Annotated in this window: 58 protein-coding genes, 2 tRNA genes and 1 pseudogene; 48 read left to right on the top strand and 13 right to left on the bottom strand. The window is 40.8% G+C overall.

Going from position 1 to position 57,164, the window contains the following annotated elements; genetic code table 11:
* Positions 1–284: 284 nt before the first annotated feature.
* Positions 285–361, bottom strand: a tRNA-Met gene (locus ID165_RS09420).
* Between the two features lie 256 nt (positions 362–617).
* Here ID165_RS09420 and ID165_RS09415 point away from each other — a divergent pair.
* The 8 genes from ID165_RS09415 to bshB1 all read left to right on the top strand — a co-directional run bounded on the left by ID165_RS09415 (position 618) and on the right by bshB1 (position 9,448).
* Positions 618–1,013: an START-like domain-containing protein gene (locus tag ID165_RS09415; protein WP_192350089.1), complete on the top strand. Its 396-nt coding sequence runs from the start codon at positions 618–620 to the stop codon at positions 1,011–1,013.
* 71 nt (positions 1,014–1,084) lie between these two features.
* A complete protein-coding gene (locus ID165_RS09410; protein WP_192350088.1) occupies positions 1,085–2,875 on the top strand; it encodes an LptF/LptG family permease in 1,791 nt (596 codons plus the stop codon).
* A 60-nt stretch (positions 2,876–2,935) separates the two neighbouring features.
* Positions 2,936–3,211, top strand: a complete 276-nt coding sequence (rpsO, locus tag ID165_RS09405; RefSeq protein WP_057936311.1) for a 30S ribosomal protein S15 — start codon at positions 2,936–2,938, stop codon at positions 3,209–3,211.
* Positions 3,212–3,309: 98 nt separating this feature from the next.
* Positions 3,310–5,451, top strand: a complete 2,142-nt coding sequence (gene pnp / locus ID165_RS09400; protein WP_192350087.1) for a polyribonucleotide nucleotidyltransferase — start codon at positions 3,310–3,312, stop codon at positions 5,449–5,451.
* A 67-nt stretch (positions 5,452–5,518) separates the two neighbouring features.
* Complete coding sequence (locus ID165_RS09395; RefSeq protein WP_057936313.1) at positions 5,519–6,382, top strand: RNA polymerase sigma factor RpoD/SigA; 864 nt, start codon at positions 5,519–5,521, stop codon at positions 6,380–6,382.
* 179 nt (positions 6,383–6,561) lie between these two features.
* Complete coding sequence (gene trxB, locus ID165_RS09390) at positions 6,562–7,506, top strand: thioredoxin-disulfide reductase (protein WP_192350086.1); 945 nt, start codon at positions 6,562–6,564, stop codon at positions 7,504–7,506.
* Between the two features lie 9 nt (positions 7,507–7,515).
* A complete protein-coding gene (locus tag ID165_RS09385; RefSeq protein ID WP_192350085.1) occupies positions 7,516–8,577 on the top strand; it encodes a M23 family metallopeptidase in 1,062 nt (353 codons plus the stop codon).
* A 154-nt stretch (positions 8,578–8,731) separates the two neighbouring features.
* Positions 8,732–9,448, top strand: coding sequence for a bacillithiol biosynthesis deacetylase BshB1 (gene bshB1, locus ID165_RS09380; protein WP_192350084.1), 717 nt, complete (start codon positions 8,732–8,734; stop codon positions 9,446–9,448).
* 4 nt (positions 9,449–9,452) lie between these two features.
* Here the strand turns inward: bshB1 and pdxH are convergent, their stop codons facing one another.
* The gene (gene pdxH, locus ID165_RS09375) at positions 9,453–10,085 is read right to left on the bottom strand and encodes a pyridoxamine 5'-phosphate oxidase (protein ID WP_192351418.1); all 633 of its coding nucleotides are present in this window, start codon (positions 10,083–10,085) and stop codon (positions 9,453–9,455) included.
* Between the two features lie 102 nt (positions 10,086–10,187).
* Here pdxH and ID165_RS09370 point away from each other — a divergent pair, with 102 nt between their 5' ends.
* From ID165_RS09370 to ID165_RS09285, 18 genes are all read left to right on the top strand, one after another.
* A complete protein-coding gene (locus ID165_RS09370) occupies positions 10,188–10,757 on the top strand; it encodes a YqgE/AlgH family protein (protein WP_192350083.1) in 570 nt (189 codons plus the stop codon).
* 48 nt (positions 10,758–10,805) lie between these two features.
* Positions 10,806–12,947, top strand: coding sequence for a DUF349 domain-containing protein (locus ID165_RS09365; protein WP_192350082.1), 2,142 nt, complete (start codon positions 10,806–10,808; stop codon positions 12,945–12,947).
* Between the two features lie 99 nt (positions 12,948–13,046).
* Positions 13,047–13,119, top strand: a tRNA-Thr gene (locus tag ID165_RS09360).
* Positions 13,120–13,238: 119 nt separating this feature from the next.
* Positions 13,239–13,505: a transposase gene (locus ID165_RS09355; RefSeq protein ID WP_192350081.1), complete on the top strand. Its 267-nt coding sequence runs from the start codon at positions 13,239–13,241 to the stop codon at positions 13,503–13,505.
* A 356-nt stretch (positions 13,506–13,861) separates the two neighbouring features.
* A complete protein-coding gene (locus ID165_RS09350; protein WP_192350080.1) occupies positions 13,862–14,605 on the top strand; it encodes an SDR family oxidoreductase in 744 nt (247 codons plus the stop codon).
* Complete coding sequence (locus ID165_RS26700; protein WP_225587053.1) at positions 14,605–15,369, top strand: Atu4866 domain-containing protein; 765 nt, start codon at positions 14,605–14,607, stop codon at positions 15,367–15,369. The genes ID165_RS09350 and ID165_RS26700 overlap by 1 nt, the downstream gene beginning before the upstream one ends.
* A gap of 74 nt (positions 15,370–15,443) precedes the next feature.
* A complete protein-coding gene (locus ID165_RS09340) occupies positions 15,444–16,364 on the top strand; it encodes an AraC family transcriptional regulator (protein WP_192350079.1) in 921 nt (306 codons plus the stop codon).
* Between the two features lie 121 nt (positions 16,365–16,485).
* Positions 16,486–17,241 carry an SDR family oxidoreductase gene (locus ID165_RS09335; protein ID WP_192350078.1) on the top strand — a complete coding sequence of 252 codons (756 nt, stop codon included), beginning with the start codon at positions 16,486–16,488 and terminating at the stop codon, positions 17,239–17,241.
* Positions 17,242–17,443: 202 nt separating this feature from the next.
* Positions 17,444–17,662 carry a hypothetical protein gene (locus ID165_RS09330; protein WP_192350077.1) on the top strand — a complete coding sequence of 73 codons (219 nt, stop codon included), beginning with the start codon at positions 17,444–17,446 and terminating at the stop codon, positions 17,660–17,662.
* Between the two features lie 16 nt (positions 17,663–17,678).
* On the top strand, positions 17,679–18,593 hold the full coding sequence (locus ID165_RS09325; RefSeq protein WP_192350076.1) for an AraC family transcriptional regulator: 915 nt from the start codon (positions 17,679–17,681) through the stop codon (positions 18,591–18,593).
* Between the two features lie 290 nt (positions 18,594–18,883).
* Positions 18,884–19,690 (top strand): SDR family oxidoreductase, encoded by an 807-nt coding sequence (locus ID165_RS09320; protein WP_192350075.1) that lies wholly within the window; start codon positions 18,884–18,886, stop codon positions 19,688–19,690.
* A gap of 22 nt (positions 19,691–19,712) precedes the next feature.
* Positions 19,713–20,072 (top strand): hypothetical protein, encoded by a 360-nt coding sequence (locus ID165_RS09315; protein ID WP_192350074.1) that lies wholly within the window; start codon positions 19,713–19,715, stop codon positions 20,070–20,072.
* A gap of 33 nt (positions 20,073–20,105) precedes the next feature.
* Positions 20,106–21,017 carry an AraC family transcriptional regulator gene (locus tag ID165_RS09310; protein WP_192350073.1) on the top strand — a complete coding sequence of 304 codons (912 nt, stop codon included), beginning with the start codon at positions 20,106–20,108 and terminating at the stop codon, positions 21,015–21,017.
* Positions 21,018–21,684: 667 nt separating this feature from the next.
* A complete protein-coding gene (locus ID165_RS09305; RefSeq protein WP_192350072.1) occupies positions 21,685–22,440 on the top strand; it encodes an MBL fold metallo-hydrolase in 756 nt (251 codons plus the stop codon).
* Positions 22,441–22,521: 81 nt separating this feature from the next.
* Complete coding sequence (locus ID165_RS09300; protein WP_192350071.1) at positions 22,522–23,319, top strand: SDR family oxidoreductase; 798 nt, start codon at positions 22,522–22,524, stop codon at positions 23,317–23,319.
* Between the two features lie 24 nt (positions 23,320–23,343).
* Positions 23,344–24,255, top strand: a complete 912-nt coding sequence (locus ID165_RS09295) for an AraC family transcriptional regulator (protein ID WP_225587052.1) — start codon at positions 23,344–23,346, stop codon at positions 24,253–24,255.
* A 113-nt stretch (positions 24,256–24,368) separates the two neighbouring features.
* Positions 24,369–25,130: an SDR family NAD(P)-dependent oxidoreductase gene (locus tag ID165_RS09290; protein WP_192350070.1), complete on the top strand. Its 762-nt coding sequence runs from the start codon at positions 24,369–24,371 to the stop codon at positions 25,128–25,130.
* Positions 25,131–25,198: 68 nt separating this feature from the next.
* Positions 25,199–26,119, top strand: coding sequence for an AraC family transcriptional regulator (locus tag ID165_RS09285; RefSeq protein WP_192350069.1), 921 nt, complete (start codon positions 25,199–25,201; stop codon positions 26,117–26,119).
* A 125-nt stretch (positions 26,120–26,244) separates the two neighbouring features.
* Here the strand turns inward: ID165_RS09285 and ID165_RS09280 are convergent, their stop codons facing one another.
* From ID165_RS09280 to ID165_RS09270, 3 genes are read right to left on the bottom strand one after another with little or no spacing between them, the layout of a single operon-like run.
* Positions 26,245–27,045 (bottom strand): AraC family transcriptional regulator, encoded by an 801-nt coding sequence (locus ID165_RS09280; RefSeq protein WP_192350068.1) that lies wholly within the window; start codon positions 27,043–27,045, stop codon positions 26,245–26,247.
* A gap of 15 nt (positions 27,046–27,060) precedes the next feature.
* Complete coding sequence (locus ID165_RS09275; protein WP_192350067.1) at positions 27,061–27,417, bottom strand: DoxX family protein; 357 nt, start codon at positions 27,415–27,417, stop codon at positions 27,061–27,063.
* A gap of 1 nt (position 27,418) precedes the next feature.
* Complete coding sequence (locus ID165_RS09270) at positions 27,419–28,468, bottom strand: aldehyde reductase (RefSeq protein WP_192350066.1); 1,050 nt, start codon at positions 28,466–28,468, stop codon at positions 27,419–27,421.
* A gap of 317 nt (positions 28,469–28,785) precedes the next feature.
* Here ID165_RS09270 and ID165_RS09265 point away from each other — a divergent pair, with 317 nt between their 5' ends.
* From ID165_RS09265 to ID165_RS09255, 3 genes are all read left to right on the top strand, one after another.
* Complete coding sequence (locus tag ID165_RS09265) at positions 28,786–29,700, top strand: SDR family oxidoreductase (RefSeq protein ID WP_192350065.1); 915 nt, start codon at positions 28,786–28,788, stop codon at positions 29,698–29,700.
* A 289-nt stretch (positions 29,701–29,989) separates the two neighbouring features.
* Positions 29,990–30,343, top strand: coding sequence for a hypothetical protein (locus ID165_RS09260; protein WP_192350064.1), 354 nt, complete (start codon positions 29,990–29,992; stop codon positions 30,341–30,343).
* Between the two features lie 14 nt (positions 30,344–30,357).
* The gene (locus ID165_RS09255; protein ID WP_192350063.1) at positions 30,358–31,266 is read left to right on the top strand and encodes an AraC family transcriptional regulator; all 909 of its coding nucleotides are present in this window, start codon (positions 30,358–30,360) and stop codon (positions 31,264–31,266) included.
* Positions 31,267–31,851: 585 nt separating this feature from the next.
* On the opposite strand, the gene ID165_RS09250 is transcribed toward ID165_RS09255, so the two are convergent.
* Positions 31,852–32,415 carry a Crp/Fnr family transcriptional regulator gene (locus ID165_RS09250; RefSeq protein WP_192350062.1) on the bottom strand — a complete coding sequence of 188 codons (564 nt, stop codon included), beginning with the start codon at positions 32,413–32,415 and terminating at the stop codon, positions 31,852–31,854.
* Positions 32,416–32,756: 341 nt separating this feature from the next.
* Between ID165_RS09250 and ID165_RS27085 the strand changes: the two are divergent.
* From ID165_RS27085 to ID165_RS09220, 6 genes and pseudogenes are all read left to right on the top strand, one after another.
* Positions 32,757–32,966: pseudogene (locus tag ID165_RS27085) on the top strand (hypothetical protein); the annotation flags it as partial.
* 116 nt (positions 32,967–33,082) lie between these two features.
* On the top strand, positions 33,083–33,232 hold the full coding sequence (locus ID165_RS09240; protein WP_192350061.1) for a hypothetical protein: 150 nt from the start codon (positions 33,083–33,085) through the stop codon (positions 33,230–33,232).
* A 403-nt stretch (positions 33,233–33,635) separates the two neighbouring features.
* Positions 33,636–34,430 (top strand): type 1 glutamine amidotransferase domain-containing protein, encoded by a 795-nt coding sequence (locus ID165_RS09235; protein WP_225587050.1) that lies wholly within the window; start codon positions 33,636–33,638, stop codon positions 34,428–34,430.
* 115 nt (positions 34,431–34,545) lie between these two features.
* Positions 34,546–34,851, top strand: a complete 306-nt coding sequence (locus tag ID165_RS09230) for a putative quinol monooxygenase (protein ID WP_192350060.1) — start codon at positions 34,546–34,548, stop codon at positions 34,849–34,851.
* A gap of 11 nt (positions 34,852–34,862) precedes the next feature.
* Positions 34,863–35,606, top strand: coding sequence for an SDR family oxidoreductase (locus tag ID165_RS09225; protein WP_192350059.1), 744 nt, complete (start codon positions 34,863–34,865; stop codon positions 35,604–35,606).
* 211 nt (positions 35,607–35,817) lie between these two features.
* Positions 35,818–36,459 carry an NAD(P)H-binding protein gene (locus tag ID165_RS09220; protein WP_192350058.1) on the top strand — a complete coding sequence of 214 codons (642 nt, stop codon included), beginning with the start codon at positions 35,818–35,820 and terminating at the stop codon, positions 36,457–36,459.
* A gap of 464 nt (positions 36,460–36,923) precedes the next feature.
* Here ID165_RS09220 and ID165_RS09215 read toward each other — a convergent pair whose 3' ends face one another.
* Both ID165_RS09215 and ID165_RS09210 read right to left on the bottom strand, forming a co-directional pair.
* Positions 36,924–37,649 (bottom strand): LytTR family DNA-binding domain-containing protein, encoded by a 726-nt coding sequence (locus tag ID165_RS09215; RefSeq protein ID WP_192350057.1) that lies wholly within the window; start codon positions 37,647–37,649, stop codon positions 36,924–36,926.
* Positions 37,646–38,671 carry a sensor histidine kinase gene (locus tag ID165_RS09210; RefSeq protein WP_225587049.1) on the bottom strand — a complete coding sequence of 342 codons (1,026 nt, stop codon included), beginning with the start codon at positions 38,669–38,671 and terminating at the stop codon, positions 37,646–37,648. The genes ID165_RS09215 and ID165_RS09210 overlap by 4 nt, the downstream gene beginning before the upstream one ends.
* 727 nt (positions 38,672–39,398) lie before the next feature.
* Here ID165_RS09210 and ID165_RS09205 point away from each other — a divergent pair.
* The 7 genes from ID165_RS09205 to ID165_RS09175 all read left to right on the top strand — a co-directional run bounded on the left by ID165_RS09205 (position 39,399) and on the right by ID165_RS09175 (position 46,797).
* Positions 39,399–41,849, top strand: a complete 2,451-nt coding sequence (locus tag ID165_RS09205; protein ID WP_192350055.1) for a TonB-dependent receptor — start codon at positions 39,399–39,401, stop codon at positions 41,847–41,849.
* A 105-nt stretch (positions 41,850–41,954) separates the two neighbouring features.
* Complete coding sequence (locus ID165_RS09200; protein WP_192350054.1) at positions 41,955–42,431, top strand: (2Fe-2S)-binding protein; 477 nt, start codon at positions 41,955–41,957, stop codon at positions 42,429–42,431.
* Positions 42,415–44,589, top strand: coding sequence for a molybdopterin cofactor-binding domain-containing protein (locus ID165_RS09195; protein ID WP_192350053.1), 2,175 nt, complete (start codon positions 42,415–42,417; stop codon positions 44,587–44,589). Before ID165_RS09200 ends, ID165_RS09195 begins: the two co-directional genes overlap by 17 nt.
* Before the next feature lie 184 nt (positions 44,590–44,773).
* Positions 44,774–44,911, top strand: coding sequence for an SDR family NAD(P)-dependent oxidoreductase (locus ID165_RS09190; RefSeq protein ID WP_225587048.1), 138 nt, complete (start codon positions 44,774–44,776; stop codon positions 44,909–44,911).
* Between the two features lie 97 nt (positions 44,912–45,008).
* On the top strand, positions 45,009–45,494 hold the full coding sequence (locus tag ID165_RS09185; protein ID WP_192350052.1) for a DUF2147 domain-containing protein: 486 nt from the start codon (positions 45,009–45,011) through the stop codon (positions 45,492–45,494).
* A gap of 87 nt (positions 45,495–45,581) precedes the next feature.
* Positions 45,582–45,926: a hypothetical protein gene (locus ID165_RS09180; protein ID WP_192350051.1), complete on the top strand. Its 345-nt coding sequence runs from the start codon at positions 45,582–45,584 to the stop codon at positions 45,924–45,926.
* A gap of 10 nt (positions 45,927–45,936) precedes the next feature.
* A complete protein-coding gene (locus ID165_RS09175; RefSeq protein ID WP_192350050.1) occupies positions 45,937–46,797 on the top strand; it encodes a DUF2306 domain-containing protein in 861 nt (286 codons plus the stop codon).
* Positions 46,798–47,342: 545 nt separating this feature from the next.
* On the opposite strand, the gene ID165_RS09170 is transcribed toward ID165_RS09175, so the two are convergent.
* Positions 47,343–47,885: a ferritin gene (locus tag ID165_RS09170; RefSeq protein ID WP_192350049.1), complete on the bottom strand. Its 543-nt coding sequence runs from the start codon at positions 47,883–47,885 to the stop codon at positions 47,343–47,345.
* A 99-nt stretch (positions 47,886–47,984) separates the two neighbouring features.
* Positions 47,985–49,331 (bottom strand): M28 family metallopeptidase, encoded by a 1,347-nt coding sequence (locus tag ID165_RS09165; RefSeq protein WP_192350048.1) that lies wholly within the window; start codon positions 49,329–49,331, stop codon positions 47,985–47,987.
* Between the two features lie 68 nt (positions 49,332–49,399).
* Between ID165_RS09165 and ID165_RS09160 the strand changes: the two genes are divergently transcribed.
* From ID165_RS09160 to ID165_RS09145, 4 genes are all read left to right on the top strand, one after another.
* Positions 49,400–49,915: a DinB family protein gene (locus ID165_RS09160; RefSeq protein WP_192350047.1), complete on the top strand. Its 516-nt coding sequence runs from the start codon at positions 49,400–49,402 to the stop codon at positions 49,913–49,915.
* A gap of 2 nt (positions 49,916–49,917) precedes the next feature.
* Positions 49,918–50,712 carry a PhzF family phenazine biosynthesis protein gene (locus ID165_RS09155; protein WP_192350046.1) on the top strand — a complete coding sequence of 265 codons (795 nt, stop codon included), beginning with the start codon at positions 49,918–49,920 and terminating at the stop codon, positions 50,710–50,712.
* Positions 50,712–51,413 carry a potassium channel family protein gene (locus tag ID165_RS09150; protein WP_192350045.1) on the top strand — a complete coding sequence of 234 codons (702 nt, stop codon included), beginning with the start codon at positions 50,712–50,714 and terminating at the stop codon, positions 51,411–51,413. Before ID165_RS09155 ends, ID165_RS09150 begins: the two co-directional genes overlap by 1 nt.
* Positions 51,414–51,499: 86 nt before the next feature.
* Positions 51,500–52,996, top strand: a complete 1,497-nt coding sequence (locus tag ID165_RS09145; RefSeq protein ID WP_192350044.1) for a S10 family peptidase — start codon at positions 51,500–51,502, stop codon at positions 52,994–52,996.
* Between the two features lie 204 nt (positions 52,997–53,200).
* On the opposite strand, the gene ID165_RS09140 is transcribed toward ID165_RS09145, so the two are convergent.
* The gene (locus ID165_RS09140; RefSeq protein ID WP_192350043.1) at positions 53,201–54,079 is read right to left on the bottom strand and encodes a glutamate--tRNA ligase family protein; all 879 of its coding nucleotides are present in this window, start codon (positions 54,077–54,079) and stop codon (positions 53,201–53,203) included.
* A gap of 142 nt (positions 54,080–54,221) precedes the next feature.
* On the opposite strand from ID165_RS09140, the gene ID165_RS09135 reads away from it, so the two are divergent.
* On the top strand, positions 54,222–54,953 hold the full coding sequence (locus tag ID165_RS09135) for a carboxypeptidase-like regulatory domain-containing protein (RefSeq protein ID WP_192350042.1): 732 nt from the start codon (positions 54,222–54,224) through the stop codon (positions 54,951–54,953).
* On the opposite strand, the gene ID165_RS09130 is transcribed toward ID165_RS09135, so the two are convergent.
* Positions 54,950–55,456, bottom strand: a complete 507-nt coding sequence (locus tag ID165_RS09130; protein ID WP_192350041.1) for a PaaI family thioesterase — start codon at positions 55,454–55,456, stop codon at positions 54,950–54,952. The genes ID165_RS09135 and ID165_RS09130 overlap by 4 nt on opposite strands.
* Positions 55,457–55,546: 90 nt before the next feature.
* On the opposite strand from ID165_RS09130, the gene ID165_RS09125 reads away from it, so the two are divergent.
* Positions 55,547–56,338 (top strand): M48 family metallopeptidase, encoded by a 792-nt coding sequence (locus tag ID165_RS09125; protein ID WP_192350040.1) that lies wholly within the window; start codon positions 55,547–55,549, stop codon positions 56,336–56,338.
* 317 nt (positions 56,339–56,655) lie between these two features.
* Here the strand turns inward: ID165_RS09125 and ID165_RS09120 are convergent, their stop codons facing one another.
* Positions 56,656–56,832 (bottom strand): hypothetical protein, encoded by a 177-nt coding sequence (locus tag ID165_RS09120; RefSeq protein ID WP_192350039.1) that lies wholly within the window; start codon positions 56,830–56,832, stop codon positions 56,656–56,658.
* Positions 56,833–57,164 lie beyond the last annotated feature (332 nt).

Here is a 57,164-nt window from a genome sequence, read left to right as displayed (position 1 = left end):
TACCTAAATGACAGTCCATGGTCTATGCTTTAAAGTGAATCCTTTAGTTGATTTGAAATGCCCATGGGAAAGGTTTCTCACACAGAGAAATGATTATTCAGGGCATTCCATCTGACCGCTTAAAAACAAATTATAAACAGATGAAATTGTGAAAGAGGAATCTTGTGATTAAATCCGAAGTCATTCCCGTATAGGTCCTGCCTGATGATTTGGAAAGAAGCACATACACGACGAATTCATCCATAGCCTTAAAATAAAAAAAGACTTCCGTTTCCGAAAGCCTTTGGTAGCGAGGACGGGAGTTGAACCCGTGACCTCAGGGTTATGAATCCTGCGCTCTAACCAACTGAGCTACCTCGCCAAGTATATTTTAATGTTGGTTCAATTACTCCAAGGAGTCTCTGATTTTTCAGAAACATTTTTTGGGTATTGATTTTTGAAATTAATGCCTATATTAAAGCATATTCATCCATCAATTCATTAGTTGAGAATCGTTTATTATCAACCCTGAAACCCTCCCTTTCAAATGGGAATGCAAATATGAGGTCTTGTACTGTGAAAAACAAGTTGACGTTCTTTAAAAAAATGATTTTTTACATCCTGTAAAAGCGATTATCATGGTTAAAAATAAGTTTGTGGCTGATTATCAAATCAATGCCTCCAAAAAAATAGTATTCCATTATTTGAGTACTGCAAGCGGATTAGAAGAGTGGTTTGCCGATGAAGTGAAAATAACTGAGGATAAGAATTACATTTTCAATTTTGACAACGAAGATCACTATGCCCGGCTGGCTTCTCAACGAAGTAATTCCCATGTAAAGTTTGAATTTTACGATACCAAGAACCCGCAGGAACCTGACCACGCCTACATAGAGTTTAAATTGGAAGAAAATGAACTTACACAAACCCTGTTTCTGAAAGTGATAGATTACTCTGACGGCTATGATGATGAGGAGTTGGTTGCGATATGGGAAGGATTGATTGGAAGATTGAAAGATATTATTGGTGGGTAATCTCAATGGATTTCGCCAAATTTGAACTTCGACTCCAGTGCTTCGTATTTGCTTTGGGAGCGGTTTAAATAATGAAGAAACTAGATAAACTTATACTTGGGTCTTTTTTAGGCCCATTTTTATTGACTTTTATTGTCGTGGATTTTATCCTGCTGACTGTCAATATGCTGAAATATTTCGATGAGATTTTCGGGAAAGGTCTGAGTTTCTGGATCTACTTGGAGCTGATCGGGTATTTTGTTATCAGTATTTCTCCCATGGCTCTTCCGTTGGCAGTGCTGCTTTCCAGTTTGATGACTTTCGGGAATCTTGGAGAGCACTTCGAACTCACTGCCATAAAAAGCAGCGGCATTTCCTTGCTTCGAGCATTGAGACCGATAGGGGTTTTTGTGATTGTGCTATCTTTTGCCGCATATCTGTCCAATAATTATCTCGTACCGAAAGTAAACCTTAAAACATTCAGTTTGCTCTATGATATACGTATGAAGTCTCCCGCATTGGATATCAAAGCAGGCGTCTTCTACGACGGTATTCCGGGATATAGCATCAAAGTCAATGAAAAAGTAGGAGAGTTTGGACTCAAGGATATTTTGATCTATAGCCATAACTCAGGCCAAACAGGCAACTTGGATGTCACCCTCGCAGACTCGGGGAGAATGGAACCGTTTTTCAGCGAAAATTACATGAAGCTTACCCTCTACCATGGGATAAATTATAATGAACCGAAGATGGTTAGGGGAATCAATGACAAGCCGGGAGAATTCAATAGAGCATCCTTTGATAAAAATGAGGTTGTTTTTGATTTGAATAATACCTTCAAGCTCAATAGAACAGCAGAAGATGCCTGGTCCACCAATAGATCTATCAAAAACATAGCTCAGATTAAGCTGGGCCTTGACTCAATAGGTACTTTGGTCAATGAGCAGCGGTATCAAAATTATCAGACAGCAGAAAGTGTTTATCCCTTTTTCACACGAAATAGAAAATTCAAGCCTGCAGCCGATATTTTGGAACGCAAAGCTTTGGATGACTCAGTTAGGGTATTTAAAATGAGAAAGGAAAAAGCCTTGGCAGATTCCCTCGAACAGCTAAAGAAATTGGCTCGAAAAGATACTGTTGACACCACTTCAGTATTGACCGATAAGCTGGAATCAAGAATTCTCAATCCCGGAAGCGACTCTGCTATTTCCGGTAAAAAAGCAGTCATTGCTTCAAACAAAGTTTCGGCTAGAGATTCGCTTTTTGCCTCATCTGCCAATGAGGAAAAGGTCGGTGTGGCCGAGCTGGGCACCAATGCGGGGACGGTTGCCAATGCAGTTGTGAAAAAGCAGCGTACAGCAGCTCTTACAGATGAAGAGCGCAAGAAAATCGATTCACTGGTCACTAATCGGGGCTATGGTAAAAATGCGACTACTATGGCATTGAATAATGCCCGAAATCTGAAAAATACATTTGGTGTCAAGAAGTCCCAGATTGATAATTATCAGCGGGATTATAGAAGATTTCAGATAGCTTGGTATCAAAAATACACTCAAGCCATTGCTTGTTTTGTGATGTTTTTGATTGGCGCACCACTTGGAGCAATCATCAAAAAAGGAGGGTTGGGAATGCCTGTCTTGATTTCTATTATTTTCTTCATCGTTTACTATATGATTACGATGACAGGTGAGAAGTGGGCAAAAGAGGGGGTGGTTGATCCCTTATTCGGCACTTTCTTCTCCATTATCTGTTTGCTGCCCTTTGGTTTGTTTTTCATCAAGCAGGCTAGAAAGGATGCTAGATTGTTTGAGCCTGATTTTTATATAAGTGCGTGGCAAGGCATTCAGAAGTACATTAAAGTTCTTCGCCCAAAAGCGAATTAAGCTTTCATTTTCTCAAAATAAATCCTACCTTTGTGGTTGTTTTACAAAATTTAGCTAAACATGTATTTATCCTCAGAGATTAAAGAAGAGTTATTTAAGAATCATGGACGGTTAAAATCTGCTACTGACACAGGATCTCCTGAGTCACAGATTGCCCTCTTTACACACAGAATCAAGCATTTGACCGAGCATTTGAAATCAAATAAGAAGGATCACTCCTCAAGACTTGGTTTGCTGAAGCTGGTAGGTAAGAGAAGAAGCCTATTGGATTACCTTCACAAGAAAGAAATCGAGCGATACAGATCAATCATCGCCGAGCTAGGAATCAGAAAATAACCAAACTAGTAAGGTTCTCATTCGAGAGAACCTTACTTTTTTATTTTTAAGGTTATACGAGCACTTTTATCACTAACGACGCAAACAAACAATCATTTATGTTACCGAACTTAATCACCAAGACCATCACCCTGGAAGATGGCAGAGAAATTATAATAGAAACCGGTGCATTGGCTAAGCAGGCTGATGGCTCAGTAGTAGTGAAGATGGGAAAGGCTATGCTTTTGGCTACAGCAATGTCCAAGAAGGAAGCTGGGGAAGGGGTGGATTTTTTACCTATGTCTGTTGACTACCAAGAGAAATTTGCTTCCTCAGGGAAAATTCCCGGAGGATTTTTGAAGAGGGAAGGAAGACTTTCCGATTATGAGATATTGATTAGCCGAATTGTGGATAGAGCTATTCGGCCTATTTTTCCGGACGATTATCATGCAGATACCCAGATCGCCATTACATTAATAAGTGGAGACGAGGATGTGCTTCCTGATGCATTGGCCGGTCTTGCTGCTTCAGCAGCTTTGGCTGTTTCTGATATCCCGTTCAATGGCCCTATCTCTGAGGTTCGTGTAGCGAAAATCGATGGCAAATTGAAAATCAATCCGACTCCAAGTGAGTTGGAAAAAGCTTCTTTGGAATTTATAGTTGCGGGTTCGCTGGAATTTATCTTAATGGTAGAAGGCGAAGCAAATGAGATTCAAGAAGAGGAGATGCTGGAAGCAATGCAATATGCTCATGAGGAAATCAAGAGACATTGCCAAGCCCAAATCGAGTTGACCAAACTTGTAGGCAAAGAAGTAAAAAGAGAATACAATCACGAGAAGTCTGATCCGGCACTTTTCGATAAGATGAGAGCTGATGTTTACGACAAACTATATGCCTCTGTAAGCAAACAAATAGCTAATAAATCTGAGCGTTCGGCTTTGATCAAAGAAATCAAAGAAGAGTTTGTAGCCAGCTTGGGTGAAGAGCATGAGTTCGAAGCAAGTCTAATCGGTCCATATTTCAGCAAAATCCATAAGGAAGCTGCCAGAAACTTGACTTTGAATGAGAAGAAGAGATTAGATGGTAGAAAACTTGACGAAGTTAGACCTATATGGTCCGTAGTTGATTACCTGCCATCTGCCCACGGTTCTGCAGTATTTACCAGAGGAGAAACTCAATCTCTTACCACTTGTACCTTGGGTACTAAGATGGACGAAATGATGGTAGATGGGGCGACCATTTCTGGATTTAATAAGTTTTATCTTCATTATAATTTCCCGGGATTTTCAACAGGGGAGGTAAAAATAAACAGAGGACCTGGAAGAAGGGAAGTAGGTCATGGCAACCTTGCTATGAGAGCTTTGAAAAAAGTACTTCCCCCGGCTGATCAGAATCCATATACTATCCGTATCGTTTCTGATATTTTGGAATCAAACGGTTCATCTTCCATGGCTACGGTTTGTGCCGGTTCATTGGCATTGATGGACGCCGGTATTCCAATCAAATCGGCTGTTACGGGCATAGCAATGGGTATGATCTCTGATGCCACTACAGGTAAGTATTCTATTCTTTCTGATATTTTGGGAGACGAAGATCATCTGGGTGATATGGATTTCAAAGTGACCGGTACTGCTAAAGGTATCACTGCCTGTCAGATGGATTTGAAAGTAGAGGGATTGGATTACTCTGTTTTGAAGGAGGCTTTGCTTCAGGCTAAGGATGGAAGACTTCATATTTTGGATGAAATCACCAAAACACTTGCAGCACCTAAGGCAGAATTGAAGCCCCATACCCCAAGATCATTCATCATGATGATTCCAAAGGAATTGATTGGTGCAGTGATCGGACCTGGCGGTAAAGTGATCCAAGAGATCCAGAAGGATACAGGAGCTACCATTGTGATCGAAGAAATAGACAATCAGGGTAAGATCAATATTTTTTCTGCCAATCAGGATAAACTTAATGCAGCACTATCCCGTATCAAATCGATTGTGGCTCAGCCCGAAATAGGAGAGGTTTACACAGGTAAAGTAAAAAACATTCAACCTTTTGGCGCCTTTGTGGAATTTATGCCGGGTAAGGATGGTTTACTTCATATCTCGGAGATCAAGCACGAGCGTGTGGAAACCATGGATGGGGTACTTGAGCCGGGAGAAGAAATACAGGTTAAATTAATCGACGTCGATAAGAAGACCGGTAAATTCAAGCTTTCTAGAAAGGCTTTATTGCCAAAACCTGAAAAACAAGCACCTAGTGCATAAGGTTAATCGATACAATTGATTAATTTGATTCTCTTAAACTATTAAATTTCACAAATCATATTCCTGAATGAGGCAGCTAAAGATTAGCAAACAGATTACCAACAGAGAAAGTCAATCCCTGGATAAATATCTTCAAGAGATTGGAAAAGTTGACCTGTTGACAGCAGATGAAGAGGTAGTTCTGGCCAAGCGAATTAGAGAAGGTGACCAATTGGCACTCGAAAAACTGACCAAGGCCAACCTTCGATTTGTAGTATCAGTTGCCAAGCAGTATCAGAACCAAGGACTTTCTTTGGGGGATTTGATCAATGAGGGCAACCTTGGTTTGATCAAGGCTGCACAGCGATTTGATGAAACCCGTGGATTTAAATTCATCTCCTATGCCGTATGGTGGATTAGACAATCTATCCTACAGGCACTTGCGGAGCAGTCAAGAATTGTGCGTCTTCCATTGAACAGAGTAGGTTCATTGAATAAGATCAGCAAGACATTCAGCGAGCTTGAGCAGAAGTTTGAACGTGAGCCATCCCCTGAAGAACTAGCAGAGGTGCTTGAGGTAACTGCCAATGAAGTAGTGGATACTATGAAGATCTCCGGCCGTCACGTATCTATGGATGCACCATTTGTGCAAGGTGAGGAAAACAGCCTTTTGGATGTATTGGAAAATGACGGGGACGAAAAGCCTGACGATGGCTTGATGAATGATTCCCTTCGTAAAGAAGTTCAACGTGCACTTTCTACTTTGACCCAGAGAGAAGCTGATGTAATCACGCTTTATTTTGGTCTTAATGGAGAACATGCGATGACTTTGGAAGAAATCGGAGAAAAATTCAATCTTACCAGAGAGCGGGTACGACAAATAAAAGAGAAGGCAATCCGTCGACTGAGACATACTTCCCGTAGTAAGACGCTAAAACCTTACCTCGGATAAGTAAGCATACAATATAAAAGGGGGTTTTTAGCCCCCTTTTTTTATGAGATTACATTTATGCGTCTGCCGGTAAGCAGAATTATTCCCAAAAGCCGCAAGCTTAGGGAATTTTAACAATATGCAACTTTGTTACCAGAGTAGAATTCCTGAAATTTGCCCAATTTAATATATTATTATTAATGAAACCAGAAATTGAAAAAGTAAAAGTCTTGATCATCGGATCAGGACCGGCAGGTTATACCGCTGCTATATACGCTTCCAGAGCAGGGCTTTCTCCTGTATTATATACTGGCGGACAGCCGGGTGGTCAGCTGACCATCACAAATGATGTGGAAAATTATCCTGGGTACCCGAATGGTGTGGCAGGTCCTGAGATGATGGAGGACTTTAGAAAACAGGCAGAACGCTTTGGTGCTCAAGTGAGGTATGGATTAGCCACAAGTGTAGACTTCTCTACTAAGCCGCATACGGTGATTATCGATGAGCAAGTCACTATTAATGCAGATACAGTTTTGATTTCGACGGGAGCCTCTGCCAAATGGCTGGGACTAGAAAGTGAAAGCAGGCTGAACGGAAAAGGTGTTTCTGCCTGTGCGGTATGTGATGGGTTCTTTTTCAGAGGACAGGAAGTTGCAGTAGTAGGTGCAGGGGATACGGCATGCGAGGAAGCTTCGTATCTATCCAATATATGTAGCAAAGTTTATATGATTGTTCGTAAAGATGAGATGCGTGCTTCTCAGATTATGCAAAAACGTGTCATGAACAATCCTAAAATAGAAATTCTCTGGAACACAGAGACTGATGAGATCTTGGGTAAGGACGAAGTAAATGGTGTAAGAATCTTTAATAATAAAACAGGAGAAAAATCAGAAATTGCTATTTCTGGCTTCTTTGTTGCTATTGGTCATCAACCAAACACCGCCATATTCAAGGATTTTATTCACATGGATGAGGCCGGTTATATCAAAACTATCCCAGGAAGTACTAAAACCAACGTTGAGGGTGTTTTTGCTTGTGGAGATGCGCAGGACAACATCTACCGACAAGCAGTCACTGCGGCGGGTACTGGCTGTATGGCTGCACTGGATGCTGAACGGTATTTGGCTGAGTTCGAGAATGATTAAACCCAATAAATGAGGTATTCGATCCTATTTTTAGTCTTTTGTATAAATTTGAGCATTGGCACTTTAAGTGTCAATGCTCAAATTTTTCCTAAGATTATCAAGAAAAACAACACGACCCAACCCTCTGAAGTAGGCCATGAGAGGAGAAATATCGAGCTAAGGACATTCGATCAAGACTCTTATCTTCGGACATTATCTTCGGTTACTGATTCCATTATTTTTGAAAATAATGTGAATTTAGGTCGAGTTCGTTCTATCATAAGCGAGGATCAGAATATTATCATTTGGGCTCCAACGAATCAGCTTGTCAAAATATCTGAGCAGATTCAAATAGACAGTATTTGGGTCACAGCATTTGAGTATTATTCATCTTGGGATTCAAATAAAATTGACATTTACAACTTTGACCCAAAGACCTTTACTGACACGGTAAATATCCGTCTTTACGATGAATTTTTTGGTTACAATTGGAAAATGCCTTTAGCGAAAACTCCCATAACATCTTCATATGGATACAGATGGAGGCGCTGGCACTATGGAACCGACTTAGATCTGGATACGGGAGATTCCGTGTACAGCGGATTTGATGGAATAGTGCGTATTAAATCTTATGACAGGTACGGATATGGCTATTACATTGTAATTAGGCATAAAAATGGCCTGGAAACACTTTATGGTCATCTATCCAGACAGCTTGTAGAAGTAGGACAGGAAGTAAAAGCGGGGGATTTGATAGCTAAAGGAGGAAACACAGGTAGAAGTACAGGATCACATCTTCACTACGAGCTTCGCTACCGAGGCTTGGCATTTGATGCGGAGAAAGTATATGATTTTCCGGAATATAAAATCCGGAGCCAAAATTATTTAATCACTCCTGGCCTTTTTGGTAATACTGCTCAGGCAAAAGCAAATGTTCCTGCAAGAACAAATGCCTATCATAAAGTGAAAAAAGGAGATAATCTGGGATCTATTGCACGTAAATATGGAGTTTCGGTCAGTTCACTTACCCGATTAAATGGAATTTCAACGCGTACAATATTGCGCATAGGACAGAATTTACGAATACGATGAACTTAAAAACTGGAATAGTAATGGAATCGAGCCTGCCGGAGTAAGGTAGTAGTACCTTAAGTGTGTCACGCAATGTGATGATTATACAACCTTCTGGATTCTATAACCCGCCCCGACTAATCGGGATGGTTAATAAAAATCAAATTATAAACTCATGAAACTGGATATATTGGTATTTGCCGCACACCCCGATGATGCAGAGCTTGGATGTTCCGGAACTATCGCCGCTCATGTGGCACTAGGACACAAAGTAGGGGTAGTGGATTTTACACAAGGAGAAATGGGAACCCGTGGAACGCCGGAATTACGCCTGCGGGAAGCGGAAACTTCCGGCAAAATTCTGAATCTTTCTGTTAGAGAGAACTTGGGGTTCAAGGATGTGTATTTTCAAAATGATGAAGACCATCAGTTGAAACTGATCGAACTGATCAGAAAATACAGGCCTGAGATTGTTTTGGCCAATGCAGTATCAGATAGGCATCCTGATCATGGCAAGGGATCCGGCTTGGCTACCACGGCTTGTTTTATGAGTGGACTCCGTAAGATTGAAACTCAAATTGACGGTGTACAGCAAGAAGCCTGGAGACCTAAATATGTCTATCACTATATTCAAAACAATTACATTGAGCCTGATTTTGTCATGGATATCACTCCTTACTGGCAAACGAAAATCGACAGCATTTTGGCATTTCAGTCCCAGTTTTACGATCCGTCAAGCGAAGAACCTGTAAGTTTTATCTCAGATCCCGAATTTCTTCCTTTTATTGAAGCTCGTGCCAGGGAATTTGGCCATAAAATACTTACGAAATATGGAGAGGGGTTTACCGTGGAGCGAATGATAGGGACTGATAATCTTTTCGGGTTAAAGTAGTCAATCAAGGAGCAAGTCTGGTGATAATCCATTTGCCATCCTGAAATTCGTATTTGATTCTATCATGGAGCCTGCTTGGCCTGCCTTGCCAGAACTCAATGGTTGAGGGCAGCAATCGGTATCCCCCCCAATGAGGAGGGCGACTTATAGCTTTTCCTTCAAATTGCTTTTCTACATCGACTTTATTGGTGTTTATTTCTTCCCTAGAACCTATAGTTTCACTTTGTGGGGATACCCACGCTCCAATTTGAGAACCTAGGGGACGGGAGAAAAAATAAGCATCAGATTCTTCCACTGTCACTTTTTCTACCTTTCCACGTACCCGTACTTGGCGCTCCAGTTCTGGCCAAAAGAAAGTCAATGAAGCGGAATTATGCTTTGCCAATTCTTTGCCTTTTTGACTTTGATAATTGGTGAAAAACACAAATCCCGTATCTACACCTTTCAACAGTAAGATTCTTGCATTGGGTGTGCCATCAAGCCCTAAAGTAGCAACTGTCATGGCGTTGACCTCCAGGACTTCAGCATTTATAGCTTCCTTAAACCACGACTCAAATTGCACTATTGGATTAATGTTTACATCGCTGATATCCAGCGATTTGATAGAATAGTCTTTACGTATTGCTGAGATGTCCATGGCAGGTTGTTGGTCAATAAAATCTTGCATATAAAATTACCATTGGCATTGCATTTAAAAAATTATGATCTATATTTTTCGAGAATTTAGATTTTAAGGAGAATGAGTAAAGATGAACAACGTAATCCTAAAGCCGGTGATCTTCTGATTTCCGAGCCATTTCTTCAGGACGAAAATTTCGTTCGTTCTGTGGTTTTGCTTTGTGAGCATTCAGAAGAAGGAAGCTTTGGTCTAATAATAAACAAACCCTCAATTCTTAAATTGGGTGAGCTAGTTGAAGCATTAGACTTTTTGGACAAGGATGTATTTGTCGGTGGGCCAGTGGAGCAAAACACCTTGCACTTTATATACATTGGAGAAATGGCATTGGAGGGCAGTATTTCATTGGGAAAGAATATATGGTGGGGTGGACATTATGATTCCTTGGTGGAGAAGTTAAAGCTTGGATTGATTAACCCTGATTCAGTACGATTCTTTTTAGGTTATAGCGGTTGGGGTTCAGAGCAATTGGAGGATGAGCTGTCTGATGAAATTTGGATTGTTTGTAGTGAAAATATCGATGAGCAAACCTTCAATTTGACACCCGAAGAGCTCTGGAAAAACTTACTTAAGAATATGGGTGGAGAGTTTAAGGTGATAGCAAATTATCCGCTAGATCCAAGATTAAATTAGGCAAAATCCCTACTTTTGCCCATATTGCCCCCTAATAGTACTGTTTTTATGACTGAGAAAAGTAATGATTTGTCCGAAAAGGATAAGGTGACTCAATCCTCCAAATCAGAAGAGGTAAAGAGTATCGATAAGGAAAGCAACCCTGAGGCTAACGAAGAAAGTGTAGCTAGTGGAACCGTTGGATCTACTACTGAAGTGAATCCCTCAGAGGAAGAACCTGCAAAAGTGATTGCTGAAGATGCGGAAGATACCGATAAACCTGTAGAAACTGACCAAAAGCCATTAGAAGAAGGCACTGTCGAGCAAGTGGAAACTCCGGAGAACGATTCAGCGAAAACCAGTGAGGTTAAGGAGGAAATAAATTCCTCAACTGAAAGTATAGCCAAAGAAGCAGCGCCTGAAGAAGGAAAGACTCTTCCCGCCGAATCTATAGAAGTTGCCGAGGTATCCGAAGAAGAGAATGAAGATGAGCATCATGGGGAAGATGTGGATATCACTTCACTTTCTAAAATTGAGCTGGTTGCCTTGTTGAAAAGTAAAATCAAACAAGAAAATATCTATAAAATCGATAAGCTTGTCCACGAGATCAAAGCTGCTTTCGATGAATTTACCCATAAAGAGAAAGACGAAGCACTGGAGAGGTTCAAAGCTGAGGGTGGGGTAGAGGATGATTTTGACTTTCGTCCAAGTGATGAAGAGAAAGAGTTTAATACCTATTATTACGAATATCGCCATCAGCTTGGGTCACTTAAAAAAGAGGCTGAAAAACAAAAGGAAACTAATTTGGCTGCCAAAACTGAGTTGCTGAATAAACTTCGTGATCTAGTAGATGGAGAAGAGACTACTCTTAGCATGTCTACGATCAAAGCCTTACAGGAAGAATGGAAAAGTATCGGTTCTGTGCCTCCATCCCAAAACAGAAGTCTTTGGGCTAGCTACAATGCTTTAATGGATCGCTTCTATGACAATAGAAGTATTTATTTTGAACTCAAGGAACTTGATCGCAAGAAGAATCTAGAAAGCAAATTAGAACTTGTAGAGAAAGCCGAAGCACTGAAGGATGTGAAAGATCTGAAAGATGCCATCAAGTCATTGAATGATCTTCACGAGGAATTCAAACATATTGGTCCTGTTCCCCGTGAAGAGCAGGAAGCTTTGTGGCAGAAGTTCAAAGGTGCATCCGATGCTGTATACGATAGGAGAAAGGATTTTTACGAAGGTCAAAAAGAAGTATTCCAAGCAAATCAGGATCAAAAAGAGGCCTTAATTGAAACCCTAAAGCCATTTGCTGAATTCAAAGCAGATAGAGTTCGTGATTGGAATATCAAGACCAAAGAAATCTTGGATATTCAGAAGAAATGGGAGAAAATTGGCCCTGTACCAAGAGAATCCGGAAAGGAAATTAATAAGTTCTTTTGGGCCGCTTTCAAGCAATTTTTCCAGAATAAGAATTCTTTCTTTAAGGAACTAGATGAAATTAGAGCTTCAAATCAGGCTAAGGCAGAGGAACTGATCACGAAGGCCGAGGAATTGAAGGATAATACGGATTGGCAGAATACAGCCAATGCTTTAGTAAAGCTTCAGCAAGACTGGAAAAAACTTGGCCCTACACCTGAGAAAAGTAGAGATAGTCTTTACAAGCGCTTTAAATTAGCTTGTGATACATTCTTCGACAATAGAAGAAACTCTAATAAGCAATCTGAAGCGGAATTTGAAGAAAATCTGGTAAGCAAGCAGGCAATATGCAAGCAGCTTACTGACGCTGCTGAAAAAGGAGAGGTTTCCGAGGAAACCTTGACCGAACTGGTAGGGCAATTCAATGATCTCGGCTTTGTACCAAGAAAGGCCATGAAAGAGATCCAAGCTCAATTTAAAGCGGCTGTGGATTTATACTTAGAAAAGTTGAGTCCGGAAGGTGCTGGAAGAGAAGATTTCCTCTTCAGATTAAACCTGAACAGACTACAGTCAGACCCTAATGCCGTGAAGACTCTTAACAAGAAAGAACACGGTATCCGTAAGCAAATTTCTGAATTGGAGAACAACATCACCTTATGGAAAAATAATTTGGAGTTCTTTGCAGCCTCTAGAACTGCGGATAAGTTGAAAGATCAGTTTGACGTGAAAATTCAAAAAGCGGAAGAAGAGATCGAAAAATTGAAAAGTAAGCTGTCAATATTACGGGAATTTTAAATTTTTCTCACTCAGAATAAGGAAGATAGAATTTTTCTTTTCTGAGGGTTTGGAGCAAGTAAAGTGAACGGCTATATTTGCATCACAATAACGGAATAAGCCTCCTTAGCTCAGCTGGTAGAGCAACTGACTTGTAATCAGTAGGTCATTGGTTCGATCCCGATAGGAGGCTCTTTATTATCAAGCACTTAGCGAATAGTCACGCTAAGTGCTTTTTTTATTTGCACATGATTTTCACACAAATTGGGGATCAGTCCTAAAAGTTGGGGGATTTGCCTGAATCGATTTTCTTTGCTGAAAAAAGAATTGGAAGAAAAGGACTACCTCAGCTTGATTTTGCCGCAAGGCCTGCTTGAATTTTTCAGGGTTACTTCAGCAGTACTTAAAGACAATGCCTACCACATTTATCTGGAGGAGCTCAACATTCATCCCGAGCATCTTCAGGGATCAAAACTGACCTCAAAGGGCTTTTATGATGAGGTGAGCATCCAGGACTTTCCGCTACGTGGCACAGCCTGTTTCCTGAAAATAAAAAGGAGGAAGTGGGATCAGTCCTAAAAGTGAGCTTATAGAGAATGCATTTCAGAGGTCAAAAGGAACCTGCTCCGAAAACAGAAATGGCCTGAAACGAACTTCACTTGGGAGAAATTTTGACGATTAAAATAATTATTCCCCTGTGTGTTTTAATCGTGTAGATTTCATCTGCAGGAACTGCGCGTGAGGCAGTTTTCTCAGTGAATCCTACTTTATTGAAAAATCCAGACTTTTTGACCTCAGCATTTCCTTCGGAATACGTGAATGCACTAGCGTACTTTAAGCGTAATCCACGATTTGAACACAGCATTTATTGATTTGATTACTTTTTGGACTCTTTTGAAGAGCACCTTTGTATAGCTAATTTAAATCAATACAAAATGGAAAACATTAAAGGAAAAGTAATCGCGATCACAGGGGCAAGTAGCGGAATCGGAGAAGCTATTGCACGCCATCTCTCAAGTCTCGGGGCCAAAGTTGCCTTGGGGGCAAGACGTGTTGACAAATTGGAAGCGATCGCCAATGACATTTTAAAGAATGGAGGTGAGGCTGTTTACAAAGAGTTGGATGTTACCAAATCTGAAGATGTAAAAGACTTTGTCAAATTTGTTATAACTGAGTTTGATACAGTAGATGTATTTATAAACAATGCGGGATTGATGCCCCTTTCGATGATCAATGCCTATGAAGTTGAAGAGTGGCACAAGATGATTGATGTAAATATAAAGGGGGTTTTACACGGTATCGCTGCTGCACTTCCTGTCTTCGAAGAGAAGGATAGTGGTCAGTTTGTAAACATCACCTCTGTTGGTGATCGCTGGGTAGGGCCAACCTCTACAGTTTACAGCGCGACAAAATTTGCGGTAAGAGCCATTTCCGATGGTTTACGTCAAGAAGTAAGTAAAAACATCCGTGTTACTATAGTCGCACCGGGTGCTACGGAATCCGAATTGGCGGAAACTATTTCTGACCCTGCATTGAAGAAAATGGCAGTAGAACAGTTCCGAACCAATTTACTGCCAGCGTCGGCAATTGCCAAAGCTGTAGCGTATGCGGTTTCTCAGCCAACAGATGTGGACGTAAACGAATTGGTAGTAAGGCCCACTGCCCAAAAATCATTCTGATGGAGATTAGCAGGGGGATGTCTTTCATGATCATGGGGTTGGTGTCTTTATTGGGTATTTCTTGTGCAATAAAGACGCTTCACTCCAACGATTTGGAATCGACTGGCGCTTCAAAAAAATTGGTTGCCCAATATTTTGACCAATGGAAAAATGAGGGAAGCAGCTTTTTCAATCTTCTAGACGAAGATGCGATATGGACCGTAGCCGGGAGATCGCCTGTCTCGGGGGTATATCACGGAAAAACTGATTTTATGGAAAATGCGGTAAAGCCTATTTTAAAACAGTTGGCTACTCCTTTAAGACCGGAGTTGATAAGCCTTACCAATGATAATGAATATGTCTGGCTGCACTTCAAGGCAAAGGCTACTGCAATTAACGGGCTGTCTTACGAAAATACCTACCTGTGGAAAATGGCGTTCAAAGAGGGCAAAATAATTGATGGAGTCGCTTTCTTGGATACCTATGAATTATCTGATTTAATGAATTCAACAAAAACAGCAATAACAATGGAAAGACCGATGGAAGAAACGAAGAAATATATAGGGATGTGGGTTACGAAAGATAACCATATCCGCCAAGAATTATTGCCCAACAATCGCTATGACGAGGCACGGGGAAACCGTAAGAGCGCCTATCAGGGAAAATATAAGGTTTCCGGAAATCATATTGACTATGTAGATGATACTGGGTTTTCGGCGGTGGGTAAATTTGTGGATGAAAAAACCCTGCATCATGGCGGGTACATTTTCTGCAAGGAGGAATGATACATGGTTTATCCGTTGTACAGTTAATCAGAATCACCCTAAATTCAATTGTTTAATTTTTGTAAATTTGAAGGATGAAGAACGCAACATCCCTGACTGAATTTTACGCCCAAATCAAGACGGACAATCCGCATATTGCTACGGATCAATTGGGCCATTTCAATGTATTTGAAATCGAAAAAGTACGCAAGCGGATGGCTGATTCTCCTGAAATGCCCTATGACAAACGAACTTATTTTAAGATTAGCTTACTTAAAGGAAGTTACAAAGTGGAATATGCGGATAAAACGCTGTCAATAAGTAACTATGGGCTGTTGTTTGCCACACCTAAAATCCCCTACAATTTTAACCCCACTAGTGAAGAGCAATCCGGGTTTTTCTGTGTTTTTACCTATGATTTTTTACCTAACGAAAATCTGCGGGAAAAGATGGATGCGCTTCCGGTATTCGCCCAGGGCGCTACACCTGTGTTTGAAATACCTGAAGAAGAATACAATGCCCTGAGCCTGATTTATAAGAAAATGAAGGTAGAGCTGGATTCTGACTATGAGTTCCGGTACGATTTGTTGCGAAATTATGTGCTGGAGCTCATTCATAATGGACAGAAATTAATGCCGAAGCATGCTAAAGTGGGTGCGATGAGTGCGGGTAAACGAATCACCAGCCTCTTTATAGAACTTTTGGAACGGCAATTCCCCATCGATAATCCCCAACAAAAACTGCAACTGCGTAGGGCAGAAGACTATGCTGATAGATTGGCTATACACAGCAACCACCTCAATAAAACCCTCAAGGAAGAGACTTCTTTTACCACCAAACAGTTTATTAATCTACGCATTGCCCAGGAAGCAAAAACATTGCTCATGGAAACAGATTGGCCGGTAGCCACGATTGCGGATTGCCTTGCTTTTGAAGAAACATCACACTTCTCAAACTTCTTTAAAAAGCAGACCGGGGAAAGTCCGCTGAAGTTTCGTTCTGCACTGATGATTTGATTTTTGCAAGTATCTCTTTGGTTATTGTAATCAAAAGGGTGTGATGGTCAGGTAGCTTTGTATCAAACAAAGTTTAACCGAAAGTGCTCACAGTAGTGGGGCTTTTTAAAATTTAATTACGATGAGCAAAATAGCATTAGTTACCGGAGGAAGCCGGGGTTTGGGAAGAGATATGGCTCTCAACCTGGCAAAAAAAGGGTTGGACGTCATCCTAACCTACCACAGCAAAAAAGAGGAAGCAGATAAGGTTGTCGCAGAAATTGAAGGAATGGGGCAGAAGTCTCTTGCGCTTCAATTGGATACCGGAAAAACAGGAACATTCGATTCCTTCATCAGTGGGCTGACAGGTGAATTGTCGTCAAAATTCAAGACGGATAAATTCGATTTTCTAGTCCACAATGCAGGTATTGGCGTAACCGCTGTATTTGCGGATACCACCGAAGAACAATTTGATTCTTTGGTAGACATTCAGTTTAAAGGACCTTTCTTTCTAACACAAAAAGCCTTGCCACATATAAATGACGGGGGTGGTATTGTAAATATTTCGACGGGACTGACCCGAATTATATTGCCGTACTATCCTGCCTATTCTTCGGCAAAAGCTGCGATGGAAAATCTGACCAAGTACCTCGCCAAAGATTTGGGTGGACGTGGTATCCGGGTAAACATCGTAGCGCCGGGTGCAATTGAAACTGATTTTGCGGGAGGAATGGTTCGCGATAATTCCGATATGAACAATCACATTGCTTCCCAAACGGCTTTGGGTCGTGTTGGATTGCCTACTGATATCGGAAGTGTAGTGGCATTTTTATGCACTGACGAAGCCAAATGGATTACTGCCCAGCGTATTGAAGTGTCTGGAGGACAGATGTTGTAATATGATGGTCAATAAAACTCCTTCTGTCAAAGACCGGAGGAGTTTTTGATCCTTAAAACAATCATTCATATACTAATCATTGGTCTATGTGCGACGTTAAGTTTACATGCATATGCACAAGACCAACATCCGCGAAATACTATGAGAGTTAACAACATACTTGGAACCGGGGAACTTATTTCCGCTAACCTTCAACTAAAAGATGATACGGTGCCTTTATTTGGTAACAACCCAAGTTGTCGATGAGAAAGGAGATTTTGCATCCCAACACGCAATCGGCTCATCTTTTCCCAACTGGAACGGTCTGGACAGAACTAGTGATGAACTTAGACTTCGAAGGGTAGGGGATCGATTAATTGAAAATTTACCCTTGGAAAATGATGCTCTGGTTATTATTGAATGGCAGCTTATTCAGGATTAATCAATTAATAGAAATTATGGATAAGACATTTCGCTTAAACTCGCTATCAGAATTTCACTCCCTTTGCAATCTTCCCGAGCCAGAGCATCCGCTCATTAGTCTCATTGATTACGGCAAGGTGGTTTATCCTTTTGAAGATAACCAAATCAGTTGGATTCAGGATTTCTATTCCATAGGGTTAAAGCGAAATGTCACTGCTAAATTTAATTACGGCCGGCAGGTCTACGATTTCAACAAGGGCTTGCTTAGTTTTATTTCTCCTCTTCAGTTTTTGAAAATAGAAATCAATCAAGAAGCAATAGCAGAGCCCAGTGGATGGTTATTGCTGGTTCATCCCGATTTTTTGTGGAACACGTCTTTGTCCAAAAAAATCAAATCTTTTGAATTCTTTGGTTATGCGGCAAATGAGGCTCTCTTCCTTTCCGAAAAGGAAGAGAAAACCATTGAACAAATTTTATTGACCATAGAGAGTGAATACCAATCCGCTATAGATAAATTCAGTCAGGAGCTTATTGTCAACCAGCTTGAAAGGCTCTTGATCTACGCAGAGCGGTATTACGAACGTCAGTTTATCACCCGTAAAAAATCCAATTATGAGTTATTGGAAAGATTTGAAACTATACTAGGGCGTTATTTTAATAATAAAGAAGGGATTGAATATGGAATACCTACGGTTGGTTCTATTGCCGAAGAGATGAGCATTTCAGCAAATTATTTGGGAAGTTTGTTACGTATCCATACGCATCAAAATGCACAGCAGCATATTCAAAGTAAAATGATTGATTACGCCAAGGAGAGGTTAAGCGTTACCCGTATGTCAGTTAGCGAGATTGCTTATGAATTGGGTTTTGAATATCCCCAGTCATTCAGCAAACTTTTCAAGCAAAAAACCAATCAGTCTCCGTTGGAATTTAGGAAAGCGTTTAATTAGAAAAACATTTCTTGTTGTTTTAAATTTCATTAAACTGATCCAATTCCCGAACGCCTGTCTTAGGCTAACCTAAGGGATTAGGATTGAGGTTGAACAAGGCTTTTTCATTTGAATGACTTGGGATTTTATCCGCTGGACCTATACTAAATGCACATAATTCGATCTTGGAAGCAATGTAGGTACCTACTTTATAGCCAAACCGCGATTTGGATACATCTTACAGCATATCGGAAACATTGGGCAGCAGGATTATTTTGAATTTTGTTTTGTCAAATTTAAAGTATGGTCAGATGGAAAGAACAATATTTATTACAGGTGCCTCTTCCGGTTTAGGCAAAGCAACCGCTAAATTATTCCAATCAAAAGGTTGGCAAGTAATCGCCACTATGCGAAACCCTGAGCTGGAAAAAGAATTGTCTCAGTTGAAAAATGTCACCTTATTACCGCTAGATGTTACCCGTGTGGAACAGATTACCGGCACTGTAGCAAAAGCAATTACATCACACAATATAGATGTGGTATTCAATAATGCGGGCTATGGCCTGATGGGAGCGATGGAAGCTCTGACCGAAGAGCAGATTGAACGACAAATCAATACCAATCTGATGGGAGTACTTTGGGTGACCAAAGCCTTTATTCCCTATTTCAAAGAAAGGAAGCAAGGATTATTCATAAGCACGACTTCCATGGGCGGGCTATTGGCATTTCCCCTACATTCAATTTATCATGCTACCAAATTTGCAATAGAAGGCTGGTCGGAAAGCATGTCTTTTGAACTGGGCTTACATAATATCGGTATAAAAACCATTGCCCCTGGAGCAATCGCTACTGATTTTACCGGAAGATCGCTGGCCACGGCAAAGCATTCATCATATCAGGCATTAGAAGAAAAGCTATTCTTCAATGTAGATGCGATGATGGCTCAGGCCTCCAGTGCCGAACAAATCGCAGCGGTCGTGTATGAAGCTGCAACAGACGGAAAAGATCAGGTTCGGTATGTGGCTGGCCCAGACGCAAATGCCATCTATGATCGGCGGCTATCAATAGGTTCAGAGGCTTTTAGAAAAGAAATTAAAAGTCAGTTTATAAACGAATAAGTAGTAAGTTTAATTTAAAACTATGTATTCCATATCCAAAATAGCAGGTTTTATTTCACTTATTTTAGGATTTATATTCACGTTTAAACCTGATATACTTGCAAAAATCCAATTATCGGTTGACCCAAATACGATGATAGAAATCAGGGTGAAATGGGGCTTGCTGATTGGTTTGGGTATCTTCTTATTAGGTCATAACAATTGGACGCTTTGGCTGACAATAACCGGAATGTTGACCGCCTTGACACTTGGCGTAATCTTAGCCAGGTTAATGGGACTGGTTATGGACGGGTTTTTTGTCAAACAAATAGATTGGTTGCTTATTGAACTACTTGCCCTGCTTGTCTTTGGTTTTTTGTATTGGCAAATCAGCTTAAAATAAGGGAGGTAAAAGCCGTTATAAATAATAAAAGCGATGAAAATTATAAATTCCTTATCCGAGTTTCATCGGTTATTATCAATTTCTCCGCCATTGCATCCACTCATTAGTGTGGTGCAGGTTTCTGAACTGCACGTAATAAATTCCGAGGTATGGAAAAAATTTGCCACCAATTTTTATACCATCTCTCTAAAGAAAAATATTCAGACCAAAATAAAGTACGGACAACAGTACTATGATTTTGACAGGGGTACAATGATTTTTGTTGCGCCAAAACAAGTTCAATCGGTTGAGGTAGAAGCCACGAATTCCTTTAATGAATCCTTAGGAAGTGGTTATGTTTTGATGTTCCATCCGGATTTTTTAGGGAAGCATCCGTTGGCAAGCACGATCAAGAAATACAACTTTTTTTCGTACGAGGTAAAGGAGGCATTGCATCTTTCTGAAAAAGAAGAGAAAAATCTAATTGGCATATTTGAAAAAATTGAGGAAGAATATCAATTTATAGACCATCATACACAAATGGTACTATTGGCTCAATTGGACTTACTGCTAAATTATTGTAATCGCTTTTACGCAAGACAGTTCATCACAAGGAACGCTGTAAGCAACGATTTGTTGACTAAAGCAGAACGGCTGATAAGCGAATACTTTGATAAGGAAAATTGTTTGCATGAGGGTATTCTTACGGTAGAATATTTGGCAAGTCAACTTAATTTATCTCCGGGTTATTTAAGTGATATGTTGCGTTCGCTTACCGGCCAAAGTGCCCAGCAGCACATTCACGACAAATTGATTGACAAGGCAAAGGAATACCTGTCCACTACAAACTTATCGGTTTCCGAGATTGCCTATCAATTGGGGTTTGAGCGCTCGCAATCCTTCAACAAATTATTCAAGCGGAAGACCCTTCAATCTCCTTTGGAATTCAGAAGAGCTTATAATTAATGAACCTGTTTACAAATTTTTAAGTGATAACCGACTAATTGAATTTCCTTTGCAGGTCCTGATTTAACTACAAGTAAGTTAGTTTTGGATACAAGCTCCGAGAACATTACCGGAATCTTGGTAGCATCACTTTCTAAATGATTAAAAAGATGCACACAGAAAAAATAGTACGTACCGTTATTATAACAGGAAAAGCCCGCACGTAGAGTTGTGGTAGCAAGTGGCGTTCATGATCCGGTACAGTTGGAAGCCTTTCCTTTCGGCTGTGGTCCACCTCCTGCATAGAATGCTCCGGCAGAATTGGCAAAAATTTGGAGAAGTTTATGTCGTCAAACTACAAATTCAATGTTCTGATTGAAAACTTTGCGAAACTAACAGGTAGAAGCCTTGCAGGCTTTAAACGTGATTTTCAAAAAATATTTGGTCGACAATGGTTGCAGGACAAACGACTTACCGAGGCGCACTATCAACTAGAAAAAAGCAACAAAAAACCGTAGTCAATCTATTTAGAACTTGGTTTTGAAAGTTTAACCCATTTTTCTTATGCTTTTAAAAAGCAATTTGGTTATGTCCCAGAGGAACTAAAAGCAAAAAATACGTAGTCTTTAAAAGTGAATGCAGATCTTTTGCCATCTAACAGTTTCTAATGCTACTTATAAACTATCCCATGGAATTAAAAAAATATAACAGCGAATTAAAATTTGTAAAACCGGATTGGACGGGCAATAAATTGACCGCTGAGGGCTTATACACAAATATATATGGAGATGACATCAAAAGTTTTGGTGAAGCCTTGCGTTGGATGCGTAGTGATAATCCACTTGCCAAACTCAAAAAAAACCAACAAACAACACTTATCTATCAGCTTATAGAAAATATTTCTGAGAAAACCAGCAATGCTATAATCCCACTAGGCCATGCTTCATTTATCGTTGATATAAATGGCATTAGGCTGTTAATTGATCCAGTGGTAGCCCCGAATAGATTTTTAAAACGCTACACCAAAGTCCCATTTAACTTGTCGGAATTAAACAATGTAGATTACCTTTTGCTTTCGCACAATCACCGTGACCACATAGATAAAAACAGCGTAAAGCAACTTACGAAACTTAATCCTGATGCTATAATACTGACAGGTTTGGAAATTGGAAAAATCCTGAAGGGTTGGGGTGTAAAGAATCAAATTCAGGAAGCTGGTTGGTACCAACAATACAACACATCCGAAGCGCTGGCAATTGACTATTTGTCTTCCCGGCCTTGGTCTAGAAGATGGCTCAACGATACCAATATCCAATTTTGGGGCTCATTTACGATTCAGGACAAATCTACCGACAAAACCATCTACTTTGCCCATGACAGCGGCTATGGACAGCATTTTAGGGATATAGGATCCGATTATGAAATTACCCAACCCGCTAATTGAATACAAACAACCGACTTTTGGACACTTTCCGGTAGATAGACTGCCGCAACTTTGCGCTATCAATTTAAATAGAGCAAAAAAATGAAAGTAAGCTTAATAACCGGTGCATCGGGTGGAATAGGGGAAGCCATTGCGCACAAATTTGCGGAAAGAAAACACAACCTTTTGCTGGTGGCCCGTAATGCTGAAAAGCTAGACACTCTCTGCAAACAGATGACCGAAAAGTATGGCATCAATGCCCAATTTATTGCTGCGGATTTGGCGAAATCAGGAACTGCTGAACAGGTTTTTACAGAAACGAAGCGTCGCGGGCTGGAAGTAGAAATGCTCATCAACAATGCGGGAATCGGTTCCGGCGGCGAATTTTCAGAATTGGCTCTGGAGTCGGAAATGGAGATGTTGCAACTTAATATTTCATCCTTGGTGGCATTGACACATATGTTCCTGGGGGAGATGAAAAAACGTAACAACGGAACAATCATCAACGTGGCTTCTATGGCATCATTTATACCGATACCCTATATGGCCACCTATTCAGCCAGCAAGGTTTTTGTCCGCCACTTTACCCAGGCACTCACCCAAGAATGTGAACCATACAAGGTGCACGTGATGTTGCTTTGTCCCGGATTGACCAAAACCAATTTTAACCATGCAGCCGGAATGGATGGTGAAGTGGGACGAAGACTGAATGCGGAATATAACAGTTCCACGCCTCTGCAAACCCCCGAACAAGTAGCTGAAGAGCTATTGACCGCATTGGATAAAAGAAAGCATTATATTGTATCAGGAAAAATGAACCGGATGGCAAGCCGCTTATCTGCGTTATTTCCAAACGCTTTCTTAGCCAAAAGCTTTGCCCGGTCATACAGGAAAAAATAGCAGATACTTAATAACTGTAGAAAAGTGAATTCAACGACCTCAACCATTCACCTCAAATCCATGGCTGATATGCACAAGGTGGTGGGTATTTCCAAGCCGAAGCATCCACTGTTCAGCATTCTTCGTTTTGAGCATTTTCCGCAACCGGAACTAACCCAACGTACCAAGTTGATCAGTGATTTTTACCAAATTGCCTTAAAGAAAGAATGTCCCTGTAAAATGCAATATGGACAAACTCCTTTTGATTTTGATGAAGGTATTATTTCCTGTTTTGCCCCCAAGCAAGTGAGCATTGTGGATAAAGATTTTGCATTTGCAAAAGCGGGTTGGATCATAAGTATACACCCTGATTTTTTGAGAACCTATCCCTTAAGCAGTAAAATGAAAAGCTTTGGCTTTTTTGATTACGATGTCAATGAAGCTTTGATCCTTTCGGAAGATGAGCAACAATCCATAGAAATTATTATTGAACAAATTGAAAAGGAATATTTGTTGCCCATAGACAGGTTTAGTCAGGACGTAATTATTTCTGCACTAGATTTGTTGTTTACCCATTTTAGCCGCTATTACAACAGGCAGTTTGTAATCAGGCAACCCCAAGGGAGTGAGCTATTGAACAAGGTGGAAAATATATTGAACGCCAGTTTCAGCGATGCTGGGGAACAAAAGTTGCCAACTCCTGCATATTTGGCGTCCCAATTAAGTTTATCGCCCAAGTACCTGAGTGACTGCCTGAAGCAACTCACGGGGCAAACCACCCAGCAGATTATTCATGAAAAGCTGATAGAAAAAGCCAAGGACATTCTTACAACCACAGAAATTTCTGTTAGCGAAATAGCCTATCAATTAGGCTTTGAGTATCCACAGAGTTTCAGCAAGTTGTTCAAAAACAAAATGAATGTTTCGCCTTTGGAGTTTAGGGCTTCGTTTAACTAATTGAGGGAAATTCCGCATTTCGGCTTCGACAATTCCCGATTTGACTACAAGTGCTTTAATGACAATCCAGAATTTTGCAATGTGAATCTTAATCAATAAAAATGATGCAAAAAATGGAAACAACGCGCAACAAGAAAGTGGCATTGGTTACAGGAGCCAATCAGGGAATGGGGTTTGAAATAGCAAAAGCCTTAGCCAGGAATGACTATACGGTATATGTGGCAGCACGCAATCTGCAAAATGGCCAGGCTGCCGCAGCTGAAATTGGCCATGGCGCACGAGCCATACAATTGGACATTACGGAGGAAAATTCGATCAGTGCGGTAAAGGTCGAGGTAGAAAAAGATTTTGGATATCTTAATTTATTGGTAAACAATGCTGCAATTTCGCACGCAGGAAAAACCTATCGCACGATAGAAGAAATGAGAGCCGCCCAGCGGGCGAGCGTAGCATCCATAGACGAATTGCGCATTGTGTGGGAAACAAACGTATTTGGAACCCTTGCCATAACGCAGGCACTACTACCTCTACTTCATAATGCTCTGACAGCAAGAATTGTAAATCTAACAAGTGCTTTGGGATCTCTGACATTACATGCTGATCCTAACTCTCCATTCCGGGGTGGACTTGACGTGATGTATGCATCGTCAAAAACGGCTTTGAATTCCATAACCCTGTCTTTAGCGATAGAACTGGAAAATTCAAATATAAAAGTCAATCTGGTAAGTCCTGGATTTGCTTCAACGCAACTTACCAACTTTCTGGGCACCCAAACACCGAAAGAAGCAGCAGCAGAGCCTATTCGCATAGCCTTGGATGAAAATGGGCCTTCAGGCACTTTTACAACAGCTACGAATATTACGGTTCCGTGGTAATACAATAAAAAGAAAGCAAAACCTATGGATTATCGATATAGGTTTTGCTTTTATGATGCATTAATAAGATGAAAAAAAAGAAAGAAAATCTGAAGCGTTTTCGTTCCATATCCGAAATACATCAGGCTTTTGGGATGCCCAAACCGCGACATCCCTTGATCAGTTTAACACATTTTGATGAAAGCAACCCATTCAATCCTGAGAAGGCTCCAGTTTATGATGTGATGGAATTTTACAAAATAGCCTTCACAACGGAAAACCGTGGCAGAATGAAATATGGCCAGAACTATTACGATTTCAATGAAGGCAGTATGATATTTATTGCACCGGATCAACTGATTGGGAACTCGGAAGACAGTGATGAGAATTCCTCCTACATTCTGCTTATCCACCCGGATTTTTTGTTGAGTTACCCTTTGGCAAAAAAAATAAAGCAGTACGGTTACTTCTCTTACGCGGTAAATGAAGCACTACATTTATCAGATGATGAAAAACAAATTATCATTTCCGTTTACAGAATAATGGAACTTGAGCTGGACAGCAGGGTGGATGAATTTAGTCAGGAGGTGATGATCGCACAGATCGAATTGCTATTGAGCTATGCCAATCGTTTTTACAAACGTCAATTTCTGACAAGGAAAATCCTAAACGACGATTTATTGCAAAAGCTGGAAGAAATTCTGGATCATCATTACAGGATGGACGAACCTCCGATCCAAGGTATACCAACGGTTCAATCCATTGCTGATAAATTAAATACTTCACCAGGCTATTTGAGTGATATGTTACGCTCTATCACAGGTCAAAATACCCGGCAATTCATACATCATAAACTAATTGGCAAGGCAAAAGAGCTGTTGTCTGCAACTGACCTGAGTATAGGTGAGGTAGCCTATCAATTGGGGTTCGAACATCCCCAGTCTTTTAGCAAGCTTTTCAGGATTAAGACCAATATGTCCCCTGTGGAATTTAGACAATCATTTAAATAATTTTTTTTTCGGTTTCAAGCTTCTTGTAATGTAGGAGTCAATTAAACCATATGCTTTTGCAATGATAGGAGAAACGGCAAGTGATTTTTTTTGTATGATTGCTCAATTTAACCATACCTATACATTTAGATCTTATTGCTATGGGTATTCTTACTCGAAATTTCGGTGGGAGCATGACCATACATTTTTTTAAATGAGGTGGAGAAATGTGATAAACTCTCAAAGCCCAAATCAAGGTAAAAATCAGATGGCTTTTGATTTTTTTTATTTAGTAAAATGTAAGCTTCCCGCAGCCTCATCTGCATCAGCCAATGGCTTGGGGTGTCATCAAATATAGTATTGAAATCTCTTTTGAAAGAAGATAAGCTACGTCCGGTAAGATACGCAAAACGGACAATACTTACATTAAACTTGAAATTGCGATTCATAAATTCTTCTAAATCTATTTTTCCGGGCTTTCTAAAATCAAATAAAATTTCGGCGAGTTCCGGCTGGCTTTTCAGAAGGATGAGTAAAAGCTCTTCGTATTTTACCTCCTCAAACAATTCATCCAATTCCATCATACCTTTATAATAGGGCTTGATGGATTGAATGAAACTTTCTATCAATGCTGATTTTGAGATCTGGATAAAAGCGTCTTTTGATAAAAAACAGGTTTGTTTAAACCGGTCTTTCTTCAAGAATTTTTGTAAAAAAAGTTCGTCAAAACAAAAAAGGATGGGTTCAAACCCGTCTCTGCTATCCAGTAACTCATATTTTGCCAACCTGTTTTTTCTGGCAAGGCAGGCATCTCCCGCTCTGAACGTATAACTTTTGTTTCCATCAAAAACCCGAAAGCCACCTTTGGCAACATAGATAAATACATGATCAGGAATAAACTGCTCTTTTAGAATAGTTACACTGGGATCTCCGGCTATTGCTCTCATTTGATTGTTCTATTTTCAAATCCCATTTTTGAAAGGATGTCCTAAGTAAATTAACGCCAAAGGCATCAAAAGGAATGGAATTTCTATTAATGCAAATTTATAATTTCCAGTTTTCAAGGCTAATGACATCATTACTATCAGTAGCTCTGCCCGTAGAACATTTCCGATAAAGAATGTTTTGGGAAACAGGATTAAAACTGCAGCAAGTATAGAGCAGACTCCCAACATAGTGCGAATGGTATCGGTAATTCCTAACGCAGTCATCATCTCAATATATTCCGCCGAAGGTTTCTGAAACACACGGGAACCGTGACTCACTCCAATGTAAAAGCTTACCAATATCAGTAAACCGCTGATTATTCTTGCTGCCATTTTATTGGTCTTTATGTATGAGGTTAAACTTTACCATTGAATCTACCGAGGACAAGATGGCATCTTCTTGAGACGAAACAGGTTTCCAGCCTAACACGTTCTTGGCTTTGGCATTGCTTACATTTCGGTTCATTTTGGTCAAAAACAAACCTTCTTTTGCCTGTTCATTGAGTATGGCTGCGATGTTCAAAATCCAGTTGGGCAGTGTTCTTTTGGTGACTTTTTGAGCCACTTTGGGTCTTTCACTTCTCAACAATTCCGCAATCTTAGGTAACGAAATTTGTCCGTCAGCCGAAGCGATAAACCGTTGGCCATTGGCATTTGGGTTCTCCATGGCGCGGATATGTAAATCGGCTACGTCTCTTACATCCACCACATTCAGTGGGATGTTGGGAATTGCTTTCAATGTGCCATTCAATAAATTTTCAAGTAGATGAAAACTTCCCGAAATATGAGAATCTAATGATGGACCCAAAATGGCAACCGGATTGATGGTGGCAAATTCAAGATTTCCCCCTTTGCTTTTGATGAAGTCCCAAGCCGCCTTCTCTGCCAACGTTTTGGATTTTTCATAAACCGAAAGTCCTTTGGCATCGGGTTTTGTCCAGTCTTCTTCCGTGGTTTCCCTGCTTTTGTCCGTTTGGGTAAACCCTACCGCTCCAAAATTGGAGGTCATGACTACCCGCTTTACACCTGCCTCTTTTGCAAATTTTAGGATACGCAAAATACCTTCTACCGCAGGACGAATAGCTTCTTCTTCTTTTTTCGGTTTATCAAAAAACACCGGTGAAGCCACACTTAACACATAGCTGCAACCTTCCATAGCCCTGGCCCAATTCGTATCTTCTGTCAATTCTGCTTCCTCGTACGAAAGGCGTTCAAACGAAGCAATGTTATTGGTGCTTAAAGCTGATTTAACCTTAGCTATACTTTTTCGATTGCGAATGGTAGTCCGTACTTGATAGCCTCTTTCCAACAATTGCAAAATAATTCTCATGCCCACGAAGCCGGTTCCACCGGTAACTAATACTATCCCTTTATTTTCCGTCATTTGAAATTTTTAATTTTAATTCAGATACAAATTTCAGGATTATCAGGCAGGGTCAGTTTAGTAATAAGTCCAATTTTACTTTACTGAGAGGTCCAAAAAATAAAGGATACAAGGAGAGGGTAACAAGCGCTTGACTAAGAAACGTTGGATATGCCCCATTTTGCTAAAGTGTAAATCATTATCCAAGCCTCCCTAATAAACAGCCTATTCCAACAATAACTATTTTTTGACTACAACAACATGCGTATTGGCTAAACCTGTCCTTTGGAGTTGCTGCAACTTTGCATCAACAAAAAACAGAAAAAATGCAAAACGAAATGAAAAACTGGACAGCAAACAACATTCCCCAAAGGTATGAGGGCTTAGCTGTCATCACCGGCAGTACAGAAGGAGTAGGCTATGAAGATGCGCTGGCTTTATCCTCAGCAGGATGGAATGTGATCATGATGGGGCGAAACGCCGAAAAGGGGGCAGAGTCAATTGCTAAAATCCATCAAATTAATCCGAAGGCAAAAGTAAGCTTTGAAAAAATAGACCTCGCTGATCTGGCTTCAATCAAAGCCTTTGCTTCGAGAATGACTTCAAAAGGGCAGGCTATCAACCTCCTAATCAATAACGCTGGCGTGATGACACCGCCAAAACGACTCGAAACTGCTGATGGGTTTGAGTTACAGTTTGGTACAAACCATCTTGGGCATTTTGCTTTGACAGCCCGGCTTCTTCCATTATTACGTAAGGCACCGGATGCCCGTGTTGTTACGGTATCAAGTGTTGCAAATCGTGCAGGCCAGATCAATTTTAATGACCTGCAGTCAAAATCTTCCTATGTCCCAATGAAAGCATACGGTCAGGCAAAGCTCGCAAATTTGATGTTTGCGCTAGAACTTCAGCGTCAATCTGAAAAGTACGGTTGGGGCATCAGCAGCATGGCCGCACATCCGGGTGTTTCCCGGACAAATCTACTTATTACCGGAGCAGGGCGATGGAGTGGCCCTGGGATTGCCAGAACTTTTCTTCCCTTTTTGTTCCAGCCACCGGCTCAAGGCGCATTGCCAACCTTATTTGCAGCCACTTCTCCGGATGCTAAAGGAGGGGTGTATTATGGGCCAAACAAAATGAGTGAAACCCGGGGATTTCCTTCCATCGCAAAAATACCAACACAAGCAGCCGATGCAGATGTATCTCTGAAATTATGGGAGGTATCGAAAAAGTTGGCAAAGGTTGATTTTTAGGATCTTCTGATTCCGGCACTGACCAAAAGCATCAAGGCATTTTCAAAGTTCCATTTTCAACGCTATATAGAAACGAATAAAATAAACACACAAACAACATGTAAAGACAAACTCCCAATGGGTTTAATCATGTTGTCGAACGCGCTGCCACCGGCAGGTTTTTATCTGTACTGCAGATTGAGAAAAGTATTTCCAATAAAAGCCAGAACAGATTTGATTAACGCTAGTATAGACATGCCCATTGGTATAATTGGCGGTTATTTATTACAAACCATCATATTCTCATGACATGATAAGGGACATTATTTCATTACTGCTGCTGATCGCTTCGGCAGGCTTGAGTTTCTATCACGGCTGGGGTTCATTCAATTACAGGAATCACCCCGAATCCTTAAAAATGATGACCCAGTTGGGCATGGCCGAATCATGGATGCCCTTATTTGGTGCCTCCGCCATGTTAATTGGTATACTTTTACTGCTACCTAAAGCGTTTTTTTATGGCAATATTTTAAATGCAGTGTCAGTCGTATTTATTATGGCGATGGCATTGCGTGCTGGAAATGTAAAAATGGCATTAATAGAAATCCCCTTTCTTGCAATACCGCTGGTATTGATTTGGTTAGGATATCCGTTCAAAAATTAAAATAATTTTGTAGAGTGAAAAATTCAAAACCATATAGAATACAATCCATAACGGAAATACACCGTTTAATGGGACTTCCAAAGCCCTTGCATCCCCTTATTGGCATCATTGATTTGACTGGCTTGAGAAACAATTCAGATATCAGTACGGTATTATTTGACTTGTATGTAATTTCAATGAAAAGAGGTTGTGACAAACTCTTTTACGGACAACAGAAATATGATTTTGACGAAGGCTTAATGGCTTTTTTATCGCCGGGACAAATTTTGCGTGGAGAAGAGAATGGTGTACCTAGTAACTTGGAAGGCTGGATGTTGTTCATTCATCCCGATTTTTTATGGGGCACATCACTTGCCAACAAAATTAGAAAGTATGAATACTTTGACTACTCCGTAAATGAGGCATTATTCCTTTCTGACAAAGAAGAAACGTTGATCAATGACATTGTAAAAAACATCAAAAACGAATATCACGCAAATATTGATAATTTCAGTCAGGACATTATCATTTCCCATTTAGAAACATTGCTGAACTATGCGGAGCGCTTTTACCAGCGTCAATTCATTACCCGGAAAATCACCAATCACCAGGTGCTTGATAAGTTGGAAAAAATACTTTCTGACTACTTTAACAATGATGATTTGATAAGTAAAGGTTTACCAACTGTTCAATATGTTTCGGAGAATTTAAACGTGTCGCCTACCTACTTACGCAGTTTGCTCAAGGCACTGACGGGGCAAAGTACTCAACAGCACATTCACAATAAGCTGATTGAGAAGGCCAAAGAAAAATTATCAACTACAGATTTGTCGGTAAGTGAAATTGCCTATGAATTGGGCTTTGAGCATTTGCAGTCATTCAGCAAATTATTTAAAACAAAGACTAACCAATCGCCTTTGGAGTTTCGTGCCTCATTTAATTAATTTTTCTTTTCTGGGTTTTGCTACAGTTTCTCGGGATTAGACTACATGCGCCGGGCTGAGTACACTGAACTTTGGTGCAGGTAACCCGGACATCCTTTGATTAATTTGATAAAGAATGGGGAACCATTAAAAATCAACTATACAAAATAGTCGCTTGTTTTAACCTGGATTTTGCAGTGGGTTTCGTTAAGAGACCATTAATTGCACTAAAATCAGGCTCTCTGGAGACTAAGTCCGCCGCAGCGCATATGGTGAAGTCAAAAATTGCAACGCAGTGACTGATTTTGAAGCAATTATTGGTGGCAATAACTTGTACGCCGTGGCGTAGAAATGCTAATGCATAATGCGGGTTTAAGCAAAAAACATTTTGTGCATAACATTCAAAACAAGAGCATTACCTATTTCAATGATAAAGGGATTTTCAGTTATCCTACTACTTTCCAAAAAAAAGGAAGTTTCAAGAGCACATTTCCTATTGAAAATCATTGGTTTATCGTTTTATTTTACGACCATCTCCACAAGCTCGACTGCCTGGTTTTGGATAAGGGATAGCACTTTATTAGTATTATTGGGGTAGCATATTATTTATTTGGAATAAAGCCTACTCAATGTTTCACGGCTTACGCCTAAGTATTCCGAAATAAGCTTTTTAGGAATACGCTGCATCAGATCTGGGTATAGCATTGCAAACTCTTCGTAGCGCTGCTGTGGATTGCTTGTCAGCAAAGATCTTATTCTTTGCTGTAAAGCAACGTAACCATTGGTTAGCTTTACCCTGAAGAACTGATCCATTTTGTGAATATCCGACGACATCTTTTCTCTTGATTCCAAGGTGGAAACCAAAACCTCACCGGCTTCAATGCATTCCACAAACATGTCCGCCTTTTGTGCTTTAAAAAAAGCCGGATAGTCTGACATCCACCAGTTTTCCTTCGCAAACTGAAGTATGTATTCTTTCCCATGTTCATCCACATAAAAAACCTTGAAAATCCCTGACAAAACCAAGAACTCGTACTTCACCTCATCTCCCTCATGAATAAGAAACTGATGTTTTCGAACTCTTTTTAAAGTGAAAAATGTCTTTATATGCTCAAATTCATGGTCACTAACCGAAACTATTTCTTCTATATGCTTACGTAATCTTTCCATTTACTGAATTGTTCTTATACCCGCAACTATTTTTCTAACCATTGATTCTGTTGTCAAAATTCCAATAAGCAAAATCCACATCCCTAAACCATAGGTGTTTTGAAGATAAGTCTAACTGATCGCGATAAAAAGGACTGATTTTAATTCTTTAGTGGCTATTGCAGCCGGCTTGTTGCTGTCATCTTAATAAGCTGGAAATTAATGGAAGCGTACGGCAAAACCTAAAACAGCTTCGGCTTGGTGGTCACTGAATGTTTGGGTAAAGCAGTGGACCAACTTGTGAAAGTATCAAGAGCCGTAAATGGAAAGGTGAAAATAGTTAGGGTAGGACGGTAGTAGACTGCGGGTGGTATTTCAATCCGGAATTTATTCATGCGCAGATTGAAGGTTCAATTCTAATGGCATTGGGTACGGCAACTACCCATGAAATCACGTTTAACCCACATTATGCATTAGAAAATCTACTACAGCTCACACCACCTCAAAATCAGTCGCTATACTTCACTTTTCGCTCTCATCGTAGCACTGCTACGACTCGATCTCCAAAGTGACTGATTTTCTTGCGGTTTGAAACTTCGCTACGAACGTTAATGCATAGTTCGGGTTTAAACACTGATTAGTAGAGTAGCAGGACTTTTGTAACTATCTCATACCAAGGATCAACTACATGCCTACCGTAGAAATACATCTCATGGAAAATGCCGGGGAAGCCGGTGAGGAAGGGCTCCCTCCATTCGCTCCTGCACTGATGGAATCCATTTTTGATCTCACAGCAGAACGAATCAGAGAATTGCCATTTGACCTGAACAAGTTTTAAAATATAATTCAAACCTAGGACTTTGAATTATTACAGCATTGCGGTTTATAAAAACAGCGTCTGAAGTAAACGAAACAATCTCTTCTTACTTCTAGAATTAATCGATATTTCCGGGCGGAAATGCCAGTTAACAACCATAAAAAGGCTGGTAAAGCTTATCCCAGATCAATTTTTAAGAGGGATTTACAGTATAGTTTGCTTTAGAGACACAATAAAAAAAGCAAATCTATCCCTTATCGAATTTTATAAAAATCAAGGGTAATATCGGGGATTTATAGGCTAACACCTCCACAATTGTGATCTCAATCACGCTTTTTTTGTGATTTCGCTCCTCGTATCCCGAGGGTGTTCCACGGTAAATTTGTTCTATAAATAAATCAACAACAGCTAACTAATTACAGAAATGAAAAGACTTATGATTATCACGCTGGCACTTGTCTATTTCTCGGCATTTGCACAAAACCAACAGGAAAGCACCTCAGAAAATCAAAAAAATAACTTTACAAACGACACAAAAATGAAAAAGAAAATTCTAATTATCGTGTCCAATGCCAATACGATTGGACCAAACAACAGGAGAACAGGAACATTTCTTCCGGAAGTGGCGCACCCTTATGCCGAATTTGAACAAGCGGATTATCAGATAGATTTTGCCAGCTTAACCGGTGATACACCCTATTTAGATGCCCTTAATTTAGCCGATGACCCCGCAAATCTTGCGTTTCTGACAGGTAAGGGTTGGGAAACGATGCAAAAGGCCGGTAAACTTGCAGATGCAGACGTTCGCAGCTACGATGCCGTTTTTGTACCAGGTGGTCTGGCACCCATGGTGGATATGCCGGAGAATGAACTTCTCAAAAAAGTTATCAAAGAAACCTATGAACGCAATGCAGTTCTAGGAGCTGTGTGTCATGGCCCTGTTTCATTTTTAAATGTGAAACTAAGTGATGGAACTTATCTGGTCGACGGAAAGAACATCACCTCCTTTACAGACGAAGAAGAGAATAACTACGCTATAGCTGATGTACCATTCTTGCTCGAAACAGCATTGAAAGAACAAGGGGCAAAATTCCATTCAGCCACACCGTGGTCCGACCACAGCATTGCGGACGGCAACTTGGTAACCGGACAGAATCCAGCCTCAGCCAAAGGAGTGGCTGAAAAAATGATTTCTTTATTGGAGTCCGCTCAAAAATAATAGGAGAACTGTATTGGCCTCCTTTAAAATCTTTATTGGAGGTCAATACATGTTTACCATGTTGGCATCTGCCATTCTATGTGAAAAGAAAATTAATAACTAAAAAAAAGTCAAAATGGAAAATCATAATCCAGTACATGTGTTTGCGACATGGAAAGTAAAGGAAGGTCAGCTCAAAAATGTTTTAACCCTACTAAAGACAGTACATGATAAGAGTATCCAAGAGGATGGCAATCTCTTCTATAAAATCCACCAAAGTAAGTTAGACTCGGATACGTTGGTATTATTCGAAGGATACAGCGGAGAAGCTGCTGTGGCGGAGCACCGTAACTCGTCCCATTTTCAGGAGCTGGTCTTAGGGCAAATTGTGCCTTTACTGGAAACTAGGGAGATTGTTTTAACCAACCCAATAAATCTTTAAAAACGAACAGGATGGAAAATAACATAAAAAACAAAGTGATCGTGATTACCGGGGCCAGTAGCGGTTTGGGGGAAGAAACGGCAAAGTATCTTGCTGAAAAGGAGGCAATTGTAGTGCTCGGCGCAAGACGTGCGGGTAAATTGAGAAAAATTGTAACAGATATTACCTCAAAAGGAGGTACAGCATTATATCAGGTAACAGATGTGACCAGTAAGGAGCAAGTGCAGCGCTTAGTTGATATAGCCATTGCCACCTATGGTAAAATTGATGTATTGATTAACAATGCAGGCATAATGCCCATTGCTCCCATGTCAGAGGTCAGAACTGATGAATGGGATGCTATGATTGACGTTAATATCAAGGGTGTTCTCTATGGAATCTCCGCCGCTTTACCCATTTTCCAAAAACAGAATTCAGGACACTTTATCAATTTAGGTTCTGTGGCCGGGATTAAAGTTTTTAGTCCGGGAGGAAGTGTGTACAGCGGGACTAAATTTGCTGTTCGGGCAATAAGTGATGGATTGAGGCATGAAGTAGGAGGTAACATACGTACGACCACTATTGAGCCAGGCGCAGTGGATTCAGAGTTAAAGTTGGGTACCAACCATCAAGAGAGTTCGGAGGGCGTCAATGAATTTTACAAGGTAGCTATTCCTGCCTCAAGTGTGGCAAGGGCAATCGCTTTTGCAATCGAACAACCTGCTGATGTGGATATCAACGAAATTGTAATTAGACCAACCATTCAGGATTTTTAATAAATCCTATCCTTATCAGTAGTTGAAAAGACTGTTTTAAAGAGCTTCTAATTTTAATTATCATTTGGTGGTCACTATATCTAGGAGGATCTTTTAGAATCCAACATCGGTTATGGGTGTTTCCAGCAAAAATTAATTTAGAAATAGCTTACAACTCATAGCTATCCAAAAAGGAAATGTTTATATAAAAATTAATCTTAAACTTAATAGTATGAAAATCTTGATAATTGGAGCGAGTGGACGGGTTGGGAAAAACCTAACCCAACTATTATTAGATCAAGGTCATACCGTAATCGGTACTTCCAGGCAAAAAAACAAGTTTTTCGAACACGCTAATTACAACCAAATTGAACTGGATATTACAGAAGAGCTGGATGTAATTACCGGAAATTTCCCGCAGGCTGTGGACGCAGTTTACTTTGTGTCCGGCTCCAGAGGGAAAAATTTACTTCAGATAGATCTGCACGGAGCGGTAAAAACGATGCAGGCTGCAGAAAATAGAGGGGTTAAACGATACATTATGTTAAGTGCTATCCACTCCCTCTCACCTTCCAAATGGAAAGTAGAAGGCCTCAAGAATCTTACAGATTATTATCTGGCCAAACATTATGCAGATTTGTTCTTGATCAACCAAACGAAATTGAACTTTACAATTCTACAGCCTGGCGCATTAATAGAGACTAAAGGATCGGGGTTAGTTGAGGTAAACATAGACCATCACGGAGAAAATTCCATAGAAAATGTGGCTGGAATGCTTTCAGAAATATTGGAAAGTAAATCCTCGCATAAAAAAGTAATAAGTATGCACGATGGTACTACACCAATTGCAGTAGCAATTGAGCAGCTTTCTTAGACAGGAAATCGCGTTTAAAATTTACTCCAGCTCCCTATTTCCAGGGAGCTGGCATTAAACAATTTACAGCTACTACTATCAGCAGTGTTGCCGGGTCTGAGCCAGGTATTGGCTGCCATCCCTGCCTGTCCCACAAAGGCCATCAGTGGATGATGGGAATTATTGGGATTGTATCCTTTGGTACTTTAGTTTTTGCACTGGCAAGAGACAAAAATGCAACACCCACAGAAATTGCCTTAGGTTGGCTATCGACTCAAAAATCGTTTATCGTTCCTATCCCCTGAACATACAATTACACCCATTGAGGGAAAATATTGTCTCGACTAATCTTTCATTAACCAGCAATGAGTTGGATATAATGAATGCGGCACTTTCGGCCATTAAAGTAGTATGAGAACGCTATGCTGCATCTATGCAAGCAGCAACAGAAGGGAAACAAAGGACAGAAACTAACATAGGTTGGATTATCCCCTCCCTAATAACTTCTTCACAACATATTCATCAAAAAAATAGCCGCGGTATACATCACCGATTGGTATTTCATTTTCTTGAATAAATACAGTGTTATTATCAAAGGAGTCAATGTGCTGCACATTGATGATGTAAGATTTACCGGTTCTCGCAAACAAGCTATGCGGTAATTGTTCGTGGATGGTTTTAATGTTCATCGCTGTGATTATTTTCCTTTCGGCGGTGTGCAGGACCACATAGTCTTTCAACCCTTCTATAAACAAAATGTCTTTAAAGTATATTTTAAAGGTTTTTCTGTCCGCTCTCACAAAGAAATAATCCCCTGCAATACCCTCGATGTTACTTCTGGAATGATCCATGGCAAGTAATTTGAAATAGGACTGTGCTTTTTCCACCGCTTTTTGGAACCGCTCCAAGCGGACCGGTTTGATCAAATAGTCAAGTGCGTCCACTTCATAACTGTCAAGCGCAAATTCACTGAAGGCCGTAGTGAAGATAACGAGTGTGTGCTGGGGAATGGTTTTGGCAAAATCAATCCCATTGGTTCCGGGCATTTGAATATCCAAAAAGATAAGATCTACAGAATTATCCGCTAAATAGGCAGCGGCAGCATTTGCACTGCTGAAACTGCCAAGCAAATGGAGATCTTTAATTTTACTCACCAAGGATTGGATAGCCTCTCTCGCTAGAGGTTCGTCATCCACAATCATGCAGTTCATAGGCTGATGGTTAATGATACACCGTAGGTGTCGGTAGTATCGTCTATTTGTAGGGTGTGTTTCCCGGGGTAGATCAGTTCGAGTCTTCGTTTTACATTTGCCAATCCTAGTCCTCCTTTCTCTTTTCTTGCTGTTGCGATCCCTGGCTTGGAATTGATGCATTTAAATTTCAGTTCGTCATTGCTTACATCAAAATACAACTGCACAAACGATTTTTTTTCTAAGTCCATGTTATGTTTGATGGCATTTTCTACAAATGTGACCAGGAGCAAGGGTGCGATTTGAACTCCGCTTAATTGCCCTTGTTTCGAAATTAGGTATTCAAAATTGTCTCTTCTTATTTGTTCTAGACTTAATAGATCCTCCAAAAAATGAATGTCTGCGGTCAGCAGTACGCGGAATCTCGCACTGTCATAGAGCTGATAACGGAGCAGATCACTCAGCTTCATGAGTACCTGCGAGGCTTTTACCGGATCCTTTTGGGTAAGAACGTTTGCATTGTTGAGCATGTTGAATAAAAAATGGGGATTGATCTGGTTTTTAAGCTGATCCATTTCAGACCTTAATGTCGTTTTTTCCAACTCGTTTATCCGGAGGCTATCGAGAATAGAGCGTTGAAACAGTTTAATCGCTGTGGAAGCCATCGTAAGTACCAGGACTACAAATGAAACCGAAAGTATACCGGCAGCTTCTCTATAGGCATCAGCCCTTCTATAGGAAGCCAAAATTCCCCAACTGAAAAAATAGATGGCAGAAATAATGGCAATGGTGGAAATTAGCGATAATGCATAGGCGAAATAGCGGTTGGTGAAGAAAAATCGGGGCACATACCAGTACATGTTCAGGTAAAACAACAAAACAAAAACCAACACAAGTCCACTATTGATAATGGACTGAACCGGTTCAATAAATTGCGGTTGGCTATTGAATAAAACTAAGGTGAGGAATATAATCAAGGAAATATGGCGTGCCAACCTGTAGTCGGAAGAAACAAAAAATCTGTATACCCAATCTTTTTCCATCACTGAACTTTTTTCTGAATTACTCATAACATCTATTACCGGGCAGTAGGTACAAGGAAATCGCTTTTATCTTAAAACTCTTCAAGGTCTTGCATATTAGAGGTCAAAAATCGACAAAATCAGTATGCTTACTTTCAATAAGATTAACCCTTGGAATGTTCTACCGATTGGGAGTTTTATAGACGATATCCCTGATAATAGGTAAAACTAAAACAGATTTTGGGGATAAATACTTTTTTTATACCAAAGCCTACACCTATTAGATGAAATCCTGTAAAACGATTGTTTGCATAGTTCGTTCATGATTGATTTTTTGGCTATACAGATGTTGATTTTCGGGCTTAATAATCCGGGATAGGAATGGGGGGGACCACATGTTTTTTTGCCCTTTTTTAATAGTGAAGGATAGTTCGTTTTGCTCAGAACCCCATTTGCTATAAAAGCTAGCCCATTTGGTATAATTCAAAAATAGGGTATCGGAATGGCAGCTACTTTAGCACTCATCGAAAGCAAAATCCAGAAGCAAATAACTATAAGCACTATGAAGAAGGCCAAACTATTACTACATCGACAACCACTTCCCAAGAGCTTGAAAACAAGCCGTTCACAAAGCCATCCCATGAGAAACACTAATTTTTCTTTAGGTCGTTTTTGGCTACAACTTAAACGTTTTTGGCTAAACCTGTTCGGAAAAGGCGAGCCAATTTTGTTTCGTCAATTGCAGGATATGAATTTACAAAAGATGCGTAGCATGAATCTCTACAAACCAAAAGAAAGAAATTTTTACAGATCAGATAAAATCCTGATGTTAACTCTCATACTGAGTATGATCAGTGTCCTGTCAGTTGCCCAGTCAACAGGAAATCTCAAAGGTAAAATTATTGAACAGGCCACCAAGCAACCGGTGATTGGTGTGACTGTTCAGTTGGACAATACCCAATTGGGCGCCATTACGGATATCGATGGAAACTTTTCGATTGAAAACGTACCTACCGGATCCCATTCACTTACGCTTTCATTTATTGGCTTTCAGACCAAAAAGGTTACTGATATACTAATATCATCAAATAAAACTTACTATGCTGAATTCGAGCTGCTGGACGATGTAGGCCAGCTCGGAGAAGTGACAGTAACAGCATTCAAAGGCGAGAACAATCCATCCACCCCTGTATCTGCATTTTCATATTCCAGGGAAGAAATATTTCGAAATGCTGGATCACAGGGAGATATTATGAGAGCGCTTGCCGTTTTGCCCGGTGTAGTAAGTGCAGGGGCTCAATTCTCGGCCATTGCGGCAAGGGGACAGGGGACACAGGACAATGTGTACATGGTGGATGACATGCCGATGTTTAATCTGTCACACCTGGAAGCTGAGGGGATCTCCTCAGGTTTCAATGATCCCAACGGGGGGAGGTTTAGTATTTTTGCTCCCCGTGTGGTGGATAATGTTCAGTTTCAGAATGGTGGTTTTGATGCCACGTTTGGACGCAAATCTTCCTCTTACCTTGGACTTGGTATCAAAGAAGGAAATAGAGAAAGTAGTTCTTTTAGCGCGCAGTTGGAGCTTTTGGGAGTGACGCTGATTTATGACGGTCCGCTTACCAAAAAGACAAGCCTTTTTACTTCTGCACGCTACCAGAATTTTGCAGGTGTGGCTAGCATCACAGGGGTGCCCAATATGGGATCGATATCGCTGGGCGATTATCTGGTAAAAACGACCACGGAGATCAATACCAAAAATAGGCTTTCCTTTATTGCCATGTACAATCCTGAGCGGCCCAGCAGGGGGATTGATGATATCGAGGCAGGTACCAATATCAATGATGACAACAGTGCGGGACAGGTCCTCTATAACCATCGGGGAAGCAATACCTTGGTAGGTCTGAATCTGCGTACACTAACCAGTACATCCAGTTATTGGAAAAATGTACTTTATTTCCGCGCTTCTACCGTGGACAACAGATTCGGCTATTATACTCCCTCCCTTACTTCCGACGGAGAAATACTAGATCCGGCGTTTGGTGCATACAGGGATGATCTCCGAACTATAAAAAATGACCAGCAGGAGATAGGGTACCGGTCCATCTATACCAAGAATTACGATAAAGTCACCTTAACAGCGGGGATTGATGCCATTGCCGTCAATTTGGATTATGAGCGAAATCTAGCCCGAACCGATACACTGTATACCTTTCGATCCACTGATTTTCGTCCTGACCCTTCCCGGTATTTTCAGATTTTAGATCCGGCTCGCTACAATTCCTCCTTCGAAAATACGGCTTTCAACGGTTCGGCATATGCCAGTCTTTCTTGGAATGTCACTAAGCGACTTACCTTAAATCCCGGGCTTCGCTACGATTTCACAGGATTTGCTGAGCAGCACACCATTTCACCGAGATTAAGTGGTAGTCTACTATTGGGAGATAGACAGAGTATCAATTTTGCTACAGGCATTTATTACCAGGATGTAGCCTATTCCAATGTCGCCGCACAAAGTTTTGGTGAGGTAATCAAAAACGAGCGGACCATTCAGAATATCCTCGGCTACAAAATGCAATTCTCAGGGGATTTGAAATTTGTGGCCGAGGCTTGGCATAAGCAGTTTGATGACTTGGTCGTGCAGCCAAACAGGGCTGAGAGTTATCTGACAAATGAGGGTACAGGCTATGCGTATGGTGCTGATTTCAGTTTGATCAAAAGACTTTCAAAAAAATACTATGGTCAGGTAAGTTATTCCTATATGCAAAGTGTGAGGGATGATAACGATGGCTTGGGAGAATACGACTTTACATTCAACATACCTCATGTATTCAGTGCCTTGGCAAGTTATAAGCCAAATGACAAATGGGTGCTGTCTGCCAAATTCAGGTACTCAACAGGACGTCCGATTGATGATTTTATCGTACACGAGAATGTTTTTGATGACCAGAGCATGTTGCGCTACTCGCAGGAATTAACATCCAGAAACGGAAGGCTACTGGACGATTTTGTGAGCTTTGATATCCGGGCTGACTACACTATACAGATGAAGCGAAGCGATCTGACCGTGTTTCTGGACATTACCGATATCCAAAATACGTTCAATGTGAATTTTGAACAGTTCATCCCGCTTTCCGGAGAGGTTTCACGCTCTGGACTTGGAATGTTTCCAACGTTTGGACTGAAAATCGAACTATAGTCCCGAGCATTACGCTCGTTCGGTAAAAACGTGCCGTCTGCTTCTCTCTTCAAAGTTCATTTTGATACGGGAAAAATCTAATCATTCAACTTAAACACCACTTTCATGAAGGTAAGTCTAATCATCAATGAAAAACCAATAGTATTGGAAGCCGATCCTGATATGCCTCTGCTGTGGGCAGTGAGAGACCTGGCTAAGTTAAAAGGTACCAAGTTTGGCTGTGGCAAAGCGCTGTGTGGTGCTTGCTCACTGTATGTGGATGGAGATTTGATAAGATCCTGTTCCTATCCGGTAAAAATGGCAGAGGGCAAACAAGTAACAACCATCGAAGGGCTTTCTGAAGACGAATCCAATCTACATCCGGTACAACAGGCCTGGATGGAAATCCAAGTGCCTCAATGTGGCTACTGCCAGCCCGGGTTTATGATGGCAGCCGCCAAGTTTTTGGAAGAAAATCCAACCCCAACTGTGGAGGACATCAAGAACGGAATTTCAAATATCTGCCGCTGCGGTACCCATCCACGAATAATCAATGCAATTCTTCTTGCTTCTAAAATCAAAGCTCATGGATCGATCAAATAAGGGCTCCAAAAAGGGGATTTCCAGAAGAAAGTTTCTGAAAGGTGCCGGAATTGGCGTGTCAGGTACTATGGCCCTGCTTTATTTTGGAAGGTCTGTCATAAGAAGGGGGCTGAGTGGCTTTGTGGCAGAAATGGATATGCCGTCAGGGATTTCCGATTTTGATCCACACTTGTGGTTTGAGGTAAATGCGGACAATACCATTACCTTAAAATCCCCTAAAGTAGAAATGGGGCAGGGCATTTTTACAGGCTTTGCCATGCTCGCGGCAGAAGAATTGGATATTGACTTGGATAAAATAAAAGTGGTTCATGCAACTTCGGTTAACGGGATTTTGGGAAATACAGGGGTCAGCAACAGTACTTCTTCGCTCTATGTAAATATCCGTGAAGTGGCTGCCACTTTGCGGGAAACCTTAAAGCTTGAAGCATCCAAATTATGGGGAGTTGGGCCTGATTCCATAGAAACAAAAGCAGGGGTGTTATACGGAGCAGGCAAGGAAGTAACCTATGCCGGCTTGGCAAAGCAAACTTCAAAATGGGAAACAGCCGAAACCCCTGCTTTGCGTCCCGCTTCAGCCTTTAAATACGTAGGAAAGGAATTTAATCGGATTGATTTGCCGGATAAAGTATTGGGAAAGCCTATTTACGGTATTGATACCACCCTTCCCAATATGGTTTACGGGGCGGTGATGTACAGCCCCTATATTGGTGGGAAACTAAAAAATGCGGATTTAAGTGGGGCTGAGAGCGCAGTCGGTGTCTTGAAAGTAGTGCAGGATAAAGATTGGATTGGGATAGTGGCCGGCACCAGATATGCGGCAGAAGAAGCCCTCGCTAAAGTAAAGGCAGCTTGGGAATATAATCCAAACTACAACACCAAAGATGCCATTGAAGCAGTCACGGTGGGTATTGGAACCGAAGTCAATATTCAAAAAGAGGGCAGTACCGGCAGGGTTCAATCAGAAGAAGTTAAAAGTGAATACCGGACGCCCATTGGTTTTCATGCCGGCATGGAGCCAAGTATTGTAGTGGCGGATGTGGTGGATGACAAGGTTACGATCTATACCTCCCACCAACATCTCCCTTTCATGCAGCAATCCATTTCAGATGGGTTGGGATTCAGTAGCAAAAACATAGTAATGGTACCTGTTTTTTTGGGAGGTGGCTTCGGTAGGCGGACCTTCAAACACAATGCTGTAGAGGCCGCCAAACTATCCCAAGCCGTAGGCAAGCCTGTGCATCTGCTTTACAATCGACAGCAGGAGTTTCAAAATGGGTTTGTAAGGCCAAACACTCATCACGTCCTTAGTGGGAAATTGACTGATGACGGCAAAATTCTGGGAATGCAACATGACTTTGCCTCCGGTCCGATGGGTTTCATGGCCATGCCAAAATTTGTGGAGCCCATTTTAGGAGCTGACTTTGTTGTAGCTGGCCACGGTGCGAGGATAGGGTATGCTATTGAAAACCTAAAAACCACCATGTGGCAAAGCAGCCTTCCTTTTGAGACGTGTATGTGGCGAGGGGTAGGCATGTTTGCCAATACATTTGCCATAGAGAGCTTTATGGACGAATTGGCCCATAAAGCTGGAGTAAATCCACTCAAGTTCAGACTGGATCACTGTGGAGATACAAAGCAATTAAATAGAAGAAAAAAACTTCTGGAATTAATCAGGGAAAAATCAGGGTGGTATCGCCCAATAGCCAAAGATGTTGGAAGAGGAGTAGCCGTTTGTGATGACCATAAGACAATCGCTGCGGCAGTGGTGGAGTTAAAGATTGAAGAGGGGAAGATTGTAATTACCAAGGTTTATCAGGCAATTGACCCCGGTATTTTGATAAATCCGGCAGGAATCCGGCAGCAAGTCGAGGGCGCTACGATGATGGCTATCAGCGCAAGCTTATACGAACAGGGAACGATAGAAAATGGCCGGTTTGTAGAAACCAACTTTCATAATTATAAGGTTGCAACGCTAAAGGATACCCCGGAGATCGAAGTAATTATGTATGAAGGATCCGATAAACCATCCGGGGTAGGGGAACCCCCTATTTCTCCCATTGCACCGGCTATAGCGAATGCTGTTTTTGATCTGACCGGTAAACGATTACGGACTTTGCCTTTGCAGGTAGCCTTGGAAAATGAAAATAATTCTATGTGAGTACAGCTAAATGAAGTGGGTTAAAATTAATAGCACCCTTACGTATAAAACTCTTAATTGTGGGTATTTATAAGTGATGCGATCGGTTGGAAAAAAATATTTCCGGCTACAGTAAAAGTGGTTTTGGCTAAGTCTGTGGTATCAAGTACTTGCATCTTTGCATATATCAATAACAGACAAGAAAATGGAACTAAAAAACAGTACAATCCTAATTACGGGAGGAAGTAGCGGGATTGGGCTGGAGCTTTTCAAACAGTTGACTGAGCAAGCTGCCAACCTTACTGTTACCGGACGTAAAGAAACCGCTTTGAGAGGTTATTAGGCGTGATCAAAATAGCCACCGGAATTGCTCCCACTTTCCTCATGAACTAGGGGAATAAGGAATTTGAAAATTTTCAAAAACTCAATCAAGTGAACAAATGAAATTGAAAAAAATAATTCTATTAGCCTCCATACTTATTGTTTCAGTGGCGGCCTTTGCGCAAAAATTACCTTCCGATAAACTAATAGGGGTTTGGGAAAGTGTGGATTCAGACCCCAAACTGAAATTTGAATTTTACAAATCAGGTGACAAATACTTTGGAAAGTTATTACACGCTTCAAATATGTATGAAGAAGACGGGAAAACCCCGAAAAAAGACTTCAAAAATCCCGATGAAAAATTGCGGGACAGATCCAGGTATGGGATTACCAATATCACCAACTTGACCTATGAAGATGGGGAATATACAGGAGGTAAACTGTACAACCCGGAGGAAGGCCGAAGCTACAGCGTGATGGTTAAATTGACCAGTGCCAACGAAATGGACTTCCGGGGATATGTAGGATTCTCACTGTTGGGGAAAACGATGAAGTTTAAACGGGTACTGGATAAAACACAGAAAGCGAGCAACGAAGATAGATAAGTTATCAAAGGTTTATTTATCAAATCCAATACCATTTCAAATCTATGATTCCAACTTTAATACATACACCTGCCCACTTATTCAATTATGAAAATCTTTAGCATAGCACTCTTATTCATTTCTGCATTCCTGAGTCTCAAACACGGATGGGATGCTTTTCAACCTGCCAATCCCCAACAGGCACAGACGATGTCCGAGTTGGGTATAAGCAATGTCATGATGCCATATTTTGGTGTCTTCTCCATTCTTATTGGCCTGATGTTGTTTTTCCCGCAAACATTTTTGCTAAGCAATGTTCTTCATGCGGTCACCATTGTGCTGATCATGGCACTCTCACTCAATGGGGGCAATTACAAAATGGCTTTGATAGAAATCCCGTTTCTGGCTATGCCATTGGTGATGATTTGGTTAAAATATCCTTTTAAATTTTAATCCTGATCCTATGTCAAAACTTGTAGAAAATTCCGCTTTACTCTATCCTCCTACATCGAAGGTAAGGAGGTTTAGTTCTGCTATGCTCCGTTGGTCGGGCATTGGGCTCGTCGCTACAGTATGGATAAGCGCAGGATTGTTTGGGCTTTACATTCTTACATTTTATGCTGTAGCATGGTATGAAGGAGATATGACTAGGTGGAACCATATCCTACCCAACTTATATGAAGAAAATTCCATCGGTGCCACCACCGGAATAGGAATTCATTTCGCCGCAGGAGGTATTATATTGCTATTAGGAAGCATTCAGCTTATAGAAAAGATCCGCATCAATTTCCCTTCTATTCACCGATGGCTGGGAAGTATCTATCTCATTTCATGCCTTTTTGCAGCTATTGGCGGGCTGACATTCATAGCTATCAGGGGTACCGTTGGCGGACTGATGATGGATATCGGTTTTTCCCTGTATGGAATTTTGATGGGTGTCGCCGCGATCCAAACTTTCAGACATGCAAAGGAAGGCCGGTTTGTAAAGCACAATGCTTGGGCTTTGCGGCTTTATGCACTTGCTATAGGATCATGGCTATACCGGATGGATTATGGCTTCTGGACTTTGCTGACTGGTGGATTGGGACGCAGAGCGAATTTCAGTGGCCCATTTGATCAGATTATGGACTTCTTTTTCTACATTCCCAATTTGCTGGTAGTGGAATTGTTCATACGTGTTAATCACTTTAAGACAAATGTATTTCCACAGCTAGCCGCTTCTCTGGTTCTTCTCTTTGCAACGGGGTTTATTTTACTGGGCACCTATTTTATAACACTGCGGTCTTGGGGGCCTGTAATTATTAATTGGTTTTCCAAGAGTTAAGTCCAGAGGATTCTGCCCACTCATAAAACACAAACGAAATAAAATGAAAAAGTTCACCAAACTGCGCAAGTTAATAACCGTGTTTCACCAATATGGAATAAGTTTATTGGGTGAAAAGAAAGGTGTGAGTCGCTACAAAGATTTAAATTGAAATTTTCATTCGGATAAGAATAAGTGGTTTTTCTGGGGAATATTAAGTTCCAAAGCTTTCCGGTGTCTTTTTATGGCATCGGCATGGATTCACAACTTACTTGGCAACTGCTATTGGAATTAAATTATAATAAAAAAGAGGCCGATTTTCCAAAATCGGCCTCTTTTGATATAAAAGACTATCTTCAACCCGGACTATGCATTAGGATTCGTAGCGAGGGTTCAAACTGCAAGAAAATCAGTCACTTTGGAGATCAAGTCGTAGCACCGCTACGGTGAGAGCGAAAAGTGAAGCATAGCGACTGATTTTGAGGCGGTTTGAAGCCGTAGTAGATTTGCTAATGCATAATGCGGGTTAAATTGTTAATTATCAATATGAGACAGCCAACTTGGATTTAAGCCTGTGGATGGGCTGCCGCATGAAGTTTGCCTAGCTCCTGATCGATTGTCCAAAGACCAACTCCTTCTTCTCCGATAATGTCGAATAGCTCCAAAGCTCTTCTAGACATAGTTTCCTCTTCCCGCTGTTCAGTGACGTACCATTGCATAAAACTGAATGTGGCAAAATCCTTCTTGGTGAAGGCATGATCCACGATATTGTTGATAGACTTGGTCACATTGATTTCATGCTCAAGGATCAATTCGAAAATCTCTCTCAATGAATTGAAATGATGTCTAATACCGGTGATTTCCGGTTGTATAGCATGTCCACCTGCTTCGTTGATGTATTGGAATATCTTCATCATATGCATTCTTTCTTCGTCTGCATGAGTGTAGAGATACTTAGCTGAATTTTCATAGCCCATCATGTGGCACCACGAAGCCATTGACAAGTAGTAAGCGGAAGAGGTGCCTTCCATTTCTACCTGCTTATTGAGTAATTTTTCCGTATCGATAAGTAAGGAACGTTGTAGCGTTACGATTTCTTTAGCTTTCATAATTTTAGTATTTGAAATAGTTAACTAAATATAATCATTGGAGTTCCAACGTACACTGCTTTTTAGAGAATTTGGAATTGATTTAATTAAGAACTGTGATTACCTGGAAAGGGGAGTAGGAAAAACAGGTAGGCTTTCAGCTCCCGATTCTGAGACAGCTTGTACCGCAAAGAAGTAGTTGTCTTTGGAATAGGGCAGTGTAAGCGTGGTCTCGGTTGTCCAAAACTTTCGTTCCCACATAGCAGAAGAAGTTTCTCTCATCAAGACATAATAGCCAGTTGCTTCTCCGGTTTCAGAGGCTTTCCACAGTAAGGTAGATTTATTGCTTAGTCCACGAACGTCTATTTGGACGTCATGAGGTTGACCGGGAGAATTGGCCAAAGAAGCCAGGGATGCCAGATTAACTGCAGAAACCTTTCTTAAGTACTCGAAGTCCATAAATTCCGGAAGATCTCCATATTGGATACCGTCTTCTATGCGAACATTTTCATGTTGATGGATGAAGTTTTCATTCATTTCAGACATTCTTACAGCAGTAAAGGCATTTCTGGCAAAAGGAGTTTGATCTCCTCCTCTCAGAAATCTATCTGCACGATAAATCAATTTTACTTCAAATTGATCTACATAACGTTCTCCAAGCTCTTTGATGTATCTGGCCAGTTGTCTTGATTTACTGTCATTGTCAGCATTGGTGTATCGTCGGGTATTGGCTTCCTGTTCAGTCTCGGCAGCCGGAATTGTCTCTGAAAAGACACGCATCTTCAGGTTGTCTTTAATCAATGTTTCTGACGAGCTGCTATTGCCCACGATGTCGTTGTTCAGCACAGCAGCAATATTCCAATTTTCAATTTTTGCTTTATCGGCCAAGTAAGCAGCACCTTTCAGCCCCTGCTCTTCGCCAGTAAATGCGACAAATAGAATTGTTGCGGAAAACTGATGTGAAGCCATTACACGGGCTAACTCAATAACGGCAGCCGTTCCACTACCATCATCATTGGCACCGGGAGCGTGTCCTTCAGCGTCCATCACATCCCTATTTCGTGAATCCATGTGAGCAGAAATAATGAAAATTCTGTCATCTGCCGGATCAGTACCTTTTAGGGTTGCGATTACATTAGCACTGGGGGAATCTTCCAAAATCCTTCTTTTATCCCCTGAAATAGTGAAATTCTCAATTTTAGCTGTCATTCTTCCTTGAGATTGTTTTGAGAAATGGGAAAACTTGGAAAGTACGTAGCGTTGGGCTGCCGGCATGCCGTCCTCCTCATCCGTACTAAGTGTATGACGGGAATTGAAGGATGCCAAGGCCCGTACATGATGCTCAAGGGAGTCAGAAGAGATTTCGGCGATCATCTGAGCTATTTCCTGATTTCGGATTACCGTAGTTTGGGAAATCGCAACGTGACTACAAAGAGACAGAAATAAAAGAAGTAAATTTTTATGCATGGGATAGGGGTGGTTTATACGAATGACTTAAATTTATCTCTTTAATAGTTAAGCCAAAGTAATTTTACATGAAAACCTTAGATCAGCCGAAAGAAGGCGATTATTCTGCTTTTTTCTCTACCTATATCAAGTTAGTATCCGGTAACAACTATGAAAAACAGGTACTTAACCAAGTAGATGAACTTTTAAGATTATTTCAAGAGAAAGGTGCAGACTGGTCCGAAAAAGCCTATGCGGAGGGGAAATGGACTCCAAAGGAAGTGCTTGGACACGTAATTGATACAGAAAGAATCATGACGTTCAGAGCCTTGTGTTTCGCCAGGGGAGAGCGGTCTGCCTTGCCTGGTTTTGACCAAGATCCCTACGTGCTGAATGCCCGGTTTGGACAAGTTCCCATTGAGCATCTACTTGAGGATTTTCAGGCTCAGCGTAAAGCTTTGCTCACAATGATTCGAATATTGCCTGAGGGATCCCTGGATTTTGTAGGTCAGGCAAGCGGTAATCCGATCACGCCCAGAGCCTTATTTTGGATTATTCCAGGCCATTTTATCCATCACTTGAATATTCTTAAAGATCGATATTAATTATGAAATTAGCTATAACCACTGTAGATGCCTTTACAGATAAAGTCTTTTCAGGCAATCCTGCAGCAGTATGTCTGTTGGATCAGGAACTATCGGATGTTCAGATGCAAGCGATCGCTATGGAAATGAACCTAAGTGAAACCGCTTTTGTGAAGAAAACTTCTGGACCGCATTCCTATAACTTACGCTGGTTTACGCCAACTGTTGAAATTGATCTTTGTGGGCATGCTACGCTGGCATCAGCCTTTTGGATGGTAAAGTCAGGTTGGGCAAAGCCGGGTGATATGATCAGATTCCAAACAAGAAGTGGTGAGCTTCTGGTGAAAAGTAATGGTGATTGGATTGAAATGGATTTTCCACTGATTCCAACTGTTGCCGAGAGACATCCATTTTTCGAAGGTGATTTCTTTGGAGCGAAAATTCATTATTCAGCTAAGTTAAAGAGGAATTGGATTTTTGAGTTGCAGGATGCCAATGCGATTGAGTCATGTGAGCCAGACTTTTCTGTGGTGAAAAAGTATAGCGAGGAAGGAATTATTATTACTGCTGCTGGAAAAGGTTCATTTGATATTTACAGTCGTTTCTTTGGACCAAATGTGGGAATAGATGAGGATCCTGTTACTGGGTTTGCACATTGTGCTTTGATGGATTATTGGTTTCAACGATCTGGTAAGAGTAAGCTCAAAGCCTTTCAGGCAAGTAAACGAGGAGGAGAGCTTCACTTAGAGAAAAGAGAAGAACGTGTAATGATTAGGGGTAAAGCGGTCAAAGTGTTGGCAGGTGAAATTGAATTTTGATGAATCAATTTGTAAATAAAAGGAGGAGACAGGTAAAACACGCATTCAAATCCTTTGCAGATTATTGGTTGACAGATGCAAGTTTTGGAGTGTTGCTTTTGATCTTACTATTCACAGTTTTTGTACTGCCTATTTTGATTGAATATGGTCATGTGCATGCGATTTTTGTTAATACCGTCTTCCTATTTTTGTTTTTTACCGGAATTTGGTCTTCGAGATTTAAAGTTTTGGTAGTGTTGACCACGGTGCTTTTCATGACTCAATTGGGACTTAGATTCATACGTTTTTCTAATTACGATTTTGAGTTTTACCTGGCAGAGCGGATCGTAGGTGTTTTGAATATGTTGGTATTTATATTTCTGAATATCAGATTGTTATTTAGAAATCATGAAGTGAATATTTATAGAGTGATTGGAGCGATTAATGTTTACTTACTTGTAGCGATTTTAGGTGCTTTTCTCTTTGAAATCATCTATTTGACCACAGGGTCAGGAATAGGAGGAGACGTGTTTTTGGAAGGAATTGATAGGGATTTTGCCATGTATATATATTTTAGTTTAGTATCACTTACTACCGTTGGGTTTGGGGATTTGTACCCCATTCAGGTCATGGCTAAGATGCTCTCTGTTTTTCTTTCCACAATAGGGATTCTTTATCCTGCAGTCGTGATCGCTAGGCTTGTATCAGCCAGCAAAGTTTAAAGAATTTTCCCCATCTGTGTAATTTTTTTCAGGATTCTATTTACAATTAGTAGTTTCAAAATCGATTAATTATACCACTATATTTTATGAGAAAGCTAACTTTTACTTTACTAATACTCCTTACCGCAAGTTCACTTACTGCCCAGACAGAAAGGCGAAGTATTGAAAGACAGATAGAAATAGAATCTGCCGTGGTGACTACCCATGAAACTACCATAAAAGGCAAGAAAGTGCCTTACAAAGCTACGGCCGGCACTCAGCCAGTCTGGAACGAAAAAGGTAAACCAATCGCTTCCTTATTTTACACCTATTATGAGCGGACAGATATTTCAGATAAGACTACCCGTCCTCTAGTTATTTCATTCAATGGCGGTCCGGGATCAGCGTCTATCTGGATGCATATTGCTTATACCGGTCCTGTGGTATTAAATATTGACGAAGAAGGCTACCCGCTGCAGCCGTATGGTACCAAGTCCAATCCATATTCTATTCTTGATGTGGCGGATATTGTTTATATAGATCCTGTGAATACGGGGTATTCTAGAATTGTAGATGAAGAAGTCGACCGTTCTACTTTCTTTGGAATCAATTCTGACATCAAATACTTGGCAGACTGGGTGAATACATTTGTAACCCGCGCTAATCGTTGGGCTTCGCCAAAGTACCTTATTGGAGAGAGTTATGGAACCACTCGTGTTGCCGGCTTGGTGGCACAACTTCAGAATGCTCATTGGATGTATTTCAATGGTGTGATTATGGTTTCTCCGACTGAACTGGGAGTTGAGCGTGGTGCACCTATCCATACTTCTAATTATCTGCCGTATTATGCGGCTACAGCTTGGTATCACAAGGTGTTGGATGCGTCTTTGCAAAGCCATGATTTGGATGATTTATTGCCGGAAGTAGAGGCTTTCACAATCAATGAATTAATTCCTGCAGTAGTGAAAGGCGGAACCTTGTCAACAGCTGATCGAGACGCAATTGCTACTAAATATGCACTGTATTCAGGACTTAGCAAAGAAGTGGTGCTGGAGCATAATCTATTGATTCCTACAAATTTTTTCTGGAAGGAATTGCTTCGGGATCAGGGAATGACCATTGGTAGATTGGACAGTAGGTACAAGGGGTTTGACCATGCGGGCACAGGATCCAGACCTGATTTTGATCCTGCCTTATCCTCATGGAACCATGCATTTGCTCCTTCATTTCAGATTTACGTGAGAGAGGATCTGAATTTCAAAACTGATCTGACCTATAATCTTTTTGGCCCGGTGCATCCTTGGGATCGCTCTAATGAGAGTACAGGTTACGATTTGGGAAGCGCCATGCGCCAGAATCCTTACCTTCACTTAATGGTGCAGTCGGGATATTACGATGGCGGAACCGATTTCTTCAATGCCAAGTATAACCTGTGGCAAATCGATGCAGCCGGAAGAATGGCGGACAGGATCTCGTGGAAAGGGTACAGAAGTGGACACATGATGTATCTCAGAGCGGAGGATTTGGAGACTTCCAATGAAGATATCCGAGAGTTTATTAAAAAGTCCATGGTAGCTCCTGATATGCCGGCAAAATATAACTAAGTATTAAGTAGATCCTATGAAGAGCCAAGAATCTAGAGCCAATACTCTGGAAAATAAAGGTTTTAAATTGACTTGCTATCTCATTTCACTAGATAAAAAGCCGGAGATCATTCCTTCCTTCGGCTTTTTTACTATACATGGCTTAGGGTTGCAAGATCCAGTCAGATTTGCAGTGGGCTAAACGGAATAACTAACGTGTAGTTTTTAGATTATAAGATTTGCCTTAAAAGAATCGAAATCCCGAATGGGCTCTTTCATTCCAGTCATTTCACCCAGAATTCCATAAATATCAGCAGGTTTCTTGCCTTCTTTTCTCAGAAATTGAAGAGATGTAGCTCCCTCGGATTTAGACAGCTTTTTGTTTTTCGGTCCTTTTAGTAGAGAATGGTGATGGAATGTCGCTTCTTGAAAGGAGGAGATATCAAGACCTTTGGCTACGATTTGCTGATCCAAAGTCGATCCCAGTAAATCATTTCCCCTTACGACCAGATCCACACCGTAGTGTACGTCGTCTAGTACTGAGGTCAGCTGATAGGCAGGAAGCTTGTCTTTTTTCCTAACTATAAAGAAAGCAGAATCTTCCGGAAGGGTATAGGATTTCACTCCCTCTGAGTAAGTTTTGACTTTGATGAAATCCGTGTCGAACGTGTCTATACGCCAGCAAGTTTCATTTCTTTCCAACGGAATATTCCTGATTTGGCAATGTCCCAAATAATAGCCGGAAGAATCCATTTGTTGTATTTTCTTACGGGTGCAATCACAGGCAAAGACTAATTTTCGATCTCTGATTTTCTCCAATGCTTCCTGATACATATTCATTCTATGGATCTGAGACCATTCTTTTTCAAATTCTTCAATGGTTTTTGGTCCAAGATCATAGCTGATTTCCATAAAATCCAGCGTATCAAAAATGTCCTGAACGTATTCAGTTCTGTACCGGTCACGGTCCAAGTCGTCTATCCTTAGAAGGATTTTGGCACCGGTAATTTCTCCTAGAACTTTGGTTACTAAAAAAGAATAGAGATTTCCCAGGTGTAAAAAACCACTCGGGGTAGGGGCGTATCGTGTAAGCGTGAAATTCATTGTGCGAAATTAACTAGATTCGGATGATTAAAAGTGATCAATTGGCAAACGTTGGGAATTGGATTTTTACTTTCAGGTTCTTAAGCTTCTTTAACTTTCTGAAATTTAATACCTAAGTAAAGCTTGCTTATTTTTGGGCTTTATGAAATTTAGGCTCCTGTTCTTTCTGTACTTTGCTTTTCTCCCGGCACTATTGGCTCAGAGATCATATACAGGAAATGTATTGGATGCAAACGATAAGAGATATCTCGAAGGAGTATCAGTAGAGGTGGTAGGAACAGAAAATGTAGACACCACCAATACTCGAGGTTATTTTTCGGTCAATGGAGAAAGTGGAGATACACTACTTATTTCTTTTCCGGGATTTATAGCGCAAAAGCTGGTGCTGGAGGAAGAAACCTTTCTTATGATTCAGATTCAGGACAGAGCCAGGTTGCTTCCTACATTTGAAGTGAAATCAGACCCATATAGCTTCCGCTTCAAAGACGGCAAGCTGGTGTTGATAGATCCTGATGAAGAAACATCACTTTCCAAAAAAGGAGGGATTAGTGCGGGATATCTGGATTCCCCTAATGGAGGAGTAGCCATAGCAGGTGTATTGTCTTCTTTGACAAAAAGAGCCAAGCAAGAGCGGGAATACCAAAAAAAGCAAGAATGGATGAGAAGGAGAGCAGGCTATTATGAAGTGATTGAATCGGATTCAGTACGTCAGAATTTTATGGTTAAGTATCAGCTGAAACGCTCGGATTGGGACAGAATGATTATCCGATTCAATGAAGGAAATAGTTATCATGAATTTTTAGACTGGAGCAAAGAACGTGTTTATGCTACTTTGAGCGAGTTTATCCAGCGAGAGGCTCAATGGGGTTATTAGAGTTTTCTTTTGAAAGACCAAGTTACAAAGAAGCGAGCTACTTCTTCGCCCTGCGGATTCTTACCGCTGGAAATCATCATCAACTTTCCCGTATCATTTGGCTTAAGAGATTCAAGCATTTCAAATAATTCAGCCCCCTGCAAACAGGAAAACGTGATTTTTTGATTGGCTTTCTTAAAATATTCTGCTCTGAAATCAACAACCAGCATGGAATATTTTCCCAACCCGCTTATTGCCAGTTGACACAGTGCGCCTGTGCTCAATTCGGCCGCCCCTGCCATAGCCGCAAAATAAATAGACTTAAAAGGATTCTGTGTTCTCCAAGAATATGGAATGGTTACTATACATTTTTCAGCTCCCAATTCCTCAATTCGGATTTTCCAGAACACAGCAGAAGGAAGCCTGACCAACATACCAAACCAAAAATAGAGTGGATTGCTCATCTTTTTTTGATAAGACAAAGCGTCTGAATTTAAGGTTCTTATGGTTTTATTAATGCTCATATATTTTCTAATTGGGCTAGTAAAGTAGTGAAAATTGATTTGTGGTATTTAATTTGGGACTTTTATACAATCGATGAAAATACTTATAACATGAAAAAGATAGCAATTTTATTTTGCGCCGGGCTAATACTTTATTCCTGCGCCAAAGTGCCATTGACAGGGAGAAGTCAGCTTTCCTTGGTATCAAATGAAGAGATTCAGCCTTTGGTGAATGAGCAATATGGTCAGGTTTTAAAAGAGGATAAGGTGTTGACCAATACAGCGGATGGGCAGAAAGTACTCAGAGTGGGGAAACGTATGGCTGCGGCAGTAGAAGATTATTTGGTATCTAAAGGCTATAAGGAATTGGCCAGCTCCTTTGATTGGGAGTTTAACTTGCTTGAAAGTGATCAAGTAAATGCTTGGTGTATGCCGGGAGGCAAAGTAGCATTTTACACAGGGATTATGCCTCTAACCCAGAACGAAACAGGTATAGCCGTGGTGATGGGGCATGAGATAGCCCACGCAGTAGCCTCTCATTCGGCAGAGCGTATGTCAAATGGCATGGTTACCAACATGGGGGTAAGCGTATTGTCTACAGCCATGGGACAAAATCCGACCTTGACCCAATCTCTTTTCTTGCAGTCTGTAGGGATAGGCAGCCAACTAGGGATGTTGAAATTTTCTAGAAAACATGAGTTGGAAGCTGATGAAATGGGATTGATTTTTATGGCTATTGCAGGATATGACCCTAGGGAGGCACCGATTTTCTGGCAAAGAATGCTGGAGAAAGAAAATGGAGCAGCTCCACCTGAGTTTCTTTCCACACACCCGGCTTCACAGACCAGAATTGACAAACTGAATAACCTTATGCCAGAAGCGCTAGCTTATTACAAAAAGTAAAAGTTGATTAGAAATTCTAAAAGCAAAGAGGCTGTCTCAAAATCAAAGGCAGTCTCTTTGTTTTATAATTTATAGGCAAAATTGAGAGTCAACTTTAAAAGGGGATGTTGATTGATTTTTTTCAGTAAGGGTTTTCAAGCTATTGTTTATTTACTTGAATCAGCTCTTGCATCTAGGAAATTTGATTGATTAATGTACTGAAGCCTTGGGAGTCTTTGTGAATCTCAAAGGCATCCATAAAGTTCTCCAAAGGCGGTATAGGTTTTGAAGCTTAGCACATTTTCTTTTGCTTTGATCCACTGATATGTCTGTGTGCCTTAGGCTCTTCGATCCATCCGGTTATCTGCTTTGACGTAGTACATTTTTGGTTCTACGACATAAACTATATGTATAGTTGTTTTTTCATAGTCGTATTGATCCTCTGTTTCGAAAGCTCTTCCCGCATGCATAGGCATGATCGTGCCCCTGTATCGCCAGATCAACCTTGAATTCATGCAATATTAGCCGTATATATTCTATCATTTTTCATGATACCTATTCGGAGATGTAGCATAGACAGGGTAGTGGAAGGTAATTACAGGCCATTTTCGGGGATTATTCGACAAGACATCTTTCAGCCAATCTATTTGAGTTTGCCTCCATGTGGCGGGTAATCCGCATCCCCTGCAAGTAAACCAAAGAAAATAATGCTCTTGGAATCATTGCGGTTAATCATGTGAAAATGAAATTATTTCTTACACTCATCAGTTTCAGGAGACAAGTGATTTGGAATGTCAGGCCTTATTTCCCATGCTTAAAAGCAGCAAATGCTTTTATTGGAATGTCT

It is taken from the genome of Algoriphagus sp. Y33, assembly GCF_014838715.1.
Taxonomy (GTDB): Bacteria; Bacteroidota; Bacteroidia; order Cytophagales; family Cyclobacteriaceae; genus Algoriphagus.
This window is presented reverse-complemented; position numbering and strand designations above follow the sequence as displayed.

Excerpts from the sequence above, each read along its gene's own strand:
- rpsO (WP_057936311.1), top strand. The coding sequence starts at position 2,936 with ATGTATTTATCCTCAGAGATTAAAGAAGAGTTATTTAAGAATCATGGA.
- ID165_RS09340 (WP_192350079.1), top strand. The coding sequence starts at position 15,444 with ATGAAGAACGCAACATCCCTGACTGAATTTTACGCCCAAATCAAGACG.
- ID165_RS09140 (WP_192350043.1), bottom strand. The coding sequence starts at position 54,079 with ATGAATTTCACGCTTACACGATACGCCCCTACCCCGAGTGGTTTTTTA.
- ID165_RS09310 (WP_192350073.1), top strand. The coding sequence starts at position 20,106 with ATGAAAATTATAAATTCCTTATCCGAGTTTCATCGGTTATTATCAATT.
- ID165_RS09135 (WP_192350042.1), top strand. The coding sequence starts at position 54,222 with ATGAAATTTAGGCTCCTGTTCTTTCTGTACTTTGCTTTTCTCCCGGCA.
- ID165_RS09150 (WP_192350045.1), top strand. The coding sequence starts at position 50,712 with ATGAATCAATTTGTAAATAAAAGGAGGAGACAGGTAAAACACGCATTC.
- ID165_RS09250 (WP_192350062.1), bottom strand. The coding sequence starts at position 32,415 with ATGGAAAGATTACGTAAGCATATAGAAGAAATAGTTTCGGTTAGTGAC.
- ID165_RS09350 (WP_192350080.1), top strand. The coding sequence starts at position 13,862 with ATGGAAAACATTAAAGGAAAAGTAATCGCGATCACAGGGGCAAGTAGC.
- ID165_RS09175 (WP_192350050.1), top strand. The coding sequence starts at position 45,937 with ATGTCAAAACTTGTAGAAAATTCCGCTTTACTCTATCCTCCTACATCG.
- ID165_RS09200 (WP_192350054.1), top strand. The coding sequence starts at position 41,955 with ATGAAGGTAAGTCTAATCATCAATGAAAAACCAATAGTATTGGAAGCC.
- ID165_RS09415 (WP_192350089.1), top strand. The coding sequence starts at position 618 with ATGGTTAAAAATAAGTTTGTGGCTGATTATCAAATCAATGCCTCCAAA.
- ID165_RS09180 (WP_192350051.1), top strand. The coding sequence starts at position 45,582 with ATGAAAATCTTTAGCATAGCACTCTTATTCATTTCTGCATTCCTGAGT.
- ID165_RS09260 (WP_192350064.1), top strand. The coding sequence starts at position 29,990 with ATGATAAGGGACATTATTTCATTACTGCTGCTGATCGCTTCGGCAGGC.
- ID165_RS09410 (WP_192350088.1), top strand. The coding sequence starts at position 1,085 with ATGAAGAAACTAGATAAACTTATACTTGGGTCTTTTTTAGGCCCATTT.
- ID165_RS09275 (WP_192350067.1), bottom strand. The coding sequence starts at position 27,417 with ATGGCAGCAAGAATAATCAGCGGTTTACTGATATTGGTAAGCTTTTAC.
- ID165_RS09145 (WP_192350044.1), top strand. The coding sequence starts at position 51,500 with ATGAGAAAGCTAACTTTTACTTTACTAATACTCCTTACCGCAAGTTCA.
- ID165_RS09270 (WP_192350066.1), bottom strand. The coding sequence starts at position 28,468 with ATGACGGAAAATAAAGGGATAGTATTAGTTACCGGTGGAACCGGCTTC.
- ID165_RS09190 (WP_225587048.1), top strand. The coding sequence starts at position 44,774 with ATGGAACTAAAAAACAGTACAATCCTAATTACGGGAGGAAGTAGCGGG.
- ID165_RS09335 (WP_192350078.1), top strand. The coding sequence starts at position 16,486 with ATGAGCAAAATAGCATTAGTTACCGGAGGAAGCCGGGGTTTGGGAAGA.
- ID165_RS09300 (WP_192350071.1), top strand. The coding sequence starts at position 22,522 with ATGAAAGTAAGCTTAATAACCGGTGCATCGGGTGGAATAGGGGAAGCC.
- ID165_RS09195 (WP_192350053.1), top strand. The coding sequence starts at position 42,415 with ATGGATCGATCAAATAAGGGCTCCAAAAAGGGGATTTCCAGAAGAAAG.
- ID165_RS09225 (WP_192350059.1), top strand. The coding sequence starts at position 34,863 with ATGGAAAATAACATAAAAAACAAAGTGATCGTGATTACCGGGGCCAGT.
- ID165_RS09280 (WP_192350068.1), bottom strand. The coding sequence starts at position 27,045 with ATGAGAGCAATAGCCGGAGATCCCAGTGTAACTATTCTAAAAGAGCAG.
- ID165_RS09265 (WP_192350065.1), top strand. The coding sequence starts at position 28,786 with ATGAAAAACTGGACAGCAAACAACATTCCCCAAAGGTATGAGGGCTTA.
- ID165_RS09210 (WP_225587049.1), bottom strand. The coding sequence starts at position 38,671 with ATGGAAAAAGATTGGGTATACAGATTTTTTGTTTCTTCCGACTACAGG.
- ID165_RS09155 (WP_192350046.1), top strand. The coding sequence starts at position 49,918 with ATGAAATTAGCTATAACCACTGTAGATGCCTTTACAGATAAAGTCTTT.
- ID165_RS09215 (WP_192350057.1), bottom strand. The coding sequence starts at position 37,649 with ATGAACTGCATGATTGTGGATGACGAACCTCTAGCGAGAGAGGCTATC.
- pnp (WP_192350087.1), top strand. The coding sequence starts at position 3,310 with ATGTTACCGAACTTAATCACCAAGACCATCACCCTGGAAGATGGCAGA.
- ID165_RS09330 (WP_192350077.1), top strand. The coding sequence starts at position 17,444 with ATGATACGGTGCCTTTATTTGGTAACAACCCAAGTTGTCGATGAGAAA.
- ID165_RS09320 (WP_192350075.1), top strand. The coding sequence starts at position 18,884 with ATGGAAAGAACAATATTTATTACAGGTGCCTCTTCCGGTTTAGGCAAA.
- ID165_RS09285 (WP_192350069.1), top strand. The coding sequence starts at position 25,199 with ATGAAAAAAAAGAAAGAAAATCTGAAGCGTTTTCGTTCCATATCCGAA.
- ID165_RS26700 (WP_225587053.1), top strand. The coding sequence starts at position 14,605 with ATGGAGATTAGCAGGGGGATGTCTTTCATGATCATGGGGTTGGTGTCT.
- ID165_RS09305 (WP_192350072.1), top strand. The coding sequence starts at position 21,685 with ATGGAATTAAAAAAATATAACAGCGAATTAAAATTTGTAAAACCGGAT.
- ID165_RS09170 (WP_192350049.1), bottom strand. The coding sequence starts at position 47,885 with ATGAAAGCTAAAGAAATCGTAACGCTACAACGTTCCTTACTTATCGAT.
- ID165_RS09315 (WP_192350074.1), top strand. The coding sequence starts at position 19,713 with ATGTATTCCATATCCAAAATAGCAGGTTTTATTTCACTTATTTTAGGA.
- ID165_RS09125 (WP_192350040.1), top strand. The coding sequence starts at position 55,547 with ATGAAAAAGATAGCAATTTTATTTTGCGCCGGGCTAATACTTTATTCC.
- ID165_RS09230 (WP_192350060.1), top strand. The coding sequence starts at position 34,546 with ATGGAAAATCATAATCCAGTACATGTGTTTGCGACATGGAAAGTAAAG.
- ID165_RS09160 (WP_192350047.1), top strand. The coding sequence starts at position 49,400 with ATGAAAACCTTAGATCAGCCGAAAGAAGGCGATTATTCTGCTTTTTTC.
- bshB1 (WP_192350084.1), top strand. The coding sequence starts at position 8,732 with ATGAAACTGGATATATTGGTATTTGCCGCACACCCCGATGATGCAGAG.
- ID165_RS09130 (WP_192350041.1), bottom strand. The coding sequence starts at position 55,456 with ATGAGCATTAATAAAACCATAAGAACCTTAAATTCAGACGCTTTGTCT.
- ID165_RS09290 (WP_192350070.1), top strand. The coding sequence starts at position 24,369 with ATGGAAACAACGCGCAACAAGAAAGTGGCATTGGTTACAGGAGCCAAT.
- ID165_RS09165 (WP_192350048.1), bottom strand. The coding sequence starts at position 49,331 with ATGCATAAAAATTTACTTCTTTTATTTCTGTCTCTTTGTAGTCACGTT.
- ID165_RS09385 (WP_192350085.1), top strand. The coding sequence starts at position 7,516 with ATGAGGTATTCGATCCTATTTTTAGTCTTTTGTATAAATTTGAGCATT.
- ID165_RS09365 (WP_192350082.1), top strand. The coding sequence starts at position 10,806 with ATGACTGAGAAAAGTAATGATTTGTCCGAAAAGGATAAGGTGACTCAA.
- ID165_RS09325 (WP_192350076.1), top strand. The coding sequence starts at position 17,679 with ATGGATAAGACATTTCGCTTAAACTCGCTATCAGAATTTCACTCCCTT.
- pdxH (WP_192351418.1), bottom strand. The coding sequence starts at position 10,085 with ATGGACATCTCAGCAATACGTAAAGACTATTCTATCAAATCGCTGGAT.
- ID165_RS09220 (WP_192350058.1), top strand. The coding sequence starts at position 35,818 with ATGAAAATCTTGATAATTGGAGCGAGTGGACGGGTTGGGAAAAACCTA.
- ID165_RS09205 (WP_192350055.1), top strand. The coding sequence starts at position 39,399 with ATGAATTTACAAAAGATGCGTAGCATGAATCTCTACAAACCAAAAGAA.
- ID165_RS09120 (WP_192350039.1), bottom strand. The coding sequence starts at position 56,832 with ATGAATTCAAGGTTGATCTGGCGATACAGGGGCACGATCATGCCTATG.
- ID165_RS09240 (WP_192350061.1), top strand. The coding sequence starts at position 33,083 with ATGCCTACCGTAGAAATACATCTCATGGAAAATGCCGGGGAAGCCGGT.
- ID165_RS09235 (WP_225587050.1), top strand. The coding sequence starts at position 33,636 with ATGAAAAGACTTATGATTATCACGCTGGCACTTGTCTATTTCTCGGCA.
- trxB (WP_192350086.1), top strand. The coding sequence starts at position 6,562 with ATGAAACCAGAAATTGAAAAAGTAAAAGTCTTGATCATCGGATCAGGA.
- ID165_RS09395 (WP_057936313.1), top strand. The coding sequence starts at position 5,519 with ATGAGGCAGCTAAAGATTAGCAAACAGATTACCAACAGAGAAAGTCAA.
- ID165_RS09370 (WP_192350083.1), top strand. The coding sequence starts at position 10,188 with ATGAGTAAAGATGAACAACGTAATCCTAAAGCCGGTGATCTTCTGATT.
- ID165_RS09185 (WP_192350052.1), top strand. The coding sequence starts at position 45,009 with ATGAAATTGAAAAAAATAATTCTATTAGCCTCCATACTTATTGTTTCA.